The organism is Streptomyces sp. NPDC050147 (assembly GCF_040660195.1).
In the GTDB taxonomy this organism is placed as follows: domain Bacteria; phylum Actinomycetota; class Actinomycetes; order Streptomycetales; family Streptomycetaceae; genus Streptomyces.
This window is the reverse complement of the sequence record NZ_JBFALJ010000012.1, coordinates 1-56,052: the sequence shown is the minus strand read 5'-3', so window position 1 is coordinate 56,052 and position 56,052 is coordinate 1. Positions and strand designations below refer to the sequence as shown.

The window sequence follows — 56,052 nt, the reverse complement described above, 5'->3', positions numbered from 1 at the left end:
CTCCTCGCAGCGCTCGCCGATCCATTCCCGGGCCGCCAGGTCGTACAGCGGAGTGCACTGGCTGGCCGAGTGGTGGTCGAGGACGTAGCGGCCGGTGAGGCGGTGCACGAGGTAGGAACTCGCCATGTACCAGCGGCGGGTGGCTCCATAGGCCGCCGGTTCGTGTCGGCGCAGCCAGGCGAGTTTCGGGCCGATCGCCTGACTGGTCAGGGGCGAGCCGCAGCGGCTGATGATCTCGCCGGGGCCGTAGCGCTCGTTCTGCTCGGCGATCTCGGCGCCGGCCCGCGTGTCGACGCCGTACAGGATGGCCGGGCGCACCGGCGTGCCCTTCTCGTCGGCGGGGAGCAGACATGGGCCGATGCCGCTGATGCCGACCGCGGCGAGCGATTCACCCGCGGGCACTTCTGCCATCAACTCCCGTGCCAGCGAGCGGAACTCGGGCCACCACAGGCCGTCGGCGTCGTGCTCGAACCAGCCGGGGTGCGGGGTGGACGTCGTGTGCTCGCGCCGCCCCCGGGCGACGAGCGTGCCGTCGGGACGGACGAGGACGCCCTTCGAGGAGGACGTCCCGATGTCGACGCCGAGCAGGAGACCGCTGCGGGGCGCGGGGGCGGAGGCGGGAGCGGAGGTCATGGCTGCGGCCCTCATGGCTACGGGACGATCGCGTCCACGTAACCGCCGTCGACGCGGATCGCGCCGCCCGTCGTGGCGGAGGCCAGCGGGGAGCTGAGATAGACCACCATGTGCGCGATCTCCTCCGGTTCGATGAGCCGCTGGATCAGGGACTGGGGGCGGTGCTTGACCATGAACTCCCGCTGGGCCTCGTCCCAGGGCAGGGCGGGGTCGACCAGTTCGTACACGAAGTCCTCCACACCGCCGGTGTGCGTGGGGCCCGCGATCACGGAGTTGACGGTCACGCCCGATCCGGCGGCCTCCTTCGCGAAGCCGCGGGAGACCGCGAGGAGCGCGGTCTTCGAGGTGCCGTAGTGGATCATCTCGGCGGGGATGACGAGCGCCGAGTCGCTGGCGATGTTCTGGATCCGCCCCCAGGAGCGGTCCTTCATGCCGGGCAGGTAGTGGCGGATCATGCGGACGGCGGTCAGGACGTTGACCTCGAAGTAACGGCGCCATTCGTCGTCGCTGATGTCGAGGGCGGGCTCCGCGCCGAAGATGCCCAGGTTGTTGATGAGGATGTCCGCCCGGGGAACGGCCGCGAAGACCTGCGCGGCGCCTTCGTCGGTGGAGATGTCACCGGGAGCCGGGATGAAGTCGGCGCCGCCGTGCTCCTCCTTCAGCCGCTCGACGGCCTTGTCGACGGAGGCGGCGGACCGGCCGTTGACGGCCACCCGGGCTCCCGCCCTGGCCAGGCCGACCGCGATGGCCGCCCCGATGCCCTGGGTGGATCCGGTGACGAGGGCGGTCTTGCCGGAGAGATCGACGAGCATGCTGCGTACCTCCTGCTGCGGTCCGACTGGATGGCCCCCCGAACACGGCCCACCCCTTACCCCCGATACCCAGTAGATCATTCCAGCGGGCCCGGCGGGTTCAGTGGATTCAGCGGGCTGGGCGGGTTCAGCGGGTCAACCATGCTGCTTCCTGTAGGCGGTCGGGGTCACTCCCACCTCCCTTCGGAAGATCGACCGGAAGTTGGCGGCCGAGCCGAACCCCGACGCTGCGGCGACCTTCTCGACGGACCAGTCCGAGGCCTCCAGGAGCCGGCGCGCCTTGAGAATCCGCTGGAGGGCGACCCACTGCATGGGAGGCAGCCCCGTCTCACACACGAAACGCCGGATGAGGGTTCGCCGTGACAGCAGACTGTGGTCGGCCAGCCGCTGCACGGTGATCGAGGTGCCCAGGTTGTCGAGCACCCACTCCCGCGTCGCCCGCAGGCTGTCACGCGGAGGCGTGGGCACATCCCTGTACTGCGGCTCGTTGGCACCACGCGCGGAGGAGAAGACGAGGTCCTTCGCCACGCCGTCCGAGGCGACGGAACCGAAATCCGTCTCCACGACATGGAGACACGCGTCGATTCCGGCGCCTCCGCCCGCGCACGTGAGAATGGCCCCGTCCTCGACGAACACCCGATTCTCGACGACGTCCACGCGTGGATGGGCCAGACGGAGTTCATCGGTATGGTGCCAGTGCGTCGTGGCCGATTTCTCGTCCAGGATTCCGCAGGCCGCGAGGGCGAACACACCCGTGCAGATGGCCACGACACGGGCGCCCCGCTCGACGGCGATCCGCAGCGCTTTGAGGTATTCGTCCGGTACCGGGACGTGCGGATCCTCATAGCCGGGCACGACGACGATGTCGGCGGACTCCACATCGGTGAGCGGCGCCCCGTCGTTCAGGTCTCCGCGCACCACCACCCGGTAGCCCGGATGCCGCCCGAAGACATGCTCGGGGATGCTGACGTCCAGCGCGTACACGCGCGGCATCGCCAGGATCGCGACGGTTGTCACGCCCTCTTCGGATCGCAAGTGTTCCCCTGTCTCCGTGTCGCGGCCCGCTGCCCGCTGCCCGCTGCCCCTACGTTGGCACGATCCTTGCTGTCAGTGGCACAACCGATCCTGGCCCGCCCCGCACCGGACTCATAGCGTCTGAGACGTATCGACGGAACGCACTTCCTCCATGATCGGAACGCCATGAACGACGCACGTGAACTGGAAACCTTCGGAGTCCCGTGGGAAGAGAGCTATGGGTACGTCCAAGCGGTCAAGCGCGGCGACACCATCTACCTCTCCGGCCAAGTGGCACACAGCGGAACGGAAGTCATCGCTCCGGCTCCCGTCGATGATGCCGGACGCGTCACCGACTTCTCCCGCACGGGCGAGCAGTTGCGCCAGTGCTACGCCAACGCGGCGGAACTGCTCCGGCGCTTCGGCGCATCGCTGGACGACGTCGTCGAGGAGGTCATTTACGCGCTCGACGTCGACGCGGCCGATGCCGCCGCAGGGCCGGTGCGCAAGGCGGCCTACGGACGGCCGGACCCCCAGGTGGCGAGCACCATGGTCGGCACCCCGCGGCTGGCTTTCCCCGAGCTGCTGGTCGAGGTCAAGCTCATCGCCCGGGTCTGACGCAACGCCCCGCAGGCCTCCGTGCCGTACAGCCCCCGGACCGGCTCATTCCCAGTACGACTGGCGCAGCGCGGACTTGGCCAGCTTGCCCGTGGGGGTGCGGGGCAGCGAGTCCGTGAAGTCCACGGAACGCGGCGCCTTGTAGTGGGCGATGCGCTCGCGCGCGAACTCGACCAGCTCGCGCTCTAGTTCGGGCCCGGCTGTCACTCCGTCGGCCGGGCATACCACCGCCTTGACGGCCTCCCCCATCTCCGCGTCCGGCACCCCGATCACCGCCACGTCGGCGACCGCCGGATGCAGCACGAGACAGTCCTCGGCCTCCTGCGGATAGACGTTCACACCGCCGGAGATGATCATGAATGCCTTGCGGTCGGTGAGGAAGAGATAGCCGTCCTCGTCCACGTGCCCGATGTCCCCTGTGGTGGTCCAGTTCGGATGCCTGGGGTGCTGGGCATCGCGGGTGCGGGCCTCGTCGCCGTGGTAGCGGAAGGACAGTTCCTCGCGCTCGAAGTAGACGATGCCGGTCTCGCCGCTCGGCAGCAGCTCGCCCGCGTCGTCGCAGATCCGCAGCTCACCGAGGAACCCGTCCTTGCCCACGGAGCCGGGCTTGCGCAGCCACTCCTCGGGCGAGATGAACGTGATGCCGTTGCCCTCCGTCGACGAGTAGTACTCGTACAGGACGGGCCCCCACCACTCCAGCATCCGCCGCTTCACCTCGACGGCGCAGGGCGCGGCGGCATGTATGGCGATCTTCATCGAGGACAGGTCGTAGCGCTCGCGCACCTCGGCGGGCAGCTTCAGCATCCGTACGAACATGGTCGGCACCCACTGGCTGTGCGTGACCCGGTGCCGTTCGATGGCCGCGAGGGCGCCCTCGGCGTCGAAGGTGTCCATGAGGACGACCGTGCCGCCGAGTGACGTGACGACTCCGCAGAAGCGCAGGGGCGCCGCGTGGTAGATCGGGGCGGGCGAGAGGTAGACGGTGTCCTCGCCGAAGCCGTACATGGCCTGGAAGATCAGTACGTAGGTGATCGGCTCATCGCGTACGTCGCCCTCGGGCAGCTCGGGCTTGATGCCCTTGGGGCGGCCCGTGGTGCCCGAGGAGTAGAGCATGTCGGTGCCGCGCGGCTGGTGGGCGGGCGGCTGCGCGGACGCGGACTCCAGGGCCTTCTCGTACGTGCCGTCGTCGAGGCCGAGCAGGATGGACGGTCCGCCCGCCGACTCCACGACGGCCGCGCCCAGTTCGGCGAGCGAACCGGAGATGATCAGCACCTTCGCCCCGCAGTCACGGACGATGTAGGCGGCCTCGTCCGTCGAGAGGTGATGGTTCACGGCGGTGAGGTAGAGGCCCGAGCGCAGCGCCGCCCAGTAGACCTCCAGGGCGCGCGGATCGTTGTCGCAGAGGAGGGCGAAGTGGTCGCCCCGACGCAGTCCTGCGGCCCGCAGATGATCCGCGAGCCGCAGGGAGCGTTCTTCGAGCTGTCCGTAGGTGAGGGTCCGTGTGCCGTCGGCGGTGACGACGGCCGTCCTGGCGGGGTCGTACGCTCCGGGATGCATGCCGGTGAAGCTACGCGCCCCGCAGGGGCGCGGGAACTGCGCGACCAGCCACAAACGACCCGCAGGTCTCGACGGCCCCACGCAGTAACTAGCGGCTCACCTTCCGGGTCGCCCTCAACCACTCCTTGTTCATGGCAGAGATGGAGGGCAACGGGATCCCCTTGGGACAGGCAGAGGCGCAGGCGCCAGTGAGCGTGCAGCCACCGAACCCCTCCTCGTCCATCTGCGCCACCATGTCGAGCACACGCGTCTCGCGCTCGGGCGCCCCCTGCGGCAGCACACCCAGGTGGTTGACCTTCGCCGAGGTGAACAGCATCGCCGAGCCGTTGGGGCAGGCGGCGACGCAAGCGCCGCAGCCGATGCACTCCGCATGCTCGAACGCGAAGTCCGCGTCGGGCTTCGGCACGGGCGCCGCGTGGGCCTCGGGGGCGGCGCCGGTCGGGGCGCTGATGTAGCCGCCGGACTGAATGATCCGGTCGAAGGACGAGCGGTCGACGACCAGGTCCTTGACGACCGGGAAGGCGGCTGCGCGCCACGGCTCGACGTCGATGGTGTCGCCGTCCTTGAAGGACCGCATGTGCAGCTGGCAGGTGGTGGTGCGTTCGGGACCGTGCGCGTCGCCGTTGATGACGAGCGAGCACGCGCCGCAGATGCCCTCACGGCAGTCGTGGTCGAAGGCGACGGGGTCGTCGCCCTTGACGATGAGCTCCTCGTTGAGGGCGTCCAGCATCTCCAGGAAGGACATGTCGGACGAGATGCCGTCCACCTCGTAGGTGGACATGGCGCCGTCGGCGTCGGCGTTCTGCTGGCGCCAGACGCGCAGGGTGAGCTTCATGCGTAGCTCCGCTGAGTGGGGTGGACGTACTCGAAGACGAGGTCTTCCTTGTGAAGGACGGGGGCGTCCCCGGTGGCGGTGAACTCCCAGGCGGCCGCGTAGCCGAACTCCTCGTCGCGGCGGGCGGCTTCGCCGTCCGGCGTCTGCGACTCCTCGCGGAAGTGGCCGCCGCAGGACTCGGCGCGGTGCAGGGCGTCGAGGCACATCAGCTCGGCGAGTTCCAGGTAGTCGACGATGCGGTTCGCCTTCTCCAGGGACTGGTTGAACTCCTCGCCGGTGCCCGGCACCTTTATCCGGCGCCAGAACTCCTCGCGGATCTGCGGGATACGCTCCAGCGCCTTGCGCAGACCCGTCTCCGTACGGGCCATGCCGCAGAACTCCCACATCAGCTCGCCGAGTTCACGGTGGAAGGAGTCGGGGGTGCGGTCGCCGTCGACGGCGAGGACCCGGGTGATGCGATCGGCGGTCTCGTCCAGCACCTCGCGTACGACGGGGTGTTCGTCGGTGATGGCGTCTTCGGAGGCGGGGCGCGGGTTGCGCGCGAGGTAGTCGTTGATCGTGGACGGCAGCACGAAGTAGCCGTCGGCGAGGCCCTGCATCAGGGCGGAAGCGCCGAGCCGGTTCGCGCCGTGGTCGGAGAAGTTGGCCTCACCGATGGCGAACAGGCCGGGGACGGTGGTCTGCAGGTCGTAGTCGACCCAGAGTCCGCCCATCGTGTAGTGCACGGCGGGGTAGATCCGCATCGGCGTCCTGTACGGGTCCTCGTCGGTGATCCGCGCGTACATGTCGAAGAGGTTGCCGTACTTGGCCTCGACCGCCTTGCGGCCCATGCGCTTGATGGCGTCGGCGAAGTCGAGGTAGACGCCCTGGCCGCCGGGACCGACGCCGCGCCCTTCGTCGCACACGTTCTTCGCCGCGCGCGAGGCGATGTCGCGGGGCACGAGGTTGCCGAAGGAGGGGTAGATGCGCTCCAGGTAGTAGTCGCGCTCATCCTCGGGGATCTCGTTCACCGGGCGGTCGTCGCCGTGGGCCTTGGGGACCCAGATGCGGCCGTCGTTGCGCAGCGACTCACTCATCAGCGTCAGCTTCGACTGGTGGTCGCCGGTGCGCGGAATGCACGTCGGGTGGATCTGCGTGAAGCAGGGGTTGGCGAAGTAGGCGCCGCGCCGGTGGGCCCGCCATACGGCCGTGGCGTTGGAGTTCATGGCGTTCGTCGACAGGTAGAAGACGTTGCCGTAGCCGCCGGAGGCGAGGACCACCGCGTCGGCGAAGTACGTCTGGATCTTGCCGGTGATCAGGTCGCGGGCGACGATGCCACGGGCACGGCCGTCGACCACGATCACGTCGAGCATCTCGGTGCGCGCGTGCATCTCCACGTTGCCCGCCGCGATCTGCCGCGAGAGCGCCTGGTAGGCGCCGAGGAGGAGCTGCTGACCCGTCTGGCCTCGCGCGTAGAACGTACGCGATACCTGTACGCCGCCGAAGGAGCGCGTGTCGAGGAGGCCGCCGTACTCACGCGCGAACGGCACGCCCTGCGCGACGCACTGGTCGATGATCTCCACCGAGATCTGCGCGAGGCGGTGGACGTTGGACTCGCGGGCGCGGAAGTCGCCGCCCTTGACGGTGTCGTAGAAGAGCCGGTGGATGGAGTCGCCGTCGTTGCGGTAGTTCTTCGCGGCGTTGATGCCGCCCTGCGCGGCGATCGAGTGGGCGCGGCGCGGTGAGTCCTGGTAGCAGAACTGGACGACGTGGTAGCCCTGTTCGGCGAGCGTGGCGCCCGCGGAGCCGCCCGCGAGGCCGGTGCCGACGACGATCACGGTGTGCTTGCGGCGGTTGGCGGGGTTGACCAGCTTGGCCTCGAAGCGGCGGGTGTCCCAGCGCTCGGCGACGGGGCCGGCCGGAGCCTTGGTGTCGACGACCGGCTCCCCGGTCGCGTAATCGGCGTACTCACGGGAGGAGTGCTCGCGGGAGGAGGCTTCATGGGAGGAATTCACTGCTAGCTCACCACTCCGGTCATGACGGCCACGGGGACGACGACGAAGCCCGCCGTCAGGACCAGCGCGAGGCCATTGGCGAGGATCTTGAGGGCGCGGTCGCGGGTCGCCTTGCCCGCGCCGAGGGTCTGCGCGGCGCTCCACAGGCCGTGGCGGACGTGGAAGCCGAGGGCGGTCACAGCGACGATGTAGATGACGTTGCCGTACCACGTGGAGAACGTGTCGATGATGTTCTGGTACGGGTGCAGGTGCTCGTAGCCGCCCGGGTGCACGGTGCCGGTCGTCAGGTCCAGGATGTGCCAGACGATGAACAGGCCGAGGATGATCCCGCCCCAGCGCATCGTGCGCGTGGCGAAGCTCTTGCCCGCCTTCTTGTTGACGTACTTGGCGGGGCGCGCCCTGATGTCGCGGCGGCTCAGCTGGTAGGCGGAGACGGCGTGCGCGACCACGGCGACGACGAGCACGACGCGGATCAGCCAGAGCGTCCACTCGTAGTGCATGAAGGGCTCGCCGACCGTGCGCAGCCAGTGGGCGTAGTGGTTGAGCTCCGCGGGCCCGAAGAAGATCTTCAGGTTTCCGATCATGTGGGCGATCAGGTAGAGCAGCATGATCAGGCCGCTCACTGCCATCACTGTCTTCTTGCCGACGGACGAGTCCCAGATCGTGCGCGTCATCGACGGCCGTCGGTCCGTCCGCGTTGCCAGAGCCATGGGACCGACGCTAAGGCCGAAGGTCCCGATCGGTCCAAGAGATGGATCAGCTCATCTCGATAGCGAATGACTATCATCGCCCGTACCCTGCCGTGTATGCAGTTCCAGCAGCTTCTCTACTTCGTCGCCGTGGCCGAGACCAGGCATTTCACACAGGCCGCCGAGCAGGTGCACGTCTCCCAGCCTTCCCTCTCCCAGCAGGTCCGCGCCCTGGAGAAGGAGCTGGGGGCCGAGCTTTTCAGCCGGGCCCGCGGCAACATCGCGCTGACCGACGCGGGCGAGGCACTGCTTCCGCTGGCCCGCCGGATCCTCGCGGACGCCGACACCGCGCGGATCGAGGTCCAGGAGCTGGCCCAGTTGCGCCGCGGCCGGATCCGCCTGGGGGCCACCCCCAGCGTGTGCACCGGCCTGCTGCCCGACGTGCTCCGCGCCTTCCATGACCGGCACCCGGGCATCCAGCTCCTACTGGAGGAGGGCGGCTCCCATGACCTCGTACGGGAACTGGCGCGCGGAGCCCTGGACTTGGCCATCGTCGTGCTGCCGCTGCCGTCGCCGTCCCCCGCCCTGACCACCGTGGAGCTGCTCCGCGAGGACCTGGTCGTGGTGTCGTCGCCGGACGCGCGGAAGTTCGGCGGCAAGTCGGTGCGCGTCGCGGATCTGCGGCGGGAGCGCCTCGTGATGTTCCGGCACGGCTACGACCTGCGGGAGCTGACGGTCGCCGCCTGCCGGGCCGAGGGTTTCGAGCCGGAGTTCGCGGTCGAGGGCGGCGAGATGGACGCGGTGCTCGGCTTCGTGCGGGCCGGGCTCGGAGTCGCGGTCGTGCCGCGCATGGTGGCCGAGCGGGCGGGCCGCGGCCTGCGGATGACTCCGCTGGCCCGCCCGACGCTCCATCGGACCATCGCTCTGGCCCACCGAAGTGATGTGGCTCCGCCACGGGCTGCGCGGGAGCTGCAGAGGATGCTGCTCGCTCCGCTGGGGGCGCCGTAATGTTCCTGCGGGCCCGGTGGGGGCTTGTCGCGCAGTTCCCCGCGCCCCTTACGGGGCGCTCAAGGTGCCCGTCTGTGGGTTCCTGATCGTCAGGCAGTACGTGCCGCCCGCCGGGTCCCGCATCACGATCCAGTGCGGCCCGCGCCACACGGTTTCGGCGCCAAGACCCTCGTGCCGGACACGGTCCGCGTCCAGGTCCGAGCAGGAGAAGTCCAGGTGGGCCCCGGCGGGCCCAGCGTCGAGGCGCTGCAGCAGGATCCGGACCGGAAGCCGCGGCTCCGGCTCGACGAGGTGGAACTCGGGGCGCGAGCCCGGACGATCGGACCACCCCGTGAAGGCCGGCCAGAACGTTTTCTCCGCCTCGAACAACGCCGGAGGCACATCAAGACACACCTGGTCCAGACGGCTCGTCGTCCCGTCCGGCGCGACGAGCGGCTCGGGGCGGACCCGCTCGCCCTCCCACTTCACCACGCAGAACAGCTGGCCACCGGGAGAGCGCAGGACCTCCAGGCCGTCCTCCGCGAAGACGGGGGTGGCGCCGAGCGCGCGGGCCTCGCGCGCCTTGGCCGTCACATCGTCCACGGAGAAGTCGAGGTGCGCGCCGCCTGGTCCTTCGACCGCCTGCGCCTTCACCATGGCGTCGGCGCCATCCGGCAGCAGCGACACGAACTGGGCGTCCTCGCCCCGGAACGCGGAGAGCCGCGTTCCGGTGACCGCAGCCCAGAAGTCATGCGCCTGCGTGAACCGGTCCCTGGGCCGGTCCACGAAGGCGTACACCCACTGGATCTCTCCGGAGGCCATCGTCGTACTCCTCGGGTTCTCAGCTCACCGCGTCGGCGAGCGCCAGCTCGTGCAGTTGGTCCGGCGGACCCGGCCGGGCGTAGTACCAGCCCTGCGCCGTGTCGCAGCCCAACTCTCGCAGCTGATCCGCCTGGACGCCCGTCTCCACGCCCTCGACCGTGACCGCGAGGCCCAGGCTGTGGGCGAGCGCGACGATACCCTCGACGATCTTCAGGTCGACGGGGTCGGCCGGAAAGTGCTGCATGCCCTGGGTGAAGGAGCGGTCGAGCTTGAGGACGCTCACCGGCAGGCGGCGCAGATTGGCGAGGTTCGAGTAGCCCGTGCCGAAGTCGTCGAGCGCTATGTCCACGCCCATCTCGGCGAGCCGCCGCAACGGCTTGAGCAGGTCGTCGTCGGCGCCGATCAGCGCGGACTCGGTCACCTCCAGGCACAGGGCGCCCGGTTCGAGCCCGGCGCGCTCAAGGATCTCCACGGTGTCCGAGACCAGGCCGGGGTGGTTCAGCTGCATGGGCGAGAGGTTCACGTTCACGCGCAGCGGCCCGGCGTCCTTGTGCCGCGCCTCCCAGGTGCGGGCCTGGCGGGCGGATTCCTCCAGGACCCAGCGGCCGAGCGGCACGATCAGACCGGTGTGCTCGGCGAGCGGAATGAATCGGTCCGGGCCGATGATGCCGTGCTGCGGATGCAGCCACCGCACCAGCGCCTCCGCCCCGCGCACGCTGCCGTCACCCAGGTGCACCAAGGGCTGGTACTCGATGAAGAACTCGCCACGCTCCAGGGCGGCGGGCAGCGCGGTGGTCAGGCCGTGCCGGGTGATGGCGCGGGCGTCGGCCTCGGGGTCGGCGAGCTCGAAGCGGTTGCCGCCCGCGGACTTGGCGCGGTACATCGTGATGTCCGCACTGCGCAGCACCTCCGCCGCGCCGCGCTCGCCGGCCGGGCCCTCGACGATGCCGATGCTGCCGCGCACGGTCAGTTCGCGGCCCTCGACGCGGATCGGCGTGGACAGCGCGTGCATGATGCGCCCGGCGAGGTCGTCCACCTCCGTCTCGGTGTCGCGGCCCGTGGTCAGGGCCACGAACTCGTCGCCGCCGAGCCGCGCGACCATCTCGCCGGGTGCCGTGGCACAGGACTGGAGCCGGTCGGCGACCTCGACGAGGAGCCGGTCCCCCGCCGCGTGCCCGAGGCTGTCGTTGACCGTCTTGAAGCCGTCGAGGTCGAGGTAGCAGAGCCCGAAGCGCGCGCCGTCGCCCGCCGCGAGGGCCTTCTCCAGGCGCTCGAAGAACAGGGTGCGGTTCGGCAGGCCGGTGAGCGCGTCATGCGTGGCCTCGTAGCGAAGGCGCAGATTGAGCAGCCGGCGTTCGGTGGTGTCCTCCATCAACGCCAGTTGGTACTGCGGCACTCCGTCCGCGTCACGCAGCAGAGAGACGGTCAGATTGGTCCACAGGGCGGTGCCGTCGGGCCGGTAGAAGGCCTTCTCCACGCGGTAGTGCTCGCGCTCACCGCGCACCAGCTCCTCGTAGAGCTTCCATACGTGGGGCGAGTCCTCCGGATGCGTCCACTCCGCGACGTTGCGTCCGCGCAGCTGGCTCTCCAGGCCGCCGAACATGCGGATCAGCGCGTCGTTCGCCTCCAGGACCGTGCCGGTGAGGTCGGCGATGCCGATGCCGATCGCCGCGCCGTGGAAAACGGCCCGGAAGCGTGCCTCGCTCGCGTGCAGGGCCTCGGCGACCGCGCTGCGGGCGTTCAGGGCGGCCCGGGATATCGCCTCCTGCTCGGCGAGGGTCCGCTCGCGCAGGGCCGCCGCGAAGCCGGCGGCCACGGCGTGCTGCAGGCGGGCGGACCGGGCCCGCAACTCCTCCTGGGGGCCGTCGTCACCGCAGTACAGGACGAGGTAGGCGTCCACGCAGTCGAGGGTGCGGCTCAGCGCCTCGGGATCGGTGCAGTGCGTGCCGACGAGCGCCGCGCCGATCGCCTGGCCCTCGGTCCCGTCGAAGATCCGCTCATGCAGCGCGATGCGCAACCTCCGGGCCAGCGGCACCAGTTGCTGCTCGAACTCGGGGCGGGTCAGGGATGTCGCCGTCACCGGGAAGATGGCGCGGCTCCAGATGGTGGCGAACCTGCGCACTCTGTCCTCGGGGCCGTCCGGTTCCCCGCTCATGCCCTGCGCCCCACGCCGGCGAACCCGGAGAAGGCGTACGGATCCTCCTCCTCGGGCGCGGTGTCGGGCCGCCAGCGCGGCATCGGCACGAGGCCGGGTTCCACCATGTCGTATCCCTCGAAGAACCGCGCGATCTCTTCGCGCGAGCGCATGATCAGTGGATTGCGGATGTCCTTGTAGACGCCGACGGCCTGACCGGCCTGCTCGGCGGGGATCGGCATCCCTTCGTACGAGGCGTGCGTGAGGGCGATCACGCTGCCGGGCGCAGTGGCGTCCCGCAGTTCAGCGACCGCTGTGTAGGGATCGTACGCGTCCTCCACGAAATGCAGGACGGCGACGAGAAGAAGGGCGACCGGCCGGTTCAGGTCGAGCAGCCCCTCGACCTCCGAACTGCCCAGAATGTCCTGGGGTTTGCGCAGATCCGCGGCGACGACGGCTGTCTTCTCGTCGCCGTCGAGCACGGCACGGCTGTGCGCGACCGCGACCGCGTCGTGGTCGACGTACACCACGCGGGATTCAGGGTCGGCCCGCCGCGCGACCTCGTGGACATTGCCGAAGGTGGGGATGCCCGAACCGATGTCGAGGAACTGGGTGATGCCCTGGCCCACGGCGAAACGCACCGCGCGGCGCATGAAGGCACGATTCGCCTGCATGATCTTGGGCAGCCCCGGCATGAACTCCATGGCCCGGCGGGCTGCGTCCCGGTCGACCTCGAAGTTGTGCGAACCGCCCAGGTAATAGTCGTAGATGCGGGACACGCTGGGCATCGTGATGTCGATGCCCTGCGGGGCCCAGGCGGGACGCTCCATCAGGACTCCAAGGCGTAGGCGAGACGAGCCGGTGTTCGAAGGTGAGGCTACTGATCGTCCGCCAACGGAGCGAGCCAAAACGGAAATTGGCCGTCCGTTCTCGGTCACTGCCTGTGGCAAGTGCCGAATATCGACCCAAAGAGCCGGTCCGCTCCTTCCCCGGGAGGGGGAAAGGAACGGACCGGTAGACCGTACGCGAGGTACTTCTGACAGACCCCCCTTCTTGGCTGACTTCTTCTTCGGACTTGCCCTTCGGCGCCGACTGCTTCTGTACCTCTATTTCCTGTACGTCTGTTTCCTGTACGCCTGCTTCCTGTACGCCTACTTCGGAGCGCCGACAGGCTTTCCGTCAGGACCGGCGGCGTACCAAGTGCCGCCGACGCCCTGGCCATTGGTGTCGCCGGGCTTCTTGTCACCGGCGAAGGTGTACATCGGCCAGCAGTCGATCGTCTGCTGCCGCTGCCCGTCGGGGCGGTCGAAGACGACGAACCCCTTCTTGAGGATTCCCTTGGTGTCGTTCTTGGCGACGGGCGGCACCACCGGCCACTTCTCGAGGCAGGCACCGGTGCACGCGGACTTCATCGGCCAGGCGGAGTCCTTCGTGAAGCGGTAGACGGTCATGCCGTTCTTGTCGACGACGATCTCCCCGAGCTTGGGGTCCTTGCGGGTCGAGAGCCCTGCCGGGTCGACGGGCTCCGTCTCGGCGGGGGGCTCGGCCTCGGCGGCGGGCGCGGCCTTCTTGCCGTCGGGGGCGGCGGCGTACCAAGTGCCGCCCACACCCTGCCCCTTGGCGTCACCGGCCTTGGTGTCCTTGGCGTACCGGTACATCGGCCAGCCGTCGATGGTCAGTTGCTTGCTGCCGTCGGAGCGGGTCACCTCGCCCAGCAGGGACTTGTCGACTCCGGGCGGGGCCTCCGCGCCCTCGGGCGAGGCGACGGGCCAGGTCGTGGCGCAGGCGCCGTCACAGTTCGACTTGGGGGGCTGGGCCGTGTCCTTGTCGAAGCGGTAGAGCGTGCGGCCCTCGCTGTCGGTGACGACCTTGCCGAGCTTCTTGCTGTCCCAGACAGCGAGCTGACCGGCGGCTTTCGCCTTGCCCGCGCCTTCTTTCGCGTCGCCGATGTCGGCGCCGTACCCGTCCCCGGCCCCGTAGTCGTCCTGCTTGGCCGGGGCCTGGTTGCCGACGTTCTGTCCGTTCGGCGACTGGTCTCCCTTCTCCTGACCACACGCCGTCGTCAGCGCCAGCATGGCCGCAGCTGTCGCTACGAGTGAGGCGCTTCGCCAGGTCTTCATCGGTAACTCCCGCTGTCCGTTTGGGTGTCGCGCCGCTGAGTGCGTCACGCATGGCCCTAGGTACGGGTGGGAACGGCTGATGCGTTCAACCGGCGTTCAAGATTCTTTTCCGCGGCGGGCTCGCGCCTGGCCGTTCCTCATGCTCACGCCCATCTGTTCCTCAAGCCCACGCCCATCTGTTCGTCAAGCCAGCGCCCGGCGTCTCCTCCCTTCGGGTCACAGGAGGGCTCGATCGGCGTGGCAGGGGGACACGCTGCCCATGATCCCTGACGTGCATGGATCCACTAGAGCCTCGTCCGGCCTGGTCACACGCCTACTGGCGCCGCTGGTGCTGGCCTGGCTGCTCGGTGCGCCGACGGCTGCCGCCGCACCGGACACCGCACCCGCCGACAACTGCGCCTACGCCTCGATCGGTGACACTCCCGGCGGTGACGCCGTGGCGGTCTCGGGCGACGGAGTGGTCTGCCGGGCGGGCCCCACACGCCGGCCGAAGCCGCCGCCACCACCCCCACCCCCACCGCCGACACCGCCGCCGCCCGCTCCGGCCCCACCGCCTCGACCGGAGCCACCCGCGCCGGAGCCTCCTCCGCCCCCACCGCCACCACCACCGCCCGCACGCCCGGCCCCTCCGGAGCCCACACCGCCTCCGCCCCCGCGGCCGAGCCCGAAGCCGTCCCCGTCCGCCCCGGCCAAGGCCTCGCCCACCCCGGTGAGTTACCCCTCGTACCGCGTCGCGTCCCGCAGGACGCCGCCCCGCGGCGGCCCGTCCCTGGTCTCGCTCACCCTGCTCATCACCGCGCCCGCGGTGCTCGCCGTCGCCGCGCTGCGGCCGCGCTGACCGTCGGAGGTCCCATGTCGGAATGGCTTGTTCTCACCCTCGCGATGGCTGCCGCGTGCGGGGTCGTCCTGGTCGTCACGTTCCTGCGGCACCGCAGGACGAGCCCGGACTACGACGCTTCGGAGACCCCGGACGTCATCGAGTACATGACGATGATGATCGGCGTGGTGTACGCCATCGTCCTCGGCCTGGCCATCGCCGGTGTCTGGGAGGCCCGCGGCATCGCCGAGGACCATGTGCACACCGAGGCCCAGGCGTTGCACGAGGTGTCCGAGCGTGCGCGGGTCTATCCGGCCGAAGTCCGTGAGCGCATCCGCACGGATGTACACGCCTATGTCAGCCATGTCGTGACCACCGAGTGGGACGCCATGACCGACCGCGGCGAACTCACCGACCGCGGCGAGGAACTCCTCTCCCGGGTACGCCATGACGTCACCGACTACCAGCCCAAGTCCGACTTCGAGGCACAGGCGTACCAGCCGCTCGTCGACCAGGTCGCGATCGCCGACGACGCGCGCAACTCCCGTGGTGACAGCGCCGGAGCGACGATGCCCGGCGTGGTCTGGTTCGGTCTCATCACGGGCGGCCTCGTCGCCGTCGGCATGATCTTCGCGCTGCAGATCCGGCGCACTCCACGCGAGCTCATCCTCGCGGGGCTGTTCTCGGCCTTGATCGCCTTCCTGCTCTTCCTCATCTGGGACTTCGACGCCCCTTACAGCCGCGGCGTCGCGGCCACCCCGGATCCGTTCCACGCCCTCTTCGACAACCTCGGGGGGTGAGAAACATGTGGGCCCCGTCCGCGACCCGAGGTGCTCGCGCCGTCCGGCGCGGGCGCCTCCGGGAGGGATACCGGCGTAGTGGCCACCCCGGCCCCCCGGGACCGGCTTCGCACACGGGTCCGTAAACCATGCTGCGCGGCGGCCCCGTACAGCGCACTCTGGTGGCATGACCTGGCAGACACCCATCATCGTTCACCCGCCCGCTTCCGACGGCGGACGGCGGGTCTCCGTGCGCGGGCAGGCCGTCGGCGTCGCGCGCGATGACCACGACCTGGTGGAGTTCCTGCGGCGCGCGGGCCTCGGCGACGCGGACATGGCCCTGGACGACCCTCACCTCGTGGAGTGGCGAGGCGGCGAGGCACATGTGTGGACGAAGGGTTCCTGACTGACCCGCGTCCGGGTACGCGTCCATCGGAACGAGCCGCGCCCGCCACCCTGCGACGCGCCCACCACCCTCCGACACGGCCCCGCCCTACCCGAGCGCGCCCCGCCCCGGCTCCCCAGGCCGCCCCTTTACACGCCTCGCCCGCCGCATCCCGTCACCGCCGTCGCGACACCCCGCCCGTTCCCCTGTCCGGCTCACACCGTTGCCCCGTTCGCGCGACCGAGATCGCGGCGGCGCAGGTCCCTGCTTAGCGTTTGCGGCATCGAGGTGCATATCAGGTGAAAGCGGAAGAAGGTCCGCGGCTGCTCCTCGGGGACCCGGAGGAATCATCATGCGCGCGATACGCGTCGCCTCGGCCGCTCTTCTCGCCGCCACGACCCTGACCCTCTCCGCCGCCACAGCGTCGACGGCCGTCGCGGACGAGGGCGAGGGCAACACCGGCAACAACATCACTTCGTTCGGCTTCCGCGTCACCCCGTCCACGGTCGCCGCCGGCGGCAAGGTCCAGCTCAGCGTGGAGGGCTGCCAAGGCGACGCCAAGGTCACCTCCGGCGTGTTCAACGACGCGCACATCCCCAAGGGGCAGCAGTCCGTCGCCGCGTTGGTCTTCCCCGACGCCAAGCCCGGCGCGATGTACGAGGTGACCTTCGACTGCAAGGGCGAGACCGGCACCACGGACCTCACCATCGCCACGGGCCGCCCCACCCAGCAGCCCACTCAGCAGCCCACGTCGCACCCCACAGGACCGGTCCACCACGGAGTCAAGGCCGGCGTCGGCGGCAGCTTCGGCGGGCTCGACCTGCACGAGATCGCCCTCGGCAGCGCATTGATCGTGGGCACGCTCGGCACCGCGTACCACTGGACGCGCCGCCGCAACGGTTCCTGACCCGCCGCCCGGCCGGCGCGGAAGGGGGGCGCGCCGGCCGGGGAGGCGGAACAGTTCACGGCCGACGCACGGGCGCCCGACGTGCGAGTGACGAGCGCGCCTGCACCGGGCCCGCGGTCAGACGCCGCGCCCCGCGTTCTCCGAGCGGCGGCGCATCCAGAACACCCCGCCACCGACCAGGGCGACCGTCACCAGCGCCCCGCCGATCGCCATGTCCGTGGCGGTGGCCCCGGAGCTGTTGCTGCCGCCGAGACCACCGCGGACACCGCCGTGGATGACGGTGAACGCGTCGGGCTTGGTGAGGGTCTTGTGGCGGCTGGTGCCGCAGTGCACGGTGATGCTGTGGGCCCCGGGGTTGGCGTGCTGGTAGACCCTGGGGTTCGCGCTGGCCGTACCACCGTTCATGGACTTCAGGGGGGTGTCAGGGAAGGCATTTGACGTGACCTTGCTGCCGTGGGCCGCGCACGCCGAGCCGTCGACCGTCACCGTCAGCTGCCCCCCGCGGGGGATCACGCTCGGCATGGCGACGATGTTGGACGGGTCGGCCCAGGCCGATGCCGTCGGGGCGGCGAGGCCGACGACGGCACCCGCGGTGACTGCGACCGCGAGGGCACGGGTGGTGCGCATACGAGATCTACGCATGTGAATCCTCCGCGGAAGACGCCCCGGGGTAACCGTTCCCCGGTCGATCGGCGAGAGCGCCTCCCAAACAGACCCTCAGTTGCCGTGCACAGAGCCGCATTTCGGCGATCGGCCGTCCTGGTGAGGCGACACGCCGAAGCGTGAACGTGGTAGCCGATATTGCCGCAGGTCACGGACCGTCAGAAATTTCCTGCCGACCACGACTCATATGGCGCATGCCCGGTATGGGTGCCACCCGTTCGCTCCCGCTCTGTCGCCCGTCACGCGCGCCGCGCTTAGCGTTCTCGTACGCGCAACGGCGCGGTTCGAATGCCGCGTTGAGAGGGGATCAGTCAATGCCTTCGTCCCAGCCGGCCGATGAAGAGGAACCGCAGCGGAAGCGCGCCCCGTGGGGTGTGATGGCGCTCGTTCTGCTGACCGGCCTCGCGCTGATCCGGAATGGTTCAGGGGAATTCGACGTGGGCCCGCCCCAGCCGGCGTCGGCCGCCGCGGCGGACCAGGCGCCCGACGGGTCAAAGCGGGCCGTCGCGCCGCTGACGTTCTCCCCCGCCGAGCGCGTGGGGATCAAGGGCATCCAGGTGGACGCGCCGGTCATGCCGGTCGGGCTCGACGCCGACGGCTGGGTGGACGCGCCGCCGGCGGAGGACCCGAACCTCGCGGGCTGGTTCACCGGAGCCGTGTCGCCGGGCGAGAAGGGCACGTCCGTGATCGTCGGCCATGTCGACAATCAGCAGGGTCCCGCCGTCTTCTACGGCCTGGGTTCGCTGAAGAAGGGAAATCGCGTAGAAGTGCTGCGCAGGGACCGCAAGACCGCGGTCTTCGAGGTCTACGGAATCGAAGTGTTCGAGAAGAACAATTTCCCTGGCAGCCGCGTCTACAGCGACAAGGGAGCTCCGGAACTACGCGTCATCACCTGCGGCGGCGGATTCTCCAAGCGGTCCGGATACAACGGAAACGTCGTCGCTTTCGCCCGCATGGTGGACGTGCGCTGACGGCGAATGCGGCGGCGGAGCACGGCGCGTGCGGGCGGGACGCCCACCTACATTTCGCGGCGGTCCGGCACCGTGATCCGGTAACCCGAATCAATCAGCTCCGGCAGATACGTCCGCAGGGCCTCGACGCTCTGGGAACGGTCGCCGCCCGCGTCGTGCGAGAGGACCACGACTCCGGGCCCGGCACCGGCCCGTACGCGCCGGATGATCGTGCCGGTGCCCGGCTCGGTCCAGTCCAGGGTGTCCACGGTCCAGGCGAGCGGTTCCATGCCGAGTTCGGCGCCCAGCTGGAAGGCGTTGCGGTTCCAGGCGCCGTAGGGGGCGCGGAACCAGGCGGGGGGTTCCCCCACGGTGTCCTCGACGACCTCGCAGGTGCGCTCGATCTCCTCGCGCATCGCGCTCCGGCTCATCTTCGGCAGGAGCGGATGCGTCCAGGTGTGATTGCCGATCAGATGCCCGTCGTCCACCATCTCGCGCAGCAGGTCCTTGTTGTCGGCGGCCATCTCGCCGCAGACGAAGAACGTCGCACGGACGTCGTACTTGCGCAGGGTGCTCAGGATTCCCGGCGTGTAGCGGGGATCGGGTCCATCGTCGAACGTCAAGAACATGCTGCGGCCCTGTCCGTCCATGCGCAGGATCGGCGCCTTGCGGACACGGGGCAGGGCGCGTGCGGCGCGCGGCGGGCCGTGGCCCGCCATGGGCTGGAGGCGGTACGCGGAGGGCTTGCGGGCGCGCGCGGCGGGCGGGCCGCCGGCCGGCGCACCGCTGGGAGCCGTGGGTCCTGGCGTGGCCGGGCGTTCCGTGGCCACGCATCCGGCGGTCGCGGCCAGACCGAAGACAGCGGCGCCGCGCAGGAGTGCGCGACGCCCTGGAGTCATCTGATCCTTTTTCATTACTAATCCGTCGCATGGTGGAAGACCGACGCCGGACATCAACACCTCGGCGGACCGTGAAAGCACCCGATGGGACCAGCCGGAGCGAGCGAGCAGGGCCGGCCGACGCCGCCCGTCGAGACGGTGCGCGCCGCGTCGGCCATGGGCGCCTTCAGCAGGAACGGCGCTCTCCGTTAACCTCTCGGCTGTGACTGAAGCCCATTCCCACCAGTTCGAACGCGGCACCGACGGCCCGAAGGTGATCGTCGTCGGTGTCGACGGGTCGGACTCCTCGCTCCGGGCCGCGGCATACGCCGGAGGCCTTGCGCGACGGCAGCGCGCCCTGCTCGCCGTCGTCTATGTCCAGCCGGTGATGGTCGCGGGCGCCGCCCTCGGCGCCCCGGTGGCGGAGGCGACCGACGAGATCGCCGAGGGGCTGATCACCGAGATCAGGGACGCGGCCGAGCGGGTGAAGGACATATTCGATGTCCGCTGGGAGTTCCACACCTTCCGAGGCGACCCCTACAGCGGTCTGGTCACCGCGGCGGACGACCTCAAGGCCGACGCCGTGGTCGTCGGCGCCTCCGAGCAGGCGGGCCACCGCATCGTCGGCTCGGTCGCCGTACGCCTCGTCAAGGCGGGCCGCTGGCCCGTCACCGTGGTGCCGTAGCCCACAACCGCCAGAGTGCTGAACGCTCACACCTCTGAGGGGTGTGGCGCCTTCCGTCATGCGCATGCCTGCGCCATCATGATCCGCCATCAGACGACTGCCGTCCGCGAGAAGGTGGAGCTCATGGCGGGACTCCGGATGGGCCACGGCGTCATGCGCCGCAAGCCCATCGAACACATCGAAGAGACAGAGGCGGGAGCGGAGGGCGGGCTCTCCCGCTCGCTCGGTCTCTGGCAGCTCACCGCGATCGGCGTCGGCGGCATCATCGGCGCCGGCATCTTCACGCTCGCCGGGACGGTGGCCAACGGCACGGCCGGCCCCGCCGTCCTCATCTCCTTCCTCATCGCCGGTGTCGCGAGCGCGGCGGCGGCCTTCTCGTACGCCGAGTTCGCGGGCCTCATCCCGAAGGCGGGATCGGCGTACACCTACGGCTATGTGGTGCTCGGCGAGCTCACGGGCTGGTTCATCGGCTGGGACCTGCTCCTGGAGTACACGGCGATCGTGGCGGTGGTCGCCATCGGCATCTCCGGCTACTTCAACTTCCTGATCGAGGACATGGGCGCACAGCTGCCCAACTGGATGCTGGGCGCACCAGGCACGGGCGACGGCCACAAGGTCGATCTGTTCGCCGCGGTGCTCTGCCTGCTCATCGCCTATCTGCTGACGCTCGGCATCAAGAACGCGGCGCGCTTCGAGATGGTCGTGGTCATCCTGAAGGTCATCGTGGTGCTCGTCGTCATCGCGGTCGGGTTCTTCCACATCAACACCGGGAACTACAAGCCGTTCTTCCCCTTCGGCGTCAGCGGGGCGTTCACCGGCGCGGCCACGGTCTTCTTCGCCGTGTTCGGCTACGACGCCATGAGCACCGCCGCCGAGGAGTCCAAGGACGCCCAGCGCCACATGCCGAAGGCGATCCTCTACTCCCTCGCCATCTCGATGGTCCTGTACGTCCTGGCCTGTCTGGTCCTCACGGGCATGCAGGACTACAAGGAGATCGACCCGGAGAGCGGGTTCTCCACCGCTTTCAAGTCGGTGGGCCTGGGCGGTCTCGCCGACGTCATCGCGGTCGGCGCGATCATCGGCATCCTCACGGTGATGTTCACCTTCATGCTCGGCGTCACCCGCGTGTGGTTCAGCATGTCGCGGGACGGACTGCTGCCGAAGTGGTTCGCCAAGACGCACAAGACCCGCCACGTGCCGACCCGCGTGACCTGGATCGTCGGGTTCGCGTCGGCCGCCATCGCCGGATTCCTGCCGATCGGCGAGGCGGCCGAACTGACCAACATCGGGATCCTGTTGGCGTTCATCGTGGTGTGCGTCGCGGTGATCGTGCTGCGCTACAAGCAGCCCGATCTGCCGCGTTCGTTCCGCTGCCCCTGGATGCCGGTGGTGCCCGCCATCGGGGTCGTCTTCTCCATCTGGCTGATCACCTTCCTCCAATGGCAGACGTGGGCGCGGTTCGCGGTGTGGTTCGCGGCCGGCCTCATCGTGTACTTCGGCTACTCCTACCGGAAGTCGGAGCTCGCCAAGACCGACCGCGTTCCCTAGCGGGAATGCGGGCGGCCGCCCGCCCCCTCGCCCCTTACTCGCCCGTCACCAAGCCGTCCTTCCCCGCCCCTCGGCTCAGGACGACGCGGCGGATCCGGTCGCGGACGGCTCTGACATCGGCGCCGCCGGCAAGGGCCGCGTTCAGGTTGGTGACGCGGCCCGTGGCCGTGTTGAACCACTGGGGAATGAATTCCGCCTTCTTGACCTCCCAGCGGCCGCCGGTCGCCGCGGGCGGGGCGAACGTGAAGCGGCCGAGCGTGCCCTGATTGCCCCGCGGGTCGTTCGCGCCCTCGTCGTTGATCATGTCGCCGGCGATCTGGTCGCCCATGCCGTAGACGACCCAGGTCCCGTTGACCTTCTCGTACGCCTGCGGGACGTGCGCGTGGGTGCCCAGGATCAGGTCGATGTCGGGGCGGCCCTGGGTGCTGGACGCCGTGAGCTGCTCGCCGAGGCTCAGCTGGAGGTGGTCCGGAGCGTCCTGCCACTCCGTGCCCCAGTGGACCGAGACGACGACCACATCCGCCCCCGCCTTCCGCGCGGCGCGGGCGTCCGCGACGATCCGCTCCCGCTCCATGAGGTTGACCGCCCAGGGTCGCCCCGGGGGCATCGGCCGGTCGTTCGTGCCGTACGTGTACGCGAGCTGCGCCACCTTCGCGCCGCCCGCGCGCAGCCAGGCGGGTGACTTGCCCTCGGCGGCCGTGCGGCCCGAACCCGCGTGCTTGACGCCTGCCTTGTCGAGCGCGCCGAGGGTCCGGCGCACTCCCGCGGCGCCATCGTCGAGCGTGTGGTTGGAGGCGGTGGAGCAGGCGTCGTAGCCGGTGGCCGCCAGGGCGTGGGCGATCTGGGGCGGGGACTTGAAGCTGGGGTAGCCGGTGTAGTCGCCGTTCTCCCCGTAGGCCGTCTCCATGTGACAGATCGCCAGGTCCGCCTCCGACACGACGGGTTCGACGCCCTTGAGCATCGGCACGAAGTCATAGCCCTCGCCGCCCGCGTCGGCGCTGGCCCTGTCGATGATCAAGGAGTGCGGGAGCACGTCCCCGGAGGCGACGAGGGTGAAGGCGCGCGGGGCGTCCCGGCCGCCGCCGGCCGCCGACGGCGCCGGGGGCGGAGCGTCCCCATTGGTATGCGCCGTGCAGGCGGTGATCCCGGCGAGAGCGGACCCGATCATTACGGCGGCCAGAACGGCTGTTCCCTGCGGCGTGCGCTGCGTCATCGACCAGGCTCCATGAATGGGGAATATTCGGCGAAACGAATCCACATTCGGACACAATGCCGAGTCAAGCAGCAATGCCGTCATACTCCCTGAAAAGACTTAAATCATCCAGCCATGTGACACGAAGAACAGAGGGGCCCCGACCTGCGACGAAACCGAGGGCTGGGTCAAGCCTCCGTAAAGCGCCTTGCTCAAAGCCCCCTTCTGGTAATCGGCTGTCCTCATCCGTGTTCCGGATTGGGGGCCAGAGGCCGGCGACGCGCACGGATCGGAGGAAGGCGAGACGGGATGCTGCACGAGAGCCGAGGAAACACGGAGGGCCCGAGTGATGGCGAACTGGCCGTGCCGATGGCGTGGTTGTACGCCGAGTACATCGCGGACGAATTGCTGCGTACCGGCGATTTGATGCCGCCGACATCTTTCGAATACCGCGCGGGGCGTGATGCTCTGGCCCTGACCATTTTCCTCTCCGACACGAAGGGCGAGCTGTCGGGCATCCGCGTGGTCTCCCAGCTGGAGACCTGGCTGTCCCTGACGGCGTACGACCAGCCGTGGCAGGAATGGGTCGGCGAGCGGATGGCCTTGCTCACGGCGGAAGCGGTCGCCTCCGGTGAGCCCGCCCCCGACCTGCACATGGCCGACCTGGCGTGGCGGTGGCTGGAGGAGACGGAACTGCTCGCGCCCGATCTGGACGCGGTGCCGGGCGGCGGATCGCCGAGCGGCGAGGACGACGGGCCCAAGGTCTGGACGGCTGCCTGGCGCCTGGGGCTGCCGCTCGGTCACCTGGCGATCCATCTCTTCTGACGCCCGCGCGCGTGTTCGCGTCCCGTGTCTTGAGTGATTCGGCGGTCCGCTGCGTACGGGAGGGCAGGAAGCACCTTCTGCCCGACTCGTCACGCAAGGAACGCCATGAGGCCCCTGGAGCGGCATCGCGACGCCGGCGCCTACGCGCTCGGCGTCCTCGACGCGGCCGACACCTTCCGCTTTGACGACCACCTCATGGACTGCCCCGACTGCCGGGCCCTGCTGGCGGAACTCAGGCCGACAGCAGCGCAGTTGGCCGCCTACGGCCGGCTCACGCCGCCGCACGTCGAACCGCTGGCCGTGCCCGGCCCCGGCCTCGCCGACCGGCTGCTCGCCGAGACCGCGCGGCTGCGCAGGGCCGGGCACAGACGGTGGCTGTGCGCGGTCGCGGCAAGCGTCGTGCTGGCGCTCGCGGCTCCCGCGATCGCGGCCATGCGGGCCGACGGGCCCGGCCCCGAACAGCTCACCGCCCGCGACGGCCGCACCGGCGTCTCGGCGACCCTGACCATGCGGGGCCGCGACTGGGGCACGGACATCGGGCTCCGTGTCCGTGACCCACAAGGCCCCCACGTCTGTGAGCTCGTCGCCGTCGGCACCGACGGCTCCGAGCAGACGGTGACGACGTGGAAGGCGCCCGTGGGCGAGCCGTCGGCCGAGCTGTCGACACGCGGCGGGGCTGCCCTGCCCCGCGAGGACATCGCCCGCTACGAGGTGCGCACCATGGACGGACGGCGTCTGCTGACCTTGCGGCGCCCCTGAAGCCGCCCCGCCCACGCCTACTTCAGCAGCCGCGACATCCGCCGGTCCGCCAGCGGCTTTCCGCCCGTCTGGCAGGTGGGGCAGTACTGCAGCGAGGAGTCGCTGAAGGAGACCTCGCGGATGGTGTCACCGCACACGGGGCACGGCTCACCCGTGCGGCCGTGCACGCGCAGGCCGCTCTTCTTCTCCGCTTTGAGGCGGCCCGCCGCGACTCCGTGCGAGCGCTCGACCGCCTCGGCCAGCGTGGTCCGCAACGCCACGTACAGCCCGTGGACCTCCTTCTCCGTGAGGCTCGACGTGAGCTTGAACGGGGACATCCGGGCCGCGTGCAGGATCTCGTCGCTGTACGCGTTCCCCACGCCCGCGAGGAGCGTCTGGTCCCGCAACGCGCCCTTGATCTGCCGTCGTTCGTCCTTCAGGAGGCCGGAGAAGCGCTCCTCGTCGAAGCCCGCGGCCAGCGGGTCGGGGCCCAGGCGGGCGATGCCGGGGATCGTTGCCGGGTCATCGGTCACGTACACCGCGAGGCGCTTTTGCGTGCCCGCCTCCGTCAGGTCGAAGCCCTCCCCCGTCTCCAGGGCGACACGGAGCGCGAGGGGGCCCTTGCCCGGGCGGGTCGTACCGTCGGGGAGGCGGTCCTTCCAGTGCAGCCAGCCCGCGCGGGCCAGGTGGGTGATCAGATGCAGGCCGTCCGCGTCCAGGTCGAGGAACTTGCCGTGGCGCGCCACGGCCGTGACGGTACGTCCTTCCAGGGCGGTGAGCGGCGGGTCGTACGTCTTGAGGACGCTGATCGCCACGGGAAGCACCCGCACGAACTCGTGGCCGACGAGGTGGTCGGTGAGGAAGGCGCGCAGCGCCTCGACCTCGGGAAGTTCCGGCATCCGCTCACTCCTGTCCCAGTTCTGACAGCGCCATCTGCTCGCCCTAACCCCGGCTTTCCCGGGCGGGCACGATGAATTCGCACCACACGCACTTGCCGGTGCCTCGCGACTCGACGCCCCACACGTCCGCGAGCATGTCCACCAACAGCAACCCGCGCCCCGACACCCCCGATTCCCCCGCCTCCCGGCGGCGCGGCAGCGCGCTGGAGGAGTCCTCGACCTCGACGCGCAGGCGTCGGTCGCTGCCGCTGATCACCCGCAGGGTCACGATCGCCGCGCCGTCGGTGTGCATCAGCGCGTTGGTGATCAGCTCGTCCGCCACCAGCTCGATCTCGTCGGCGCACTCCCGGGCGCCCCAGGCGCGCACCGCGGACCGGATCATGTGCCGGGCCTCGGCCAACGCCTCCGGGTCCCCGGGGCCCACGTGCTGCTGGAGGCGGCCGCCGGACCGGGGGGTGTCGAGCTCTCGGCGGCGCAGGAGGAGCAGCGCAGCGTCGTCCTCGCCGCCCCGCTCGTCCACGATCCCGCAGAGCCGGTCCGCGAGGTGCTGGAGGTCGCGCGGCCCCGAGCAGGCGAGCTCGCCGAGGGCCCGCAGACCGTCGTCGAGGTCGGCGCCCGGCTCCTCGATGAGGCCGTCGGTGAAGAGCAGCAAGGTCTGGCCCACGTCGAGTTCGAAGGTGGTGACCGGATATTCGAGACCGCCGAACTCGGCCGAGAGCCCCAGCGGCAGGCCACCCTCGACCGGCACCCTGCGACACGTCCCGTCGATCCGCTGGAGAAGCGGATCGATGTGTCCCGCCCGCACCAGTTGCACCACGCCCGATGACAGGTCGGCCTCCGTGTAGAGGCAGGTGGCGAAGCGATCGGTGTCCAGCTCGTGCAGGAAGCCCGAGGCGCGGGCCATGACGGTGGCGGGCGGATGCCCCTCGGCGGCGTAGGCGCGCAGCACGATGCGCAGCTGGCCCATGACGGCCGCCGCATGGGTGTCGTGGCCCTGTACGTCGCCGATGACCGCCCCGACCCGGCCGCCGGGCAGCGGGATCACGTCGTACCAGTCGCCGCCGATGTCCCGGCCGAGCGCCGCAGAGCGGTAGCGGACCGCGATGTCGGCGCCGGGCACGCCGGGGATGGTGCGCGGCAGCATCGCCTGCTGGAGGCCCTGGGCGAGGTCCTTCTCCTGCTCGTAGAACATGGCGCGCTGGAGGCTCTGGGCGATGCCGCTGCCGAGCGCGACCAGGACGTTGCGCTCCTCCTCGGTGAAGCCGGTCTTGTCCTGGTAGAGCAGCCCGAGCACGCCGATCGGCTTGGCCTGCGCGATGAGCGGCAGATACGCGGCGGATGTGATGCCCAGTTCGTCTATGTACGGCCACAGGTCCGGGTACGAGGCGGCGAACTCCGCGGCCGTCTCGATGAAGCGCGGCGAGAGCGTGCGCACGGCGTCGCTCATCGGATACCGCTCGTCGAGCCGCGTGAACTTGGTGCCCGGCACGAAGCTGCCCACGGGCCCCTCCGCGACCAGCCGGATCCGCCCGGCCTCGACCAGGCCCATGACCAGGTTCGACGCGCCCAGGTGCGCGAGGCCGTGCGTGTCCTTGAGTACGTCGATGACGTCCCGGACGGTACGAGCGTGCGCGAGGGCCGCCGTGGTGCCCTGCACGATGCTCGTACGGCGGCGGCGGTCCTCCTCCTCGTCGGCGCGCTGGTGCCGGGCCGTGCTGTCGCCCAGTTCCTGGGTGGCGTCGCGGACGATGCCCACGATGCGGCGCGGGCGGCCCGTCTCGTCACGCTGGATGTACCCCTGGGTGTGGGTCCAACGCAGACCGCCGTCGCGCAGCCGGATGCGGAAGTAGATGCCGTAGGTCCGGCTGCCGTCCTTGAGCGCGTGCGACACGTAGGCGTCGAGGCGGTGTGCCTCGAGTGGCGGAACCCGTACGCCGAGGCTCGTGGGGTGGCCGTCGTACTCGTCGGCCCGCACGTCGAAGACCTCGTGGCCCGCGGCGTCCAGATGCATCAGGCCGCTGTCGAGGTCCCAGTCGAAGCAGCCTGTGCTGTTGAACGCCAGGATCGACCGTGCGGAAGCGGGCCAGTCGTCCGGCAGTGACGTGGGCGTCATGACACTTCATGATTCTTCGCTGTCGGGGCCGAGCGCGCACGTTCAGCTCTGGAAAGTGCCGGGATCACTGGTCAGCGGGTCGTCGGTCAGGGAGTCCTCCTGGGGCGGCGGCTCAGCCGTGTCGTCGTCGGGCGTGCGCGGCTCGTCCGTCGGCGGGGTGGGCGTGGGGCAGCCGGGAGGGATCTCGGACGGGGTGCCGGTGGGCGGCTTCGTGCCCGTGGCGGGGGCGGGCGTGGGGCAGTCCGTGGAGGTGGTGCCCGGGTCGCTGGGGGTGTCGCTGTCGTTGGGAGTCTCGCGGTCGTCCGGGGCGGTCGGGGACGGCGTGGTCGGAGACGGTGTGGTCGGGGTGGGCGTGCTCGGGGTGGGCGCGGTCGGATCGGGCGTGGTCGGGGTCGGGGTCGGCGGGGGCACGATGTGGTCGTCGCCGCCGTCCTCGTCGCCGGTCTTCCGCTCGATCCAGGTGTTGTCGACGATGTTCACGATGGTGATGTTCACGATGACCTTCGGTGCCGGGGTCACCACCACGACCTGCGTCGGCCGGTAGCCGGGCCACGGCTTGCCCTGGTGGCTCGGGGCGCCCTTGAACGCGACCGGCGGCTTCAGCGGGTTCCCGCAGGCGCACCGCACGCGCGGCAGCCCCCGGTTGTCGACGAGGACGGCGGTGCCCGTCTGCAGCACGGATTGGAAGCCGCTGGCACCACCGTCGCGGTAGCCGTGGTTGGTGACGCGGGTGTCGGCCCGCAGCACGACCGGCGTCAGCCCGCGCAGGAAGCCCGGGATGTCGGCCTGGGAGATGCCCGAAGCCTGGGCGAAGGCGCGGCCTCTGCCCTGGTCGGCGGTGAGGAAGCGGACCTGGGCGGCCACGTCGCAGCTGCCGAGGGAGTGGGTGCCGCCGTACAGACCGGGCGTACCGCCCGAGAGGGAGCGCACGCCCTGAGCCGTGGGTGAGGAAGTACCCGTCGGTGAGGGCTGCGGCGAACGGGTGACGGGCGAGGGGGTCGCCGTGGATGTCGCGGTGGAGTCGGTGAACGGATCGGGGCCCTGGGCGGCGGCCGGCTGCATGAACAGCTCGGCGCCGCCGTCGGCGGGGTTCTTCTCGCCTCCGCCGGAGCATCCCGCGATGGCGAGGGCCGCGGATATCGCGAAGGCCACCGCATGGATCCTGGTGGGCCTTGTGGACCTGGTGGGCCTGGTGGGCACACGCACCGTGCTCTCCCGCCTGTCATCGGGCAACGTGCCTCCATCTCTGCGGCAGTCGGAGCCGGTGCGCAAGCCGGGAAGAGCGCCGGTCCGGTCAGGGCGCAAGATGGTCTTGTGGAGTGGTTCACAGCGGATCAGTACTGGCTCGGCCGCCTCGTCTTCCAGCGGGCTCTGGCGGCGGTCTATTTCGTGGCGTTCTTGGGCGCGGTGCTGCAGTTCCGCGCGCTGATCGGTGAGCGCGGCATGCTGCCGGTGCCGCGCTACGTCGAGCGCGTGCCCTTCCGCAAGGCCCCGAGCCTCTTCCAGCTGCACTACTCGGACCGCTTCTTCGCCCTCGTCGCGTGGTCGGGCTGTGCCTGCGCTCTCGCGTTGCTGGCGGGCGTCGACGGTCTGCTTCCCCTGTGGGGCGGCATGCTGCTCTGGGTGGTGCCGTGGGCGCTGTACCTCTCGATCGTGAACGTCGGGCAGACCTGGTACGGCTTCGGCTGGGAGTCGCTCCTCCTGGAGGTGGGCTTCCTCGCCGTCTTCCTCGGCAACGACGAGACGGCGCCGCCGGTGTTGATCCTCTTCCTCCTGCGCTGGGTGCTGTTCCGCGTCGAGTTCGGGGCCGGGCTGATCAAGATGCGCGGCGACGCGTGCTGGCGCAAGCTCACCTGCCTGTACTTCCATCACGAGACGCAGCCGATGCCTGGCCCGCTGAGCTGGTTCTTCCACCACCTGCCCAGGCCCGTGCACCGGATGGAGGTCGCGGCCAACCACTTCACCCAACTCGTCGTGCCCGTCCTGCTGTTCACTCCACAGCCGGTCGCGACGGCCGCGGCCTGCCTGATGATCGCCACCCAGTTGTGGCTGGTGTTCTCGGGAAACTTCGCCTGGTTGAACTGGCTGACGATCGTGCTCGCCGTGCCCGCCGTGGACTTCGGCAGCGCGGGAGCGCCGTCACGGTCGCCCGCTTCCCCGCTCTGGTACGAGGTGGTCGTCATCGCGGTGACTGCCCTGATCCTGGGGCTCAGTTACCGGCCCGCGCGCAACCTGTTCGCGCGTCGGCAGATCATGAACTACTCCTTCGACCCGCTCCATCTCGTCAACGCGTACGGCGCGTTCGGCAGCGTCAGCCGCGTTCGCCAGGAAGTGGTCATCGAAGGGACGGCGGACACGACACCCCGTCACGCATCGCAGTGGCGTGAGTACGGGTTCAAGGGGAAGCCCGGCGATGTGCGCCGCTGGCCGCGGCAGTTCGCGCCGTACCATCTGCGGCTCGACTGGATGATGTGGTTCGCGGCGCTCTCCCCCGCGTACGCGCGCTCGTGGTTCGGCCCCTTGGTGGAGCGGCTCCTGGAGGGCGACCGGGACACGCTGAGACTGCTGCGTCACGTCCCGTTCCCGCCGGACGAGCCTCCCGCGTACATCCGCGCCCGCCTCTATCGCTACCGCTACACGACCTGGCGTGAACTGCGGGAGACGGGTGCCTGCTGGGAGCGGACGTACGTGCGGGAGTTCCTGCCGCCGACGCGGATCAGCTCGCCTCGCTGAGTCGGAGGCCGTAGACGCGGGTCGCGTTTCCCGAGAAGAGGGCGGTGCGTTCGCTTTCACTGAGCGCCCCGGTCAACTGCCGTGCGACGGCCACGACTTCCGTGTACGTGGCGGCCAGAGTGCAGACGGGCCAGTCCGAGCCGAACATCAGCCGGTCAGGTCCGAAGGCGTCCAGGACGGTGTCCGCGTACGGGCGCAGGTCGTCCACCGTCCAGGTCTTCGGGTCGGCTTCGGTCACCAGGCCGGAGAGTTTGCAGACGGTGTTGGGAAGCGCGGCGAGCGAGCGAATCGCCGTGGCCCACGGTTCGAGGGCGCCGGTGGCGATGGGCGGTTTGCCCACGTGGTCCAGGACGAAGGTCAGCCCGGGGTGTTCCCGCGCCGCCCGCACGCAGGCCGGGAGCTGGTGGGGCAGGACCACCAGGTCGTAGGCGAGGCCCGCGGCGCCGACCGCGGCCAGCCCCCGGCGCACGTCGGGCCGCAGCAGCCACTGGGGATCGGGCTCGCCCTGCACCTGGTGCCGGATGCCCACGAGGCGCTGCCCGCCGGGGAGTTCACGCAACTCCCCGAGCGCGTCACCGACGTCCGGACGGGTGAGATCGGTCCACCCGACGACGCCCGCGACGAGGCCGCTGTCCGCGGCCAGGGCGAGGAACTCCGGGGTCTCCTCGGCGACGGTGACCGTCTGGACGAGCACGGTCGCGGTGACGCCCGCGGCACGGGCCTCGGGCAGGAGGTCGGCGAGGGAGAAGCTCCGGCGGATCGGGGCGAGCACGTCGCCGGTGATCCATTCCTGGTCGCGTACGGAGAGGTCCCACACGTGGTGGTGGGAGTCGACGACGGCGAGTTCCGGCGTCACGGCAGCTCCCATACGACGGGCAGCCCCGCGCCCGCGCCCTCGGCCGAGTAGTCGTGGACGACGTCGAGGAGCTCGGCCATGCGCGCCTGCCAGGCGATGTTGACCGGCAGCTTGTCCAGCTCGGCGAGCATGCGGGCGTAGTCCTCGCACTCCAGGACATGGAAGAGATCGGTATGGCTGCGCCAGATCGTCCAGGAGGTGGCGCCCGCCGCGCGGATGGCGGCGACCAGCTCGGCGGGTACCTCTCGGTGCGCGGCGTCGTATGCGGCGACGCGGTCGGCGCGGACCTTGGTGTGCAGGGCGATTCTCACGCGGGGTCCTCTCCCGGGACGGGTACGCCTGCGGGCAGCAGGCCTTCGGCTCTGGCTTCCTCCCAGAAGCCCGCGGGGACGGCCGCGGCGAACTGCCGGGCCGCGTCGCGCACTTCGTGGGGCGAGCGGGCGCCGACGAGGACGGTGGACACCGCCGGGTGCGCGAGGGGGAAGGCCAGGGCAGCCGCGCGCACCGTCGTGCCGTGCCGTTCCGCGAGCGCCTTCAGGTGGCAGGCGCGGTCCACGAGGGCGCGGGGCGCGGTCGTGTAGTCGTAGGTCGCGCCGGGCTTCGGGTCGGCAAGCAGGCCCGAGTTGAAGACGCCGCCGATCACCACCGCCTTGCCGCGCTCCTGTGCCGCCGGGAGCAGCTCGGCCAGGGCGCTCTGGTCCAGGAGTGTGTAGCGGCCCGCGCACAGCACGGCGTCGACGTCCGTGTCACGGACGAAACGGGTGAGCATCGCCGTCTGGTTCATGCCCGCGCCGATCGCTCCGACGACGCCTTCGGAGCGCAGCCGCTCCAGGGCCGGATACCCCTCCCGGAAGGCCTGCTCCGCGTGGTCGTCCGGGTCGTGGAGGTAGACGATGTCGACGCGGTCGAGGCCGAGGCGGGTGAGGCTCGCCTCCAGGGAGCGGCGGATGCCGTCCGCGCTGAAGTCCCATACACGGCGATGTGTGGCCGGCACGGCGAAGCCGTGGGCGAGGTCGTCGCCCACGGGCCTGTCCACCGCTTCGAGAAGGCGGCCCGCCTTGGTCGAGAGCGCGTACGTATGGCGAGGGCGCGCCCGCAGCGCCTCGCCGAGCCTGCGCTCGGAAAGGCCGATGCCGTAATGCGGGGCCGTGTCGAAGTAGCGGATGCCCGCGTCCCAGGCGGCGTCGATCGCCGCGGCCGCGTCTTCGTCGGTGATCGGCGTGTAGAGGTTGCCGAGGCCGGCGGCGCCGAAGGACAGCTCGGTCACCTCGACGCCGCCGGGTCCGATGCGGTGCCGGGCCGCGCCGCTCACCGGCCCGCCGGGCGCAGCCGCAGGCCCTGCATGCCGCCGTCGACGGCGAGCGCTGTGCCGGTGGTCGCGCCGGAGAGCGGGCTCGCCAAGTAGGCGATGGCTCCGGCGACTTCGTCGGCCGCGACGAGGCGTCCGGTGGGCTGGCGGGCCGCGAGCGCGGCACGCTCGGCGGCCGGATCGGGCGCGGCGTCCAGGAGGCGGCCGACCCACGGAGTGTCCACGGTGCCGGGATTGACGCAGTTGACGCGCACCCCTTCGCGTACGTGGTCGGCGGCCATCGCGAGCGTCAGGGAGAGCACCGCGCCCTTGGACGCCGAGTACAGGGCACGCTGCGGCAGCCCCGCGGTGGCCGCGATCGAGCAGGTGTTGACGATCGCCGCGTGGGTGGAGACGCGCAGGTGCGCGAGGGCGGCTCGCGTGGTGCGCACGATCCCGAGGACGTTCACGTCGAGCACCTTGTGCCACTGGGCGTCGTCGTTGTCCTCGACCGTGCCCTGCGCGCCGATCCCCGCATTGTTGATCAGTATGTCGAGTCCGCCGAGGTCGGCCACGGCGGCGGCGACGGCCTCGCGCACCGAGGCGTCGTCCGAGACGTCGGCGCGATAGCCGGTGAGCGGCTTCGCCACGCCGTCCGGGGCCAGGTCGAGCACGGCCACCTGGGCGCCTCGTGCGGCGAGCAGTTCGGCCGTGGCCCGCCCGATGCCGGAGGCTCCGCCGGTGACCAGGGCCTTGAGGCCCTCAAAGTCCTGGGGGTCCGTCATGCGGCAGCTCCTTTGCCCTGTGCGAGGTCGGCGGCCCAGAAGGCGCCGTCCGGATAGGTGAATTCGGCGAGGGACTCGGCCCGCATGGTGGCCGAGAAGCCAGGCGCGGTGGGCGCCATGTAGTGGCCCTCGCGCAGTACGACCGGGTCGATGAAGTGGTCGTGGAGATGGTCGACGTACTCGATGACGCGGTTCTCGGTGGTGCCGGACAGCGTCACATAGTCGAACATCGACAGATGCTGGACGAGTTCGCACAGGCCTACCCCGCCGGCGTGCGGGCAGACCGGTACGCCGAACTTGGCGGCGAGCAGCAGGATCGCGAGGTTCTCGTTGACGCCGCCGACGCGCGCCGCGTCGATCTGCAGCACGTCGATCGCGCCCGCCTGGAGGAGCTGCTTGAAGACGATGCGGTTCTGCACGTGTTCGCCGGTGGCGACCTTGACCGGGGCGACCGCTTTCCGGATCGCCGCGTGGCCGAGGACGTCGTCGGGGCTCGTGGGCTCCTCGACCCAGTACGGGTCGAACTCCGCGAGGGCGCGCGTCCATTCGACGGCCTCGCCGACGTTCCAGCGCTGGTTGGCGTCGATCGCCATGCGGATGCCGGGCCCGATCGCCTGGCGGGCGGTACGGCAGCGGCGTACGTCGTCCGCCAGGTCCGCGCCGACCTTCAGTTTGATCTGCGTGAAGCCGTCCGCCACGGCCTGCCGGGCCAGACGGGTCAGCTTCTCGTCGCTGTAACCGAGCCAACCCGGCGACGTCGTATAGCCGGGGTAGCCGCGCTCTCGCAACAGGGCTTCGCGTTCGGCGGCTCCGTGGCGGCCCGACCGGAGCATGTCCAGGGCCTCTTGCGGGGTGAGTGCGTCGGCGATGTAGCGGAAGTCGATCTGGGAGACGAGCCACTGGGGCTCGGCGTCCGCCAGGAACCGCCACAACGGCTTGCGCGCGCGCTTGGCCGCCAGATCCCACAGCGCGTTGACGACGGCACCGATCGCCATGTGCATCACGCCCTTCTCGGGTCCGAGCCAGCGCAGTTGGCTGTCCCCGATCAGGTCACGGTTCAACACCCCTGGGTCGGCGCAGAGTTCCTCGACGCACCGGCCGAGCACGTGGTGGCGCAGCGACTCGATCGCGGCGACCTGGACGTCGTTGCCGCGCCCGATGGTGAAGGTGAAGCCGTGCCCCTCCAGGCCGTCGTCCGCGTCGGTACGAAGGACCACATAGGCGGCGGAGTAGTCGGGGTCCGGGTTCATCGCGTCGGACCCGTCCAGCTCCCGCGAGGTCGGGAACCGTACGTCGTAGGTGTCGACCGCGGTGATGCGGGCGGGGGTCGGGGACACAGGAGGCCTTTCCGGAAAGGGGCGAGGAGACGGGGAACCCGGAGCGGGGTCAGTCCTGTGCGCGACCGGTGGTGACACGGGCGATCATCAGGGCGACCAGGATGATTCCGCCGTAGATGGCCTGGATCCAGAAGGACGGCACCTGGGCGAGAGTGAGCAGGTTCTGTACGACGCCGAGCAGCAGCACGCCGGTGAGGGCGCCGAACATGGTGCCCTTGCCGCCGTCGAGGCTGATGCCGCCGATGACGGCCGCCGCGAACACGGTGAAGATCATGTTCTGGCCCTGATTGGCGTTGATCGCGCCGACGTAACCGGTCTGCATGAGTCCGCCGACGGCGGCGAGCACACCGGCGACGATGAACACGCCGAGCATGACGCGCTCGACGCGGATGCCGGCGGCGCGTGCCGCGTCGGCGTTGCCGCCGATCGCGTACAGGGCGCGTCCTACACGGTGGTACTTGAGGACGAACCCCGCGACGCCGAAGGAGACGGCGGCCAGCCACACCGAGAGCGGGATGGTCAGGAACGTCGAGGTGGCGAGGGTGTAGAAGGCGTCGGGCATGCCGAAGAGCGTCTTGCCCTCGGTCGCGCCGACGAGCAGTCCGCGCAGCACGATCAGCATGGCGAGCGTGACGATGAACGCGTTGAGCTTGAGCTTCACCACGAGGATGCCGTTGAAGGCGCCGATGACCGCACCGACGACGAGGATCGCGAGGAGCGCCACCGCGGCGGGCATCTCGGTGCCGAATCCGGCCTGGGCCGCGGGCAGCACGAGCAGCGCGCCGACGGCGGGCGCGATGCCGACGACCGATTCGAGGGACAGGTCGAACTTGCCGGTGATGAGGACGAGCGACTCGGCGAGCACGACCATCGCCAGGGCGGCGGAGGCGCCGAGGATGGAGATGATGTTCCGCTCCGTGAGGAACGAGTCGTTGACCAGTGCGCCGAGCAGCATGAGGAGCAGCAGGGCGGGTACCAGGGCGAGTTCGCGTGCCCGACGCAGGATGATGCTTTTCGCTGCGCGGCCTTCGGCGGTGCTCTTCTTTGCGGGGGCAGCCTGTGCGGCCGGGGCCTTGGTGTCAGCCACTGTGGTCTCCTTGTTCTTCGGCCGCGGGCCGGTGGGGGCTTGTCGCGCTCGCGCGGCGGAGCCGCATATGTGACAGTCCCGGGCCCCTGTCGGGGCCCACCCCCTCGATCGACCCGATCAGGTCGTGGTCGGTGAAGCCCGCCTCGTGCTCGGCGACCACCCGTCCGTGGAAGAGGACCAGGACGCGGTCGCAGCGCCGCAGGTCGTCCAGCTCGTCGGAGACGACGAGGACGGCGGTGCCGTCCTCGCGGGCGTTGTCCATCCGGGCAAGGAGCGACTCCTTGGACTTCACGTCCACGCCTGCGGTGGGGTTGATGAGGACGAGGAGGCGCGGGTCGGAGGCGAGTGCGCGCGCCATGACGACCTTCTGGGCGTTGCCGCCCGAGAGGTCCGACACGGGTTGGTCAGGCCCCTCGGCGTGGATGTCGAGGCGGTCGATCAGCTCCTCGGCGAAGCGGCGCTTGCGCTCGGTGCCCACGAAGCCGTACTTCCCGAGCCGGTCGAGGACGGTCATCGTGGCGTTGTCGCCGATCGTCATCCCGAAGACCAGGCCCTGGTCGTGCCGGTCACGCGGGACGCAGCCGACGCCGGCCCGCAGCGAGGCGGCGACATCCCCGAACGGCAGCTCCTTCCCGTCGAGTCGGGCGCTTCCGCCGGTCGGCGTGTGCAGCCCCGCGATGGTCTCCGCGAGGTTGATCTTGCCGCTGCCGCTGGATCCGGCGAGGCCCACGACCTCGCCCTTGCGGACGGTCAGGTCGACACCCGCGTACGAGTCACTGGTGAGGCCCGTGACGTCGAGCATCACCGGGGCGTTCGCGGGGACCTCGGTCCGGGCCACGGACTCCTCGGCGGCCTCCTTCTCCCGCAGCGCCTCGCCCGCCATCGCCTCGACCAGGGCGGCGCGGGGCAGGTCGGCCACGGGCGCGGTGATGATCCAGCGGGCGTCGCGCAGGACCGTGACGGTCTGGCACACCTCGTACACCTCCTGGAGGTGGTGCGAGATGAAGAGGAAGGTGACGCCGGACTCCTGGAGCGCCCGCATGCGCGTGAAGAGCCGCTCGATCTCGCGGTTGTCGAGTTGTGCCGTGGGCTCGTCCAGGACGATGAACCGCGCCCCGAAGCTGAGCGCCCGCGCGATCTCGACCATCTGCCGGTCCTCGACCTCGAGGTCGGCGGTACGGGCGTCCGGGTCGACCCGGACGTCCCAGGTGTCGAGCACGTCGGCGGCCTGCGTGCGCAGCTTGCGCCAGCTGATGAAGCCGCCGCGTCCTTCGGGCTGCCGGTTGATGAAGAGGTTCTCGGCGACGGTGAGATCGGGAACCACGGTGGGCTTCTGATAGACGCAGGCGACCTTGCGGCGCCAGGCGTCGCGGTCGGTGAGCTGTGGCGCGGGCTCGCCGTCGAAGAGGACGGTGCCCGCGTCCGGGGCCTGGAGCCCGGTGAGGATGGTGACGAGGGTCGACTTGCCCGCGCCGTTGCGGCCGACGAGGGCGTGGGACTCACCGGGCAGGACGGTGAGCTGCCCGTCCCGCAGCGCGACGGTGGGCCCGTACCGCTTGGTGATGCCGGTCGCTTCGACGAGCGGAGTCGTCGCCCTGCCGGTGGAGGGCTCGGTCATCGGCGTACTCATTTGACCGTGTTGCCCCACAGCTCGGAGTCGTCCACGTTCTCCTTGGTGACCAGGGGCGCGGGCAACTGGTCCTCCAGGATGCCGCTGGGCAGCTTCACGATGGTGGAGTCGTGGTCGGTCGGCCCCGGCTTGAACTTCTTCCCGCTCATCGCGGCCTTGATGTAGTACATCCCGTACTTGGCGTACGCGTCGGCCGGCTGCGAGACGGTGGCGTCGATCTGGCCCTTGCGGATGGCGTCGAACTCCTGCGGGATGCCGTCGTTCGAGATGACGGTGATGTGCCCCTCCTCGCCCGCCTTCTTCAGCATCTTCTTGGACTTGAGGGTCTGCAGGGTGGGGGCGAGATAGACGCCGCCCGCCTGCATGTAGATCCCCTTGATGTCGGGGTTGGAGTTGAGCAGGGTGTCCAGTTTCGACGCGGCCGTGTCGGACTCCCACTTGGCGGGGATCTCCAGGACCTTGAGCTTGGGGAACTTCTTCTTCACGCAGGTGCGGAACGCCTCGGAGCGCTCACGGCCGTTGACGGAGGCGAGGTCTCCCATGATCTGGACGACCTTGCCGGTCTTGACCTGCTTGCCGAGGTACTCGCACGCCTTCTCGCCGTACGCGACGTTGTTGGCCCGCACGACCATCGCGACCTTGCCCTTCTCGGGGGCGACGTCGACGGCGACCACGGGTACGCCCTTGCGCTCGGCCTGGTCGAGGCCGGCGGAGATGGCCGCGCTGTCGAGCGGCGCGACGACGAGCCCCTTGACCCCCTGGTTGAGCTGGTTGTTGATGTCGGTGATCTGCTGCGAGGGGTCGCTGTTGGAGTTGACCGTCTTGAGCGCGTCGACGTCCTCGGTCTTCGCCATCTTCGGTACGTAGTCGTTGTACGACTGCCAGAACGGCGAGGTCAGCAGGGGCAGGATCACTCCGACCTTGCCCTCACCGCCGCCCTCACCGCCCGCGGGCGCCGCGCTGTCCTTCGTACTGCCGCATGCCGTGAGCACGAGGGACGCGCAGGCCGCGGCGGCGGCGGTCCGCACCGCACGCGAAGTCCCCGCCCCGCTGGTCCTGTTGCGCACTGTTCTGCCGGCCATCTGACAGCTCCTCATCGAGCGTGGATCGGGAGTCCTAGCGACTGATGGGCGAATATTTATCAGACCACTTGGCGCTCACAACACCCCTCGACGCCAAGTTTTCCTGCTTTCAGGCCGTAGTGGTCCGACCACATCTCTGATTAGACTTCGGCGCACTCGGCTAGTGGAGGAGCGTCACGTGGACCAGACCGCCCCGCAGAAGGGCACCGTGACCGGGCGGGCCATCGAGCAGATCAAGGCGATGATCGGCGAGGGCCGCCTGGAGCCCGGCGCACGGCTGCCGACGGAGCGGGAGTTGGCGACGCAGCTGGGAATCTCGCGCAGTTCCATGCGGGAGGCGATCCGGGCGCTCACGGTGATGGGGGTCCTGGAGGCCCGGCACGGCTCGGGCATCTATGTCACCCAGCTGGAGGCCGGGGACCTCCTGGAAACCTTCGGCGTCGTGGCGGACCTGTCACGCGGCCCACGCCTCGTGGAACTCCTGGAGGTACGCAGGGTCCTCGAATCCACGGCGACGGCGCTGGCGGCGGCGCGCATCTCGCCCGATCAACTGGCCGACGTGGAGAAGCACTTGGAGGCGATGAACGCCACGGAGGACCCGGAGGAGATCCTCTCCCACGACCTCGCGTTCCACCGCACGATCGCCTTCGCGGCGGGCAACGACACGATGGCGGCCATCCTGGAGGGCCTGTCGTCCCGCACGTTCCGCGCACGGGTCTGGCGGGGCTACCAGGAGGAGGGCGCCTTCGAACGAACCCGCCGCGAACACGCCAGGATCCACCGGGCGCTGGTGGCCCGGGACCCGGAGGCGGCGAGGGCCGCGGCGGCGGCGCATGTGGGAGAGGTGGAGGAGTGGATGCGGGCGCAGGTGGACGGGTAGGGGTCTACCCGGCACGGGCGAGGCGGTGCGCCGTGGGGCGGGGCGCGCCTCCGCCCCGGTCCTAGCCGATGAGGGTCTTCTTCGGGCGGACCACGCAGAACTCGTTTCCCTCCGGGTCGGCGAGGACCGTCCACGACTCCTCACCGCTCTGCCCGACCTCGGCCCTGCGGGCGCCGAGTGCGAGGAGGCGCTCGATCTCGGCGTCGCGGTCCTCCGCGGCGGACGTCAGGTCGAGATGCAGGCGGTTCTTGACGACCTTGCGATCCGTCACCGGCATGAAGCAGATGCCCACCGGCGCGTTCTCGGCAGAGCCGATCACGACCTCCCGCTCGCGCTCGGACAGTATCCGCCAGCCCAGTGCCTCCGCCCAGAAACGGGCCAGGGAGGGCAGATCGTGGGCGTCGATGACGATGTGGTGCAGTGCGAGGGGCATGTCGGCCAGTGTGCCTCTCGGATGCCCGGCGTGCGACGACTCGGGCGTCGGACGAGCTGGGACCACCAGCCCGTCCGACGCCCGGGTGTCAGCGTCCGTTCAGTCAGACATCACGCCCGCGTGAATCGCAGCGTCACCAGCTCGAACGGCCGCAGCGCCAGGGCGACTTCCTCGCCCGAGCGCACCGGGGCCGGCGCGTCGGTGAGGGGGCGCTCGAGGAGGTCCGTCACCTCCACGGAACCGACCGGGAAGCCCGGCGTCAGCGTCGCCTTCGCCCGCCCGCCCCGCGACTCGTGGAAGCGGACGACCACGTCACCGCTGCCGTCGTCGGCGAGCTTGACCGCCGTGACGACCACGGCGTCATTGTCGAGGGTCACCAGCGGGGCCACCTCCGCGCCGCCCGGGACCTGCCGTTCGGGCAGGTTGATCCGGTAGCCCTCCCGCACCGCGTCGCCGATCGCGGCGCCGGGGACCAGCGCGTGCCGGAAGCGGTGCACACCCTGGTCCGTCTCGGGGTCGGGGAAGCGCGGGGCACGCAGGAGCGAGGCGCGGACCGTCGTGGTCGTGCCGGAGTCCGAGGCGCGTACCGTGCGGGTCACGTCATGCCCGTACGTAGAGTCGGTGACCAGGGCGACACCCCAGCCCGGCTCCTCCACCTGCACGAAGCGGTGGTTGCACGCCTCGAACTTGGCGGCCTCCCAGCTCGTGTTGGTGTGCGTGGCCCGGTAGAAGTGGCCGAACTGCGTCTCCGAGGCGTACCGCTCCGCGTGGATGTCCAGCGGGAACGCCAGCTTCAGGAACTTCTCCGTCTCGTGCCAGTCGACCTCCGTGTCGATGTCCAGGCGCATGGAGCCGGGCGACAGGGACAGCGTCTGCGTGAGCCGCGAGTCACCGAAGGTCCGCGTGACACGCACCGAGACGCCGTCCTCGCCGGTCTCCACCCGGTCCGCGTCCGTGAGGTCGGTGACCGTGTTCCGGTAGAACTCGTCGACGTCCCACGCGTCCCACATGTTCGGGAAGTCGGCGTGGATCTGCGGCAGGTTCGCCGCCTGGCCGGGCGCGATGGTCTCCCGGTCCGCCACGATGTCGTACGCCGAGACGATCAGACCGCGCGCGTCGATCTCGACCCGCAGCAGGCCGTTGTCGAGGACGTAGCCGCCATCGGCACGGGAGGCAATCGCCGCCTGGCCGTCGATCGCGGCGGGCCGCGCGCCGCCCGCCGGGACGCCGTCGCGGGTGTGCGGGGTGGAGTTGAAGACGAGGGTGGTGTCCGTGCCGTCGCTCTGTCCGGCGAGTGCCCGCTGAGCCGCGTCGATGATGCCGTTCAGCTCCTCGGCGACCTTCGCGTACGTCGCGCGCGCCTCCCTGTGCACCCAGGCGATGGACGAGCCGGGCAGGATGTCGTGGAACTGGTGGAGCAGCACCGTCTTCCAGATGCGGTCCAACTCCTCGTAGGGGTACGAGAATTCTGGTACCCGCACGGCTGCCGTGGCCGCCCACAGCTCGGCCTCCCTCAGCAGGTGCTCGCTGCGGCGGTTGCCCTGCTTGGTGCCCGCCTGGCTGGTGAGCGTGGCGCGGTGGAGCTCCAGGTACAGTTCGCCGACCCAGACGGGAGCGTTCGGGTACTCCGCCTCGGCCTTCTCGAAGAACGCGGCGGGGGTCTCCCACTCGACGGTCGCCGAACCCTCCAGGTCTCGCAGGCGTCCCGCCTTCGCGATCATCTCGCGGGTGGTGCCGCCGCCGCCGTCACCCCAGCCCGTCGGGGCGAGGGAGCGCCGGGCGACTCCCTTGTCCTTGAAGTTCTTCGCCGCGTGGGCGATCTCGCTGCCCTTCATCGAGCAGTTGTAGGTGTCGACGGGCGGGAAGTGCGTGAAGATGCGGGTGCCGTCGATGCCTTCCCAGTTGAAGGTGTGGTGCGGGAAGCGGTTGGTCTGCGACCAGGAGATCTTCTGGGTGAGGAGCCACTTGGAGCCCGCCGCCTTGATGATCTGCGGAAGACCGGCGGCGAAGCCGAAGGTGTCCGGCAGCCACGCCTCGTCGTTCTCGATGCCGAACTCGTCCAGGAAGAACCGCTTCCCGTGCACGAACTGACGGGCCATCGCCTCCGACCCGGGCATGTTCGTGTCCGACTCGACCCACATGCCGCCCGCGGGCACGAACCGCCCGTCGGCGACCGCCTTCTTGACCTTCGCCCACACCTCGGGCCGGTGCTCCTTGACCCACGCCCACTGCTGGGCCTGCGACATGGCGAAGACGAAGTCGGGCTCGTCCTCGATGAGCGCGGTCATGTTGGACGTCGTACGCGCGACCTTGCGCACCGTCTCGCGCAGCGGCCACAGCCAGGCGGAGTCGATGTGCGCGTGGCCGACGGCGCTGATGCGGTGGGCCGAGGGCTCGGCGGGGGTGGTGAGGACGCCTTCGAGCTCGGCACGGGCCGCGGGCGCCGACCCGTTCACGTCCTGGAGGTCGACGGCGTCCAGACAGCGGCCGATGGCGCGCACGATCGCGTAACGGCGCCCGGAGTCCTCGGGCAGCTCCTGCATGAGCTCGCCGAGCACTTCGAGGTCGATGACGAGCTGCCACACGGTCTCGTCGAAGACGGCGAGGTCCATGCGGGCGAGCTTGTACTGGGGCTCGCTGCCGGCCGTCTCCTTGTCGCCGAGCTGGGTGGGCAGGAAGGGGTGGTAGTCGAGGATGACGGGGTTGGAGGCGGCCTCGATGTGCAGGTGGACGTCTTCGCCGCCGGTGGCCGGAGCGGCGATCCGCACCCACTGGTTGCGGGGGTTGAGGCCCTTCACCGGGGTGCCGTCGGGGCGGTAGACCAGGCCCTCGCACTGGAAGCCGGGCATGTTCTCGTCGAAGCCGAGGTCGAGGATGGCCTCGACGGTCTTCCCCGCCCATTCCCGCGGGACGGTGCCGGTCACCTGGAACCAGCTGGTGGACCAGGGGGCGCCCCAGGGGGCGCCGACCGCGGTCGGCTCGGGGGTGGCGGCGAGGCCTTCCGCCACGGGGACGGGTTCACCGGGGGCGTTCCACACCGCGACGTCCAGGGGTACGGACTCGGGGTAGACGGCGGGGCGGATGCGCTCGTCCAGGACGCGCTTGAGGCGGGCTTCTATGAGGGTGCGGTCGTCGTGCATGGTGCTCTCCGTTTGTGTGGTGGGTGCGGGTGGGGTGGACGGGGTCTGATTTCCCCAACCCCGCCCCTTCCCGAAAACCCGCTCTGGCGCGGGGGCCTTGCGCACCGTTGATCACCGGCTTCGCCGAGTTCGTCCTCAAGCGCCGGACAGGCTGGAAGTTCAGCCCGGCCGGCGTTCGAGGCCGTCTTGTACGGGGTCTGGGGCGGAGCCGCAAATGTCACAGTCGGGAAGGGGCGGGGTCGGGGAGAGATCTTGGGCCTAGCCGACCTCCCCTGGCCGCACGACCTCACTGATGCCCCGCGCAGCCAAATGCGCCGAGTCACCGACCCTGCCGGCCAGAACAGTGGTGGGCCGGACCCCGTCCGCGACGAGGCCCATGAACGCCTCGAACACCGCTCCCCCGGGGCCACACGCGGACCGCCGCGAGGTGGAGTCATCGACCACCACCGCGGTCGAGCGGACCGCGGGCGCGTACTCCCGCCCCCGCCACTCCCCGGCGATCCGGGCCAGCACCTCTCCCCCAGGTTTGACCTGCCCCTCATTCGTCAACAGGCCCAGGCTGTACTCAAGTTCGGGGAAGTCCGACAGCGAGCGCGACACATCGTGCGAGCACCACCACGTCACCCCCCACAGATCCGCGCAGTCCAGCGCCGCCTCCACCGTAGCCTCGGTGAAGGCGGCCGCGTGCTCGGCGGGGACGAGGGGAGCGGGCGCGCCCACCTCCTGCAGCCAGACCGGGCGGCGCGCATCGTCCGCCCACGCCTTGGACAGTTCGATCATGTACGCCGCGTGCTGCGCGGTGGCGACGCCCTCGCGCCCGTACCGCTGGGCCGTGCCGTTGAACACCCAGGAGTGCACGGCGGTCGCGCCGCCGAGGCGTGCGGCCTGGGCGGGGGTGAAGGGCTGGTCGTCCTGGTACCAGGCGGCGTCGTACTCGGCGTGCAGATGCAGCTTGCCGGGCGCGCCCTCCTCGCACGCGGCGAGGACCCGCCGCAGCCACTCCTGCGCCTGGTCCTGCGTGATGCGGTCCGGATCGGGATGCGGCCCCGCCGAGAACTGGTTGACCTCGTTGCCGATGGTCATGCCGATGAAGTTCGGCCGGTCGGCGAGGGCGGCGGCGAGCGTGCGCAGGTAGGCGACCTCTCCCTCCACCACATCGGGGTCGGTGAAGATGTTCCGCCGGTGCCACGTCTGCGTCCACGCGGGCAGGAAGTCGAAGCTCGACAGGTGCCCCTGCAGTCCGTCGACGTTGACGTCGAGCCCGCGCTCGGCCGCGGCGTCCGCGAGGGCGACGAGCTGCTCGACGGCGCGCGGTCGGATCAGGGTGCGGTTGGGCTGGAAGTACGGCCAGATCGGGAAGACCCGGATGTGGTCGAGGCCGAGCGCCGCGATCGCGTCGAGGTCGGCGCGCACGGCGTCGATGTCGAAGTCGAGCCAGTGGTGGAACCACCCCTGGCTCGGGGTGTAGTTCGCGCCGAAGCGCGGCGCGCCCGAAGGCACACGAGTCGTACGAGGCATGCGAGTCCTGGTTCTGGGGGTGCGGGGGGATGAGACAACTGCGGCTCAGCCCTTCACAGCGCCCTCGCCCACCCCGCGGAAGAAGTACCGCTGGAGACAGGCGAAGAGCACGATCAGCGGCAGCACGGCGATGACCGTGCCCGCGGCGACGAGCCGTTCGTCGTTGGCGAAGGTGCCGTGCAGATAGTTGAGGCCGATGGTCAGGGTGAACCGGTCCGGGTCGCTCAGCACGATCAGCGGCCACAGGAAGTCGTCCCAGGCGCCCATGAAGGCGAAGATCGCCACCACGGCGAGCGTCCCCTTGACCGCGGGCAGGGCGATCCGCAGGAACCGCTGCCAGACGTTCGCGCCGTCGACGTACGCGGCTTCCTCGATCTCGTACGGCAGGTTCAGGAAGGCGTTGCGCATCAGCAGGACGTTGAGCGCGGAGACGCAGCCGGGCAGCAGCACACCGATGAGGGTGTTGTTCAGGCCCAGCTCCCGCATCGTCGTGAACTGGGCGATGATGATGCCCTCCACGGGCACCAGCATGGCGAGGACGAAGACGATCGTGGCCGCGCGGCGGCCCCGGTAGCGCAGGCGGGCGAGCGCGTATCCGGCGAGGGTGGCGCCCACGCAGTTGGTCACCACGTTGGCGGCGGCCACCTTCAGGGAGTTGAGGGCGTAGTCCCAGACGGGGATGGTGTCGGCGACGCGTTCGTAGTTGTGGAAGGTCGGGCTGTCGGGCAGGAACGAGGGCGGGGAGCTGAAGATGTTCTCGTGCGGGCCCTTGAGGGAGGTGGAGAGCTGCCAGAGGAAGGGGCCGATCATCAGGGCCAGTACGGCGAGCAGGAGTCCGTAGCGCAGGATGATCTCCCACACGGGCATCCGGCGGCCGTTCTCGTCGGTGATCCGCCCGCGCCCGCGGGTCCCGCCCTTCCCGGACTTCTGGGCCTGTCCCTCCCTCTCCTTCGCTGCCTGGTCGGTCTTGCGCGTGTTCGTCGCGGTGCTCACGCGTCCTCCTTCCGGTCCGCGCGCAGCACGAGCAGCATCAGCGCGACGGTGACGACGAAGACGACGACCGAGATGGCCGACGCGTACCCGACGCGGCCGGTCAGGCCGGTGCCGACGCGCTGCACCAGCATCACGAGCGTGGTGTCCTCGCCTGCCGGACCGCCGTTGGGTCCGGCCATCAGGTAGACCTCGGAGAACACCTTGAAGGCGGCGACCGAGGACAGGGCGGCCACCAGCACCATGGTGGAGCGCACGGCGGGCACGGTGACGGTGAAGAAGCGGCGGACGGAGCCCGCGCCGTCCACCGAGGCGGCCTCGTGGAGTTCACGGGGCACGTTGGCGAGCGCCGCCAGGTAAATGATCATGTAGTAGCCGAGGCCCTTCCAGACCGTGACGGCCATGGCGCTCAGCAGGAGCAGCCACTGGTCGCTGAGGAAGCCGACCGAGCCGATCCCCACCGCTTCAAGGACCGCGTTGACCAGGCCCCGTTCATCCAGCATCCACACCCAGATCAGGCCCACCACGACGATGGACGCGACCACCGGCGTATAGAAGGCGGACCGGAAGAAGGTGATGCCGGGGATGTGTTTCTGGACGAGCATCGCGAGCAGCAGCGGCAGCACGACGAGCGCGGGGACGACCCCCACGATGTAGAGCGTCGAGTTGCGGAGCCCGATCCAGAACATGTCGTCGTGCAGCAGCTCCCGGAAGTTGTCCAGACCGACGTACTCCCCCGGGATCAGGGTGCGCTTGTCGGTGAAGGAGTTGATGAGCGTGCTGACGAACGGATAGAGGATGAAGACGCCGACGATCAACAGGCCGGGTGCGGCGAACAGCCACGGGCTGGACGGGAGTTGACGTCTGATGCGGCGACGGGGGCCGCGGCCGGCCGCGCCCCGGGGGACGGGGTCGGCCGCACGGGGCACGGTGGCGGCGCTGGAGCTTTTCATGGTGGTGGTCCGTGGTCCGTGTCGTCTTCTCAGCTCTGCTTCAGCAGCCGGTCACAGCTCTTGACAGCGTTGTCAAGCGCTTCCTTGGGACTCTGCTTGCCCTGCAGCGCCCTGGCGACGCTGTTGCGCAGCTCGATCTTCATCTGCTCGCTGAACAGCACGGGCGTGTAGTTCACCGCGGTCTTGATGGACTTGGCGGCGGCGACCCGCACCCGCGTGTCGTCGGTACCGTCCTGCTTGGTGAAGTAGGGGTCGTCGAGCGAACCCTGCGTGCTGGGGAAGATCGCCACCTTCTTGGCGAAGGACATCTGGCGCTGCGCGTCCGTCACGTAGTGGGCGAAGGCCACCGCGGCGGGCGTCTGCTTGGTGCGGGTGTTCACCATCACGCCCATCACGTACATGTTGTCCTTGCCGGTGTTGGTGATCTGCGGGGTGATCCCGATGTTCTTGTAGAGGCCCGGGGCCTCCTTCTTGAACTTTCCGAGGTCCAGGGCGCTTCCGGGGTTCATGGCGACGGCCTCGGTGAGGAACTTCTTCCCCGTGGACTCGGGCGTCGCGGTGAGTGCCTGCCGGTCCAGGGCCTTGGCGTCGTACAACTTCTTGTACTTGGTGAGGAGTTCGACGCCCTTGGGGCCGTTGAAGGTGAACTTGGTCCCGTCCTTGTCCATCAGCGGCACGCCGTAGCGCCCGAAGTCCTCGATGGTGGGGACGTTGGCGAGGGTGGCGGTCTTGCCCTTGGTCTTCTTCGACAACGTCAGTGCGTCGTCGAAGAGTTGGTCGAACGTCTTCGGCGGCTCGTCGGCGTCGAGCCCCGCTTCCTTGAAGATCCGCTTGTTGTAGAAGAGCGGCCCGGTGTTCAGGTACCAGGGGAAGGCGTACGTCCCTTCCGTGCCCGGTATCTGGTGGCTCTTCCACGCCCCCGGCAGGTACTCCTTCTCGTACTTCCCGGCGGCCTTGTCGAGGTCGAGCGCGAGACCGGCCTTGGCGAGCGGGGCCACCAGGTCGGGCGAGACGTTGACGACGTCGGGGAGGGTGCCGGCCGCGGCGTCGGCGCTGATCTTGTCGGCGTAGCCCTCGCCGGGCTGGTCGACCCAGTTCACCTTCGTGCCGGGGTACTTCTTCTCGAAGCCGTCGACGACGCCCTCGAAGTACGACTTGAAGTTGGCCTTCAGGTTCCAGGTCTGGAAGGTGATCTCGCCCTCGATCTTGCCGGACGCGTCGGTCGAGCCGCCGCCGTCGCCTCCGTCGCCACAGGCGCTCAGTGGCAGCAGCACGGCGAGGACGGCGGCAGCGGCGGCTGCCCTTCTGGGGATGCGGGGGTGGTGGGAGATGCGCACGGTGAAACGGCTCCTTTGCTCGGCCCAGCGTGAGGCAGACCTTGCATGGAACTCCGGCAAAAAGTCAATGGATTCGTTTAAAAATCCTGCGAATCCCGCCAACTATGCAGGTCAGGGCGGTTCGTTGAACTTCTTGCGGGGATCGACTAAAGCGCTTTAGAGTGTGCTGGCTCAAGCGCATTAGTATGCGCGCAACAAGAAAGGGGCAACACCGGTGCAAGGCAAGCGGTCCCCGGCACGCCGGCCGACCATGAAGGACATCGCGCGCCGTGCCGGAGTCTCCGAGAGCGCCGTGTCCTTCGCGCTCAACGACCGGCCCGGAGTCTCCGACGTCACCCGCGACCGGGTCCGCAGGGTCGCCGAGCAACTGGGCTGGCACCCGAGCACGGCGGCGCGCGCGCTGTCCGGTGAGGGATCGGCGACAGTGGGTCTCGTGGTGGCCAGGCCCGCCGGGACGCTGGGCGTCGACTCGTTCTTCCTGCAGCTGATCTCGGGCATCCAGGAAGTCCTGGCGGAGCGTCAACTGGGGCTGCTCTTCCAGGTGGTGGAGGACGTGACCGCCGAGTGTGCGGTCTACCAGCGGTGGTGGGCCGAGCGCCGGGTGGACGGCGTCCTCGTCGTGGACCCGCGCACGGAGGACCCGCGCCCGTCCCTCCTCGACGATCTCGGACTGCCCGCCGTGGTGACGGGCGGCGTCCCGGACCCTCAGGCGCACCACCCCGGCCTCTCCACCGTCTGGGCCGACGACGCGGGCGCGATGGCGTCGGTCGTGGACCATCTGCACGCTCTCGGCCACCGTCGCGTCGTGCACATCGCGGGGCTGCCCGGCCTCGCCCACACGGAGCGGCGGATCCGCACGCTGCGGGCCGAGGCCGAGCGTCGCGACCTCTCCGAGGTCCGCTCGGTGACCACCGATTACTCCGACGCGGAGGGCGCCGCGGTGACCCGGCGGGTGCTCTCGGCCGCGTCACCGCCGACAGCTCTCGTGTACGACAACGACGTGATGGCCGTCGCCGGGATCGCCGCGGCGGCCTCCCTCGGCTTCGCCGTGCCGAGGGACGTATCAGTGATCGCGTGGGAGGACTCGGCGCTGTGCCGGATGGTTCACCCGTGGCTCACGGCCCTGTCCCGCGACACGGTGTCCTTCGGGCGTACGGCGGCGCGCGAACTCCTGTCCCTCCTGGACGACGGCCCCGCGGCCACGGTCCAGGTGCCGCTGCCGACCCTCATCGAGCGGGAGAGCACGGGGCGGGTGACCGGGGGCTGAGCCGCGCCTTCCCCGTGATGCAGGTCTGTCGTACCCCGCCGGTACGGTTTCGGCATGGCGGACATGTTCGAGCTCTCGATTGCGATGGACCTGCGTGACGGCGTCTCCGAGGAGGAGATCGCCGAGCTCCGGTGGCATCTCGGCCTGGGACCGCGGCCCGTGGAGTTGACCATCGTGCGTGCGTTCCCGGTCGTGACGGAGAACGACGAGGGCGAACTCGTCATGGAGGACGACCCTGTGCCGCTCCTGGGGTGCCATGAAACGGCCTCGAAGGTGCACGGAGCGCTCACCTCCGTGCTGCTCCGGCGTGCGGAGGGCTGGGCACTCACCGCTCGGCAGGAGATCCACCCGGACGACTTCGGCCGCGTCGGCGAACTGCTCACCTGGCTGGCGTCCAAGGGAAGGGGCCATCACGAGCGCTTCGACGGTTCCGTTCGCGTCGGCTGGATCAGGTTCTACGAGGAGGAGCAGACCAGTCCCCTGGTGGTACGGGACGGCGAGGTCGTGTGGCCCTGAAGGTGCGCCGCAAGAGAGGGTCCCGGCGGTCAGTCCTTGTCGTACCAGGAGAACGCCGCGATCCTCCAGCCCTCCGGGGTGCGGACGAACTGGATGGTCTTCGTGCCGCCTCCCTCGAACGGGGCGCCGTCCAGAATCCCGGACTTGCTGTACGTGCCGAACCGCGAGGCGATGTCGCCGTCGATCTCCGTCCGTTCGGAGGTCTCCCACTCGGAGAACTCCACCAACCGGCCCTCGCTCAAGAGGCGTTGGCGGGGCTCGATGAACTCTTCCACCGTGTAGGCCGCGAACTTCGGTCCGGTGACGACGATCACGCCGCCCGGGAGCATCAGTCGGCGGATGCGTGCCACGTCAGCGGCCTTGCCGCCCACGTTGTCGAAGGCGCCGAAGAAGTCGGCGGTCACGGCGTCGATCTCAGTCTTGGACATGGCCGAGACCGTAACACCGCGCCGAACGGCGGGGATTCGGAGCCCCGGGAGCGGTTTTCGTGGCTCCCGGGGAAGGCCCCTACACCCGCGACCGGTACAGGCCGAACTCCGCGAGCCGCACCGCCCCGCGCGAACCCGTCACCCGAAGCCGCCACTCCCGCGCCCGCACCGGCGTGGCCAGCGTCAGGACCCTGCTGGCCCCCACGGTGTCCACCTCGGTCACGAGAGACCATCCGGAGCCGCCGGAGACCCGCGCCTCGATCACCGCGTGCTCCAGCTGCTGACCCCGCCGGATCTCCTCCCCCAGCCGGATCCGGTCGACCTCGCGCGCCTTGCCCAGGTCGACGGTGAGCGTCCCCCGGGCTGGCGCGGGGCACTCCCACGCCGTGTCCGGGTCGCCGTCGACCGCGTACGACGGGCGGCGGCCGTCGCCTCGGGCCCGCGCACCCCGCGCGAAGTCCTCGGGCAGCTCGCGCCCGATCCACTCGCGGAACTCCCGCAGCCGCGCCACGTCCGCCTCCGGGAGCAGGCCCCGCTTGTCCGGCGGAATGTTGAGGAGCAGCACGGAGTTGCGGCCCACCGAACGGAACCAGATGTCCGTCAACCGCTCGACGGACTTGGGCTGTTCCTCCTCGTGGAAGAACCAGCCAGGCCTGATCGAGACATCGCACTCCGCCGGCCACCACTGCACGTACTGGGCGACCGCGCGCGCGTCGGCGAGTGCCTCCCGGCTCCCTTGGTCGGGGGCGTCGTACTTCAGGGCGTAGTCGATGCTGCCGTTCCCCGAGTCCTTGACGGGGACGACGCTCCACTCGTTCTCGCGCGCGAGTCCGCCCTCGTTGCCGACCCAGCGGACATCGGGCCCGCGCACGGCGACCGTCGCGTTCGGCGCCAGGGAGCGGATGACCGCGTACCAGCTGTCCCAGTCGTACGTCTCGACCTTCTCCGGCGGGATGCGACCCTGCGCCCCGTCGAACCACACCTCGTCGATGGGCCCGTACTCGGTGAGCACCTCGTAGAGCTGGTTGAGCATGTGCGCGCCGTAGTCGGTCGCGTCGAGCGTGAACGACCGCGCGGCGGCGGCATCCGCTCGGTCATCGCCCTCGACCGGCGTGGGAATGGTGCGCCGCGAGCGTGTGCTGCCGTTGGCGTAGACGCCGTGCAGGTACTGGTTCTCGTCGGCGGGCGAGACGTAGACGCCCACCTTGATCCCGTTCCTGCGCAGCGAGTCGGCGAAGGAGCGCAGCACGTCACCCTTGCCGCCTCGCCAACTGCTGCTCACCACACCGTGCTTGGTGTAGCGGGAGGGGTAGAGCACGAAGCCGTCGTGGTGCTTGACCGTGAGGATCGCGAGCTTGAAACCGCCGTCGCGCAGCGCCCGTGCCCACTGGTCGGTGTCGAGGCCGGCCGGCTGGAAGACGTCGGGGTCCTCGTCGCCCGTGCCCCATTCGAGGCCGGTGAAGGTGTTGGCCCCGAAGTGCAGGAAGGCGGTCTGTTCAAGGCGTTGCCAGGCGATCTGCCGTTCGGTGGGGCGGACTCGGGAGGCTTTGGCCACGACCTCCTCCGGGGAGTCCTCGAGGCTGATCGGGATGCGGTAGGGCGGTTCGGGAGCGGCGGCAGCCGTCCCGATGGAGCCGGGTGCCGCGAGCGCGAGGGAACTGCTCGACGCGGCGACCGCTGTGGTGACGGCGGCGGTCACGAAGAGACGTCTGCTGACAGTCATGGGTGTGCGGGTCTCCCTGTCGGTGCGCGGATCTCGGGCCTGGCGGGTGGGGTCAGTGCGCGGCGGTCAACGTCCATGTCGCCGGGGTCCGTTGGTCCGCCGGGTACTGCTGGAGCCGCCCGTCGTCGGTGACGTACACGGACATCTGGGTGATCGCGTTCGTCAGCCGGAGGCCGTCCGATGCCTTCGTCAGCTGCCAGCGCTGCAAGGTGTTCGCCGTGTCGCAGTTCTCCCGCGTGACCGGACTTCCCGGCTGCAGCGGCACGTTGAGCGTGAGTTTCCCGCTGCGCGTCTCCAGGCAGGTGCCGTCCGCCGTGGACTTCAGCGTGACGTAGCCGTCGGCGGTGCGCTTGATCTCGTACGCGGCAGGTTCCGCGTGGCCCCTGGTGTCCCGAAGGGTGTACGTTCCGTCCGCCACCGGCGCCCTCGCCAGGTCCCGCCAACCGGGTGCGTGACCGACGGTCTTGGCGCGCGCGGTGAAATCGGCGTACGTCGGGTCCGGGTGCGCGAAGCCCCACGTGACCTGGGCGACGTGGCTGAGCGGCATCGCCATGGAGGCCGCGACCTCGTTCTCCGTCTCGCCCCGGCCGTTGTCCGGCCACAGGCTGATCTTCGCCCCGGTGATGCCGTCGCGCGACGCGAGCTGCTCACCCTCGAAGCTGCGTGGGTCCCACGCCTTGTCGTAGAGCGTCTTGGTGTCGGTGTGGAAGCCGCCGCGGACCAGATAGAGGGAGTAGGCGGCATTCTGCAACGGGTGGCCCTGGGCGATGAGTTGACTCGGCTTGGTCTTCACGTCGAGCCAGTGCTCCACGCTCGTCCCCGCCGCGACCGGCACCGTGTTCGCTCCGGTCAGGCCGTCGTTCCAGATGCGCAGCTGCTTGCCCTCGCCCTTCGCGTACGCGTGCACGCGGTTCACGAAGTCGACGAAGGCGTCCTGCGGGGTCGCGTTCTCGCCGTACTTCTTCTTCGCGTATTCGAGGATGTGGGGGTACTTGGCGAAGTCGGAGCCGAGCATGTACTCGTCGGCGCCCATGTGCCACGACTTCGCGGGGAACACCTCGGCGTACTCGTCGATGAGGCTCGTGTAGTACGCGAAGGCCTCGTCCTTGGTGATGTCCAGACGCGACGGCTGCGGCTTTCCGTCGGAGTCGGTGAGCTGGAGATCGGTGCGCTTCTCCAGCCAAGGGTCCATGTGGCCGGGCGAGTTGATCTCCGGGACGATCGTGACGTGGTACTTCCCGCCGAGGGCGACGAGGCGGCGTATCTCGCTCTTGGTGTAGTAGCCCCAGCTGTTGGCCTCGGGGTGCTTCTCGCTCTTCACCTTGAGTTCGAGGAGCAGCTGGTTCTGCTTGTTGTACGCCATGTCGCGTACGAGGTTCTCCAGCCAGGGCGTGGAGATGTGGATGTAGCAGGCGCAGACTCCCACGCCGCGCTCCTTGTACTGGGGCACGTCGACCGTACGACCGGCCGGTACGCGGTCGCTCTGGGCCAGGAGCTGGAGGAGGGTGCGCGTGCCGTAGAAGGCGCCGGTCCCGGTCGCGCCGGTGATCTCCAGGCGTTTGCCCACGCGGAGTTCGTACCCTTCGGCTCCGAGCGGCCCCCGCGCGGGAGCGACGTCGATCACGATGTCGCCGTCGCGCGGGGCGCCGCCGGTGACCGGCACCCGGCCCTCGCCCGCGGCGCGCAGATCGTCGGCGAGGGTGCGGGCGACTTCGCGGGCCGCCTGCCCGCGCGCGACGAGCCGGGTGCCGGGTCCGTAGGTGTAACTCCCCTTCCCCGGCGTCCAGTCGGTCAAGGCGGGCACGGTGCGGGGTGGGGCCGCGGCGGGCCCCGGCGTCCCGGCGGCCTGGGCCACCGGGACCGGCGCCGCGAGCAGCAGCAGGGCCACTGCGGCGCCTCTCAGCCCGCGGAGCCGCGCACGGGGCGCGAACATCATGCGCATGTCAGTCATGACATCCGATGATTCAAGCGGGCCCCTGAGAGTGTCAAGGCATTGGCCACGGCAGGGACTTGGACATTTGCACTGTCCTGCCCTGACCCATCGGATGAATCCCGACCGGATCCGAGTGTGTCCGCCTGCATCCGACTGACTCCGACTGACCTCGGCTTACTGACAGCCGGGTCTCAGCCCGGCCAGGCGCCCGTCAGCCGACGCGTCGCGACAGCGCCACCGCGGTCGACAGCGGCCTTGACCACGGCGAAGATCGCCCCCTGCAACGTGGCCGCGAGCAGGATCTCGCCCCAGCCGCGGTCCTCGTCGGTGGCGTCGGGGGCGTCCTCGTCGCGGCCGACCATCTTCCACGCCTGTTTGAAGAGCCCGCCCGCGGCCACACCGGCGAGCGCGCCGAGCGCCATCCCGACCGGCTTGTACGCGATCTTCGAGGCCTTCACATCGCGCTCCCGTGCTTCCGCTTGCGCCGCACCAGCACGTACGCGACCACCAGCGACGCGCCACCCGCGAGGAAGGCGGCACGGCGGCCCCGGACCTGCTCGGGGGCCTTGTCCTGCCACACCTCGCCGGCCTGCCCGGCCACGGCCTTCACCTGCTCGGTGGCGGCGACCGCCTTGCCCTTGACCTGATCGGGCACCTTGTCCTGCAGCACATGGGCGGCCTCGGAGGCCTTCACCCTGGCCTGCCCGGTCAGCTCCGCGGCCTTCGTGGCGGTCTGCCCCTTGATCTCGACCGCCTTCTCCTGCGCGCGGGCCTTGACGTCCGTCTTGGCCGCCAGTGCCTCGACCGTCTCTCCGAGGTCCTGGCGAGTCTGCTCGACCTTGGCGCGCAGGTCCCCGCGGTCGGCGGTGTGCTTGTCGTCGGGCTGGTTCATCGGTGTGCACTCTCCTTGATCTCTGCGACATCGGCCTTCACGCCGTCGATCGCCTGCTCGGGGATCGGCGGGGCGGCCCGGCCGACTTCCTTCTTGCCGGTCAGTGCCAGTACCGCGGCGATCAGACCGAGGACGGCGGTGACGATCAGCCCCGCGGCCCACACCGGAAGTGGCACCGCGAGCGCCGCGATCGCGGTGGCGACAAGCGCCTGCAGGGTCAGGAAGCCGACGAGGCCGGCTCCACCGAACAATCCGCTGCCCTTGCCGTAGCGCTTGGTCTTCTCCTTCATCTCCGCCTGCGCCAGGCGCATCTCGCCGCGCACCAGCTCCGTCAGCTGCTGCGAGGCGCGCTGCACGAGATCGCCCACCGGCTCGTTGTGGGAGGCGGTCTGTCCGGCACTGTCACGGCCGGTGGTGTGCGGGCCTGTCTGGGCCATCGTCATCAACCTCCAGTCTGCTCGGCGGCCGAGTACCCCGCTCTGCGGCATCGGCACATGGTCGTGCGCCACGGTCATGGCGGGCTGTGTCACTCGTCCATGCGGCGACGGTCCTGCTCGTCCCACGCACGGGTGTCGCGGGGCGGTACGTAGGGCTCCTCCTCGGGGGGAAGCCCACCGGCGATGGCACGCTGACGAGACATCTCCGCGTCGAATTGCAGGCCGAGCAGGATCGCGATGTTGCTGATCCACAGCCACACCAGGAAAATGATCACTCCGGCCAGAGCGCCGTAAGTCTTGTTGTAGGAACTGAAGTTGCTCACGTAGAAGGCGAATCCGGCCGAGGCGATCAACCAGATCACCAAGGCGAGCACGCTTCCGGGGGTGATCCACTTGAAACCCCGGCCCTTCACGTTCGGCGTTGCCCAGAACAGCAGCGCGATCATGACGGTCACCAGGACGACCAGGACCGGCCACTTGGCGATCGACCACACGGTCAGCCCGGCGTCACCGACCCCCAGGGCCGAGCCCGCGGTACGGGCGAGGCCGCCCGTGAACACCACGATCAGCGCGCTGGCGACCGCCAAAATCAGCAGCACCACCGTCACGCCCACCCTGACCGGCAGCACCTTCCACACCGGCCGCCCCTCCGGCATGTCGTAGACGGCGTTGGCAGTACGGATGAACGCTCCCACGTACCCGGAGGACGCCCAGACCGCCAGCACCAGGCCGAGCACCGCCATCAGGGAACCGACACCACCCTGGCCCTCCAACTGCCGCACGGCGTCGCTGATGATGTCCCTCGCCGCTCCCGGCGCCAGCTTCTCGACGTTCTTCAGCAGCTTGTCGATGGCCGACTTCCCCACGACACCGAGGAGGGAGACCAGCACGAGGAGCATCGGAAAGAGTGACAGCACCCCGTAGTAGGTCAGCGCTGCCGCCCGGTCGGTCAGCTCGTCGTCCTTGAACTCCCGGACCACCCCCTTGATCACTGCCCGCCAGGAGCGCTTCGACAAATGCGTCGGTTCGTCCGGCGCGGTGTCCACGCCGCGGCCGTCATTCGATGTCCCGTCCATGCTCCCCGGTTAACCCGCAACCGCCGGGCCATGCGGACAACTCGCGACGCGGGCCGGACAGCACCGGAGCGGACAGGACCGGGCACCGGAACGCCGCGGGGCCCCCGGCGGGGGGGGGGGGGGGGCGGGGCGCGGGG

53 protein-coding genes (1 of these 53 only partly in view) are annotated in these 56,052 nt (G+C 70.0%); 15 read left to right on the top strand and 38 right to left on the bottom strand.

Features of this window, described 5'->3' with window-relative positions:
• The 3 genes from AB0I94_RS19715 to AB0I94_RS19705 form a co-directional block, all read right to left on the bottom strand.
• Positions 1-633, bottom strand: the 5' end (the start) of a protein-coding gene (locus AB0I94_RS19715) for an FGGY-family carbohydrate kinase (protein ID WP_363310853.1). It extends 882 nt beyond the left edge of the window; the window shows 633 of its 1,515 coding nt (coding positions 1-633); its start codon is at positions 631-633; its stop codon lies off the left edge, out of view.
• 17 nt (positions 634-650) lie between these two features.
• Positions 651-1,445 (bottom strand): SDR family oxidoreductase, encoded by a 795-nt coding sequence (locus AB0I94_RS19710; RefSeq protein ID WP_363310852.1) that lies wholly within the window; start codon positions 1,443-1,445, stop codon positions 651-653.
• Positions 1,446-1,580: 135 nt separating this feature from the next.
• Positions 1,581-2,480 (bottom strand): helix-turn-helix domain-containing protein, encoded by a 900-nt coding sequence (locus AB0I94_RS19705; RefSeq protein ID WP_363310851.1) that lies wholly within the window; start codon positions 2,478-2,480, stop codon positions 1,581-1,583.
• A gap of 165 nt (positions 2,481-2,645) precedes the next feature.
• Between AB0I94_RS19705 and AB0I94_RS19700 the strand changes: the two genes are divergently transcribed.
• Complete coding sequence (locus tag AB0I94_RS19700; RefSeq protein ID WP_363310850.1) at positions 2,646-3,077, top strand: Rid family hydrolase; 432 nt, start codon at positions 2,646-2,648, stop codon at positions 3,075-3,077.
• 45 nt (positions 3,078-3,122) lie between these two features.
• Here AB0I94_RS19700 and AB0I94_RS19695 read toward each other — a convergent pair whose 3' ends face one another.
• The 4 genes from AB0I94_RS19695 to AB0I94_RS19680 all read right to left on the bottom strand — a co-directional run bounded on the left by AB0I94_RS19695 (position 3,123) and on the right by AB0I94_RS19680 (position 8,137).
• A complete protein-coding gene (locus AB0I94_RS19695) occupies positions 3,123-4,634 on the bottom strand; it encodes an acyl-CoA synthetase (RefSeq protein ID WP_363310849.1) in 1,512 nt (503 codons plus the stop codon).
• A gap of 88 nt (positions 4,635-4,722) precedes the next feature.
• A complete protein-coding gene (locus tag AB0I94_RS19690; RefSeq protein ID WP_363310848.1) occupies positions 4,723-5,469 on the bottom strand; it encodes a succinate dehydrogenase/fumarate reductase iron-sulfur subunit in 747 nt (248 codons plus the stop codon).
• Complete coding sequence (locus tag AB0I94_RS19685; protein ID WP_363310847.1) at positions 5,466-7,463, bottom strand: fumarate reductase/succinate dehydrogenase flavoprotein subunit; 1,998 nt, start codon at positions 7,461-7,463, stop codon at positions 5,466-5,468. Before AB0I94_RS19685 ends, AB0I94_RS19690 begins: the two co-directional genes overlap by 4 nt.
• Before the next feature lie 2 nt (positions 7,464-7,465).
• Complete coding sequence (locus tag AB0I94_RS19680; protein ID WP_363311024.1) at positions 7,466-8,137, bottom strand: succinate dehydrogenase; 672 nt, start codon at positions 8,135-8,137, stop codon at positions 7,466-7,468.
• A 132-nt stretch (positions 8,138-8,269) separates the two neighbouring features.
• On the opposite strand from AB0I94_RS19680, the gene AB0I94_RS19675 reads away from it, so the two are divergent.
• On the top strand, positions 8,270-9,160 hold the full coding sequence (locus tag AB0I94_RS19675; protein WP_363310846.1) for a LysR substrate-binding domain-containing protein: 891 nt from the start codon (positions 8,270-8,272) through the stop codon (positions 9,158-9,160).
• Positions 9,161-9,208: 48 nt separating this feature from the next.
• Here AB0I94_RS19675 and AB0I94_RS19670 read toward each other — a convergent pair whose 3' ends face one another.
• The 4 genes from AB0I94_RS19670 to AB0I94_RS19655 form a co-directional block, all read right to left on the bottom strand.
• Entirely contained in the window at positions 9,209-9,961 is a 753-nt protein-coding gene (locus AB0I94_RS19670) for a VOC family protein (RefSeq protein WP_363310845.1), read from the bottom strand.
• 19 nt (positions 9,962-9,980) lie between these two features.
• On the bottom strand, positions 9,981-12,116 hold the full coding sequence (locus tag AB0I94_RS19665; protein ID WP_363310843.1) for an EAL domain-containing protein: 2,136 nt from the start codon (positions 12,114-12,116) through the stop codon (positions 9,981-9,983).
• A complete protein-coding gene (locus AB0I94_RS19660) occupies positions 12,113-12,925 on the bottom strand; it encodes an SAM-dependent methyltransferase (protein ID WP_363310842.1) in 813 nt (270 codons plus the stop codon). The genes AB0I94_RS19665 and AB0I94_RS19660 overlap by 4 nt, the downstream gene beginning before the upstream one ends.
• Positions 12,926-13,246: 321 nt before the next feature.
• Positions 13,247-14,215, bottom strand: a complete 969-nt coding sequence (locus tag AB0I94_RS19655) for an SCO0930 family lipoprotein (protein WP_363310841.1) — start codon at positions 14,213-14,215, stop codon at positions 13,247-13,249.
• Between the two features lie 271 nt (positions 14,216-14,486).
• On the opposite strand from AB0I94_RS19655, the gene AB0I94_RS19650 reads away from it, so the two are divergent.
• The 4 genes from AB0I94_RS19650 to AB0I94_RS19635 all read left to right on the top strand — a co-directional run bounded on the left by AB0I94_RS19650 (position 14,487) and on the right by AB0I94_RS19635 (position 17,103).
• Positions 14,487-15,053: a hypothetical protein gene (locus AB0I94_RS19650; RefSeq protein WP_363310840.1), complete on the top strand. Its 567-nt coding sequence runs from the start codon at positions 14,487-14,489 to the stop codon at positions 15,051-15,053.
• Between the two features lie 14 nt (positions 15,054-15,067).
• The gene (locus tag AB0I94_RS19645) at positions 15,068-15,832 is read left to right on the top strand and encodes a hypothetical protein (RefSeq protein ID WP_363310839.1); all 765 of its coding nucleotides are present in this window, start codon (positions 15,068-15,070) and stop codon (positions 15,830-15,832) included.
• A 166-nt stretch (positions 15,833-15,998) separates the two neighbouring features.
• Positions 15,999-16,217, top strand: a complete 219-nt coding sequence (locus tag AB0I94_RS19640; protein ID WP_363310838.1) for a hypothetical protein — start codon at positions 15,999-16,001, stop codon at positions 16,215-16,217.
• 331 nt (positions 16,218-16,548) lie between these two features.
• Positions 16,549-17,103 carry a hypothetical protein gene (locus AB0I94_RS19635; RefSeq protein ID WP_363310837.1) on the top strand — a complete coding sequence of 185 codons (555 nt, stop codon included), beginning with the start codon at positions 16,549-16,551 and terminating at the stop codon, positions 17,101-17,103.
• Between the two features lie 117 nt (positions 17,104-17,220).
• Here AB0I94_RS19635 and AB0I94_RS19630 read toward each other — a convergent pair whose 3' ends face one another.
• Entirely contained in the window at positions 17,221-17,730 is a 510-nt protein-coding gene (locus AB0I94_RS19630; RefSeq protein WP_363311023.1) for a hypothetical protein, read from the bottom strand.
• A 350-nt stretch (positions 17,731-18,080) separates the two neighbouring features.
• Here AB0I94_RS19630 and AB0I94_RS19625 point away from each other — a divergent pair, with 350 nt between their 5' ends.
• Positions 18,081-18,737, top strand: coding sequence for a class F sortase (locus AB0I94_RS19625; protein ID WP_363310836.1), 657 nt, complete (start codon positions 18,081-18,083; stop codon positions 18,735-18,737).
• 47 nt (positions 18,738-18,784) lie between these two features.
• Here AB0I94_RS19625 and AB0I94_RS19620 read toward each other — a convergent pair whose 3' ends face one another.
• Positions 18,785-19,630 (bottom strand): polysaccharide deacetylase family protein, encoded by an 846-nt coding sequence (locus AB0I94_RS19620; protein WP_363310835.1) that lies wholly within the window; start codon positions 19,628-19,630, stop codon positions 18,785-18,787.
• Between the two features lie 187 nt (positions 19,631-19,817).
• On the opposite strand from AB0I94_RS19620, the gene AB0I94_RS19615 reads away from it, so the two are divergent.
• Positions 19,818-20,279 carry a universal stress protein gene (locus AB0I94_RS19615; protein WP_363310834.1) on the top strand — a complete coding sequence of 154 codons (462 nt, stop codon included), beginning with the start codon at positions 19,818-19,820 and terminating at the stop codon, positions 20,277-20,279.
• A gap of 123 nt (positions 20,280-20,402) precedes the next feature.
• On the top strand, positions 20,403-21,827 hold the full coding sequence (locus tag AB0I94_RS19610; RefSeq protein WP_363311022.1) for an amino acid permease: 1,425 nt from the start codon (positions 20,403-20,405) through the stop codon (positions 21,825-21,827).
• A gap of 34 nt (positions 21,828-21,861) precedes the next feature.
• Here the strand turns inward: AB0I94_RS19610 and AB0I94_RS19605 are convergent, their stop codons facing one another.
• Complete coding sequence (locus AB0I94_RS19605; protein WP_363311021.1) at positions 21,862-22,995, bottom strand: CapA family protein; 1,134 nt, start codon at positions 22,993-22,995, stop codon at positions 21,862-21,864.
• 333 nt (positions 22,996-23,328) lie between these two features.
• Here AB0I94_RS19605 and AB0I94_RS19600 point away from each other — a divergent pair, with 333 nt between their 5' ends.
• Together AB0I94_RS19600 and AB0I94_RS19595 are read left to right on the top strand one after the other, a co-directional pair.
• Entirely contained in the window at positions 23,329-23,844 is a 516-nt protein-coding gene (locus AB0I94_RS19600; RefSeq protein WP_363310833.1) for a hypothetical protein, read from the top strand.
• A gap of 105 nt (positions 23,845-23,949) precedes the next feature.
• Positions 23,950-24,603 carry a zf-HC2 domain-containing protein gene (locus AB0I94_RS19595; protein WP_363310832.1) on the top strand — a complete coding sequence of 218 codons (654 nt, stop codon included), beginning with the start codon at positions 23,950-23,952 and terminating at the stop codon, positions 24,601-24,603.
• Between the two features lie 17 nt (positions 24,604-24,620).
• Here the strand turns inward: AB0I94_RS19595 and AB0I94_RS19590 are convergent, their stop codons facing one another.
• The 3 genes from AB0I94_RS19590 to AB0I94_RS19580 are packed head-to-tail and all read right to left on the bottom strand — an operon-like array spanning position 24,621 to position 28,746.
• A complete protein-coding gene (locus AB0I94_RS19590; RefSeq protein ID WP_363310831.1) occupies positions 24,621-25,481 on the bottom strand; it encodes a DNA-formamidopyrimidine glycosylase family protein in 861 nt (286 codons plus the stop codon).
• A 43-nt stretch (positions 25,482-25,524) separates the two neighbouring features.
• On the bottom strand, positions 25,525-27,594 hold the full coding sequence (locus AB0I94_RS19585; protein WP_363310830.1) for a SpoIIE family protein phosphatase: 2,070 nt from the start codon (positions 27,592-27,594) through the stop codon (positions 25,525-25,527).
• Between the two features lie 42 nt (positions 27,595-27,636).
• Positions 27,637-28,746: a DUF6777 domain-containing protein gene (locus AB0I94_RS19580; RefSeq protein ID WP_363310829.1), complete on the bottom strand. Its 1,110-nt coding sequence runs from the start codon at positions 28,744-28,746 to the stop codon at positions 27,637-27,639.
• A 162-nt stretch (positions 28,747-28,908) separates the two neighbouring features.
• On the opposite strand from AB0I94_RS19580, the gene AB0I94_RS19575 reads away from it, so the two are divergent.
• On the top strand, positions 28,909-30,327 hold the full coding sequence (locus AB0I94_RS19575; RefSeq protein ID WP_363310828.1) for a lipase maturation factor family protein: 1,419 nt from the start codon (positions 28,909-28,911) through the stop codon (positions 30,325-30,327).
• On the opposite strand, the gene AB0I94_RS19570 is transcribed toward AB0I94_RS19575, so the two are convergent.
• From AB0I94_RS19570 to AB0I94_RS19535, 8 genes are read right to left on the bottom strand one after another with little or no spacing between them, the layout of a single operon-like run.
• On the bottom strand, positions 30,311-31,195 hold the full coding sequence (locus AB0I94_RS19570; RefSeq protein WP_363310827.1) for an amidohydrolase family protein: 885 nt from the start codon (positions 31,193-31,195) through the stop codon (positions 30,311-30,313). The genes AB0I94_RS19575 and AB0I94_RS19570 overlap by 17 nt on opposite strands.
• On the bottom strand, positions 31,180-31,494 hold the full coding sequence (locus AB0I94_RS19565; protein ID WP_363310826.1) for an L-rhamnose mutarotase: 315 nt from the start codon (positions 31,492-31,494) through the stop codon (positions 31,180-31,182). The genes AB0I94_RS19570 and AB0I94_RS19565 overlap by 16 nt, the downstream gene beginning before the upstream one ends.
• Positions 31,491-32,495, bottom strand: coding sequence for an aldo/keto reductase (locus tag AB0I94_RS19560; RefSeq protein ID WP_363310825.1), 1,005 nt, complete (start codon positions 32,493-32,495; stop codon positions 31,491-31,493). The genes AB0I94_RS19565 and AB0I94_RS19560 overlap by 4 nt, the downstream gene beginning before the upstream one ends.
• Entirely contained in the window at positions 32,492-33,256 is a 765-nt protein-coding gene (locus AB0I94_RS19555) for an SDR family oxidoreductase (protein ID WP_363310824.1), read from the bottom strand. Before AB0I94_RS19555 ends, AB0I94_RS19560 begins: the two co-directional genes overlap by 4 nt.
• Positions 33,253-34,593 (bottom strand): L-fuconate dehydratase, encoded by a 1,341-nt coding sequence (locus AB0I94_RS19550; protein WP_363310823.1) that lies wholly within the window; start codon positions 34,591-34,593, stop codon positions 33,253-33,255. Before AB0I94_RS19550 ends, AB0I94_RS19555 begins: the two co-directional genes overlap by 4 nt.
• Positions 34,594-34,642: 49 nt before the next feature.
• Positions 34,643-35,680 (bottom strand): ABC transporter permease, encoded by a 1,038-nt coding sequence (locus AB0I94_RS19545; RefSeq protein ID WP_363310822.1) that lies wholly within the window; start codon positions 35,678-35,680, stop codon positions 34,643-34,645.
• Complete coding sequence (locus tag AB0I94_RS19540; RefSeq protein ID WP_363310821.1) at positions 35,673-37,298, bottom strand: sugar ABC transporter ATP-binding protein; 1,626 nt, start codon at positions 37,296-37,298, stop codon at positions 35,673-35,675. The genes AB0I94_RS19545 and AB0I94_RS19540 overlap by 8 nt, the downstream gene beginning before the upstream one ends.
• 8 nt (positions 37,299-37,306) lie before the next feature.
• Entirely contained in the window at positions 37,307-38,392 is a 1,086-nt protein-coding gene (locus AB0I94_RS19535; RefSeq protein WP_363310820.1) for a sugar ABC transporter substrate-binding protein, read from the bottom strand.
• Between the two features lie 178 nt (positions 38,393-38,570).
• On the opposite strand from AB0I94_RS19535, the gene AB0I94_RS19530 reads away from it, so the two are divergent.
• A complete protein-coding gene (locus tag AB0I94_RS19530; RefSeq protein WP_363310819.1) occupies positions 38,571-39,272 on the top strand; it encodes a FadR/GntR family transcriptional regulator in 702 nt (233 codons plus the stop codon).
• A gap of 61 nt (positions 39,273-39,333) precedes the next feature.
• Here the strand turns inward: AB0I94_RS19530 and AB0I94_RS19525 are convergent, their stop codons facing one another.
• The 6 genes from AB0I94_RS19525 to AB0I94_RS19500 all read right to left on the bottom strand — a co-directional run bounded on the left by AB0I94_RS19525 (position 39,334) and on the right by AB0I94_RS19500 (position 47,619).
• Entirely contained in the window at positions 39,334-39,705 is a 372-nt protein-coding gene (locus tag AB0I94_RS19525; protein ID WP_363310818.1) for a VOC family protein, read from the bottom strand.
• Positions 39,706-39,815: 110 nt separating this feature from the next.
• Entirely contained in the window at positions 39,816-42,845 is a 3,030-nt protein-coding gene (locus AB0I94_RS19520) for a glycoside hydrolase family 38 C-terminal domain-containing protein (RefSeq protein WP_363310817.1), read from the bottom strand.
• A 258-nt stretch (positions 42,846-43,103) separates the two neighbouring features.
• Complete coding sequence (locus AB0I94_RS19515) at positions 43,104-44,363, bottom strand: glycosyl hydrolase (RefSeq protein ID WP_363310816.1); 1,260 nt, start codon at positions 44,361-44,363, stop codon at positions 43,104-43,106.
• Between the two features lie 45 nt (positions 44,364-44,408).
• The gene (locus AB0I94_RS19510) at positions 44,409-45,254 is read right to left on the bottom strand and encodes a carbohydrate ABC transporter permease (RefSeq protein WP_363311020.1); all 846 of its coding nucleotides are present in this window, start codon (positions 45,252-45,254) and stop codon (positions 44,409-44,411) included.
• 98 nt (positions 45,255-45,352) lie between these two features.
• Positions 45,353-46,306, bottom strand: coding sequence for a sugar ABC transporter permease (locus AB0I94_RS19505; RefSeq protein ID WP_363310815.1), 954 nt, complete (start codon positions 46,304-46,306; stop codon positions 45,353-45,355).
• 29 nt (positions 46,307-46,335) lie between these two features.
• Positions 46,336-47,619: an extracellular solute-binding protein gene (locus tag AB0I94_RS19500; RefSeq protein ID WP_363311019.1), complete on the bottom strand. Its 1,284-nt coding sequence runs from the start codon at positions 47,617-47,619 to the stop codon at positions 46,336-46,338.
• Between the two features lie 274 nt (positions 47,620-47,893).
• Here AB0I94_RS19500 and AB0I94_RS19495 point away from each other — a divergent pair, with 274 nt between their 5' ends.
• On the top strand, positions 47,894-48,910 hold the full coding sequence (locus tag AB0I94_RS19495; protein WP_363310813.1) for a LacI family DNA-binding transcriptional regulator: 1,017 nt from the start codon (positions 47,894-47,896) through the stop codon (positions 48,908-48,910).
• A gap of 54 nt (positions 48,911-48,964) precedes the next feature.
• The gene (locus tag AB0I94_RS19490; protein WP_363310811.1) at positions 48,965-49,426 is read left to right on the top strand and encodes a hypothetical protein; all 462 of its coding nucleotides are present in this window, start codon (positions 48,965-48,967) and stop codon (positions 49,424-49,426) included.
• Positions 49,427-49,455: 29 nt separating this feature from the next.
• Here the strand turns inward: AB0I94_RS19490 and AB0I94_RS19485 are convergent, their stop codons facing one another.
• The 7 genes from AB0I94_RS19485 to AB0I94_RS19455 form a co-directional block, all read right to left on the bottom strand.
• The gene (locus AB0I94_RS19485) at positions 49,456-49,854 is read right to left on the bottom strand and encodes a DUF4440 domain-containing protein (RefSeq protein ID WP_363310809.1); all 399 of its coding nucleotides are present in this window, start codon (positions 49,852-49,854) and stop codon (positions 49,456-49,458) included.
• Positions 49,855-49,933: 79 nt separating this feature from the next.
• Complete coding sequence (locus tag AB0I94_RS19480) at positions 49,934-51,577, bottom strand: alpha-L-fucosidase (RefSeq protein ID WP_363310808.1); 1,644 nt, start codon at positions 51,575-51,577, stop codon at positions 49,934-49,936.
• 52 nt (positions 51,578-51,629) lie between these two features.
• Entirely contained in the window at positions 51,630-53,519 is a 1,890-nt protein-coding gene (locus tag AB0I94_RS19475; protein WP_363311018.1) for a family 20 glycosylhydrolase, read from the bottom strand.
• A 182-nt stretch (positions 53,520-53,701) separates the two neighbouring features.
• A complete protein-coding gene (locus AB0I94_RS19470; protein WP_363310807.1) occupies positions 53,702-53,968 on the bottom strand; it encodes a DUF4235 domain-containing protein in 267 nt (88 codons plus the stop codon).
• Positions 53,965-54,402 carry a DUF3618 domain-containing protein gene (locus AB0I94_RS19465; RefSeq protein WP_363310806.1) on the bottom strand — a complete coding sequence of 146 codons (438 nt, stop codon included), beginning with the start codon at positions 54,400-54,402 and terminating at the stop codon, positions 53,965-53,967. The genes AB0I94_RS19470 and AB0I94_RS19465 overlap by 4 nt, the downstream gene beginning before the upstream one ends.
• Complete coding sequence (locus tag AB0I94_RS19460) at positions 54,399-54,839, bottom strand: phage holin family protein (protein WP_363311017.1); 441 nt, start codon at positions 54,837-54,839, stop codon at positions 54,399-54,401. The genes AB0I94_RS19465 and AB0I94_RS19460 overlap by 4 nt, the downstream gene beginning before the upstream one ends.
• Positions 54,840-54,928: 89 nt before the next feature.
• The gene (locus tag AB0I94_RS19455) at positions 54,929-55,915 is read right to left on the bottom strand and encodes a YihY/virulence factor BrkB family protein (RefSeq protein WP_363310804.1); all 987 of its coding nucleotides are present in this window, start codon (positions 55,913-55,915) and stop codon (positions 54,929-54,931) included.
• Positions 55,916-56,052 lie beyond the last annotated feature (137 nt).

Bases quoted from the DNA above. Each gene is read 5' to 3' on its own strand.
- AB0I94_RS19710 (WP_363310852.1), bottom strand. From the start codon at position 1,445: ATGCTCGTCGATCTCTCCGGCAAGACCGCCCTCGTCACCGGATCCACC.
- AB0I94_RS19700 (WP_363310850.1), top strand. From the start codon at position 2,646: ATGAACGACGCACGTGAACTGGAAACCTTCGGAGTCCCGTGGGAAGAG.
- AB0I94_RS19695 (WP_363310849.1), bottom strand. From the start codon at position 4,634: ATGCATCCCGGAGCGTACGACCCCGCCAGGACGGCCGTCGTCACCGCC.
- AB0I94_RS19690 (WP_363310848.1), bottom strand. From the start codon at position 5,469: ATGAAGCTCACCCTGCGCGTCTGGCGCCAGCAGAACGCCGACGCCGAC.
- AB0I94_RS19680 (WP_363311024.1), bottom strand. From the start codon at position 8,137: ATGACGCGCACGATCTGGGACTCGTCCGTCGGCAAGAAGACAGTGATG.
- AB0I94_RS19675 (WP_363310846.1), top strand. From the start codon at position 8,270: ATGCAGTTCCAGCAGCTTCTCTACTTCGTCGCCGTGGCCGAGACCAGG.
- AB0I94_RS19670 (WP_363310845.1), bottom strand. From the start codon at position 9,961: ATGGCCTCCGGAGAGATCCAGTGGGTGTACGCCTTCGTGGACCGGCCC.
- AB0I94_RS19665 (WP_363310843.1), bottom strand. From the start codon at position 12,116: ATGAGCGGGGAACCGGACGGCCCCGAGGACAGAGTGCGCAGGTTCGCC.
- AB0I94_RS19660 (WP_363310842.1), bottom strand. From the start codon at position 12,925: ATGGAGCGTCCCGCCTGGGCCCCGCAGGGCATCGACATCACGATGCCC.
- AB0I94_RS19655 (WP_363310841.1), bottom strand. From the start codon at position 14,215: ATGAAGACCTGGCGAAGCGCCTCACTCGTAGCGACAGCTGCGGCCATG.
- AB0I94_RS19645 (WP_363310839.1), top strand. From the start codon at position 15,068: ATGTCGGAATGGCTTGTTCTCACCCTCGCGATGGCTGCCGCGTGCGGG.
- AB0I94_RS19640 (WP_363310838.1), top strand. From the start codon at position 15,999: ATGACCTGGCAGACACCCATCATCGTTCACCCGCCCGCTTCCGACGGC.
- AB0I94_RS19635 (WP_363310837.1), top strand. From the start codon at position 16,549: ATGCGCGCGATACGCGTCGCCTCGGCCGCTCTTCTCGCCGCCACGACC.
- AB0I94_RS19630 (WP_363311023.1), bottom strand. From the start codon at position 17,730: ATGCGCACCACCCGTGCCCTCGCGGTCGCAGTCACCGCGGGTGCCGTC.
- AB0I94_RS19625 (WP_363310836.1), top strand. From the start codon at position 18,081: ATGCCTTCGTCCCAGCCGGCCGATGAAGAGGAACCGCAGCGGAAGCGC.
- AB0I94_RS19620 (WP_363310835.1), bottom strand. From the start codon at position 19,630: ATGAAAAAGGATCAGATGACTCCAGGGCGTCGCGCACTCCTGCGCGGC.
- AB0I94_RS19610 (WP_363311022.1), top strand. From the start codon at position 20,403: ATGGCGGGACTCCGGATGGGCCACGGCGTCATGCGCCGCAAGCCCATC.
- AB0I94_RS19605 (WP_363311021.1), bottom strand. From the start codon at position 22,995: ATGATCGGGTCCGCTCTCGCCGGGATCACCGCCTGCACGGCGCATACC.
- AB0I94_RS19600 (WP_363310833.1), top strand. From the start codon at position 23,329: ATGCTGCACGAGAGCCGAGGAAACACGGAGGGCCCGAGTGATGGCGAA.
- AB0I94_RS19595 (WP_363310832.1), top strand. From the start codon at position 23,950: ATGAGGCCCCTGGAGCGGCATCGCGACGCCGGCGCCTACGCGCTCGGC.
- AB0I94_RS19590 (WP_363310831.1), bottom strand. From the start codon at position 25,481: ATGCCGGAACTTCCCGAGGTCGAGGCGCTGCGCGCCTTCCTCACCGAC.
- AB0I94_RS19585 (WP_363310830.1), bottom strand. From the start codon at position 27,594: ATGACGCCCACGTCACTGCCGGACGACTGGCCCGCTTCCGCACGGTCG.
- AB0I94_RS19570 (WP_363310827.1), bottom strand. From the start codon at position 31,195: ATGGGAGCTGCCGTGACGCCGGAACTCGCCGTCGTCGACTCCCACCAC.
- AB0I94_RS19555 (WP_363310824.1), bottom strand. From the start codon at position 33,256: ATGACGGACCCCCAGGACTTTGAGGGCCTCAAGGCCCTGGTCACCGGC.
- AB0I94_RS19540 (WP_363310821.1), bottom strand. From the start codon at position 37,298: ATGACCGAGCCCTCCACCGGCAGGGCGACGACTCCGCTCGTCGAAGCG.
- AB0I94_RS19535 (WP_363310820.1), bottom strand. From the start codon at position 38,392: ATGGCCGGCAGAACAGTGCGCAACAGGACCAGCGGGGCGGGGACTTCG.
- AB0I94_RS19525 (WP_363310818.1), bottom strand. From the start codon at position 39,705: ATGCCCCTCGCACTGCACCACATCGTCATCGACGCCCACGATCTGCCC.
- AB0I94_RS19520 (WP_363310817.1), bottom strand. From the start codon at position 42,845: ATGCACGACGACCGCACCCTCATAGAAGCCCGCCTCAAGCGCGTCCTG.
- AB0I94_RS19515 (WP_363310816.1), bottom strand. From the start codon at position 44,363: ATGCCTCGTACGACTCGTGTGCCTTCGGGCGCGCCGCGCTTCGGCGCG.
- AB0I94_RS19505 (WP_363310815.1), bottom strand. From the start codon at position 46,306: ATGAAAAGCTCCAGCGCCGCCACCGTGCCCCGTGCGGCCGACCCCGTC.
- AB0I94_RS19495 (WP_363310813.1), top strand. From the start codon at position 47,894: ATGAAGGACATCGCGCGCCGTGCCGGAGTCTCCGAGAGCGCCGTGTCC.
- AB0I94_RS19490 (WP_363310811.1), top strand. From the start codon at position 48,965: ATGGCGGACATGTTCGAGCTCTCGATTGCGATGGACCTGCGTGACGGC.
- AB0I94_RS19485 (WP_363310809.1), bottom strand. From the start codon at position 49,854: ATGTCCAAGACTGAGATCGACGCCGTGACCGCCGACTTCTTCGGCGCC.
- AB0I94_RS19480 (WP_363310808.1), bottom strand. From the start codon at position 51,577: ATGACTGTCAGCAGACGTCTCTTCGTGACCGCCGCCGTCACCACAGCG.
- AB0I94_RS19475 (WP_363311018.1), bottom strand. From the start codon at position 53,519: ATGCGCATGATGTTCGCGCCCCGTGCGCGGCTCCGCGGGCTGAGAGGC.
- AB0I94_RS19465 (WP_363310806.1), bottom strand. From the start codon at position 54,402: ATGAACCAGCCCGACGACAAGCACACCGCCGACCGCGGGGACCTGCGC.
- AB0I94_RS19460 (WP_363311017.1), bottom strand. From the start codon at position 54,839: ATGGCCCAGACAGGCCCGCACACCACCGGCCGTGACAGTGCCGGACAG.
- AB0I94_RS19455 (WP_363310804.1), bottom strand. From the start codon at position 55,915: ATGGACGGGACATCGAATGACGGCCGCGGCGTGGACACCGCGCCGGAC.